This is a genomic window from Cryobacterium sp. CG_9.6 (genome assembly GCF_029893365.1).
Taxonomy (GTDB): Bacteria; Actinomycetota; Actinomycetes; order Actinomycetales; family Microbacteriaceae; genus Cryobacterium.
Genome location: NZ_JARXUZ010000001.1, coordinates 1613041 through 1670711, shown reverse-complemented (window position 1 = coordinate 1670711; position 57671 = coordinate 1613041). Strand labels below are relative to the sequence as shown.

Annotated in this window: 54 protein-coding genes and 1 pseudogene (2 of these 55 only partly in view); 30 read left to right on the top strand and 25 right to left on the bottom strand. The window is 61.6% G+C overall.

Features of this window, described 5'->3' with window-relative positions; all coding sequences use genetic code 11:
- Both H4V99_RS07545 and H4V99_RS07540 read right to left on the bottom strand, forming a co-directional pair.
- On the bottom strand, positions 1-815 hold the 5' portion of the coding sequence (locus H4V99_RS07545; protein ID WP_280676958.1) for a hemolysin family protein. It extends 217 nt beyond the left edge of the window; the window shows 815 of its 1032 coding nt (coding positions 1-815); its start codon is at positions 813-815; its stop codon lies beyond the left edge, outside the window.
- Positions 812-2236, bottom strand: coding sequence for a hemolysin family protein (locus H4V99_RS07540; RefSeq protein ID WP_280676956.1), 1425 nt, complete (start codon positions 2234-2236; stop codon positions 812-814). Before H4V99_RS07540 ends, H4V99_RS07545 begins: the two co-directional genes overlap by 4 nt.
- Positions 2237-2597: 361 nt before the next feature.
- Here H4V99_RS07540 and H4V99_RS07535 point away from each other — a divergent pair, with 361 nt between their 5' ends.
- Positions 2598-2798 (top strand): hypothetical protein, encoded by a 201-nt coding sequence (locus H4V99_RS07535; RefSeq protein ID WP_280676954.1) that lies wholly within the window; start codon positions 2598-2600, stop codon positions 2796-2798.
- Between the two features lie 5 nt (positions 2799-2803).
- Here the strand turns inward: H4V99_RS07535 and H4V99_RS07530 are convergent, their stop codons facing one another.
- Together H4V99_RS07530 and H4V99_RS07525 are read right to left on the bottom strand one after the other, a co-directional pair.
- Positions 2804-4603 carry an acyl-CoA dehydrogenase gene (locus tag H4V99_RS07530; protein ID WP_280676952.1) on the bottom strand — a complete coding sequence of 600 codons (1800 nt, stop codon included), beginning with the start codon at positions 4601-4603 and terminating at the stop codon, positions 2804-2806.
- A 115-nt stretch (positions 4604-4718) separates the two neighbouring features.
- Positions 4719-5987, bottom strand: a complete 1269-nt coding sequence (locus tag H4V99_RS07525; protein WP_280676950.1) for an MFS transporter — start codon at positions 5985-5987, stop codon at positions 4719-4721.
- Positions 5988-6532: 545 nt separating this feature from the next.
- On the opposite strand from H4V99_RS07525, the gene putP reads away from it, so the two are divergent.
- On the top strand, positions 6533-8038 hold the full coding sequence (gene putP, locus H4V99_RS07520; RefSeq protein ID WP_280676948.1) for a sodium/proline symporter PutP: 1506 nt from the start codon (positions 6533-6535) through the stop codon (positions 8036-8038).
- A gap of 89 nt (positions 8039-8127) precedes the next feature.
- Here the strand turns inward: putP and H4V99_RS07515 are convergent, their stop codons facing one another.
- From H4V99_RS07515 to H4V99_RS07505, 3 genes are read right to left on the bottom strand one after another with little or no spacing between them, the layout of a single operon-like run.
- Positions 8128-8898 (bottom strand): SCO1664 family protein, encoded by a 771-nt coding sequence (locus H4V99_RS07515; protein WP_280676946.1) that lies wholly within the window; start codon positions 8896-8898, stop codon positions 8128-8130.
- Entirely contained in the window at positions 8895-9443 is a 549-nt protein-coding gene (locus H4V99_RS07510; RefSeq protein ID WP_280676944.1) for a DUF3090 domain-containing protein, read from the bottom strand. Before H4V99_RS07510 ends, H4V99_RS07515 begins: the two co-directional genes overlap by 4 nt.
- Positions 9444-9452: 9 nt before the next feature.
- Positions 9453-10160 carry a histidine phosphatase family protein gene (locus tag H4V99_RS07505; protein WP_280676942.1) on the bottom strand — a complete coding sequence of 236 codons (708 nt, stop codon included), beginning with the start codon at positions 10158-10160 and terminating at the stop codon, positions 9453-9455.
- Positions 10161-10207: 47 nt separating this feature from the next.
- On the opposite strand from H4V99_RS07505, the pseudogene H4V99_RS07500 reads away from it, so the two are divergent.
- Both H4V99_RS07500 and H4V99_RS07495 read left to right on the top strand, forming a co-directional pair.
- Positions 10208-10807, top strand: a pseudogene (locus tag H4V99_RS07500) (heme-binding protein).
- Positions 10808-10881: 74 nt separating this feature from the next.
- On the top strand, positions 10882-11580 hold the full coding sequence (locus tag H4V99_RS07495) for a DUF2461 domain-containing protein (RefSeq protein ID WP_280676940.1): 699 nt from the start codon (positions 10882-10884) through the stop codon (positions 11578-11580).
- Between the two features lie 61 nt (positions 11581-11641).
- On the opposite strand, the gene H4V99_RS07490 is transcribed toward H4V99_RS07495, so the two are convergent.
- Together H4V99_RS07490 and H4V99_RS07485 are read right to left on the bottom strand one after the other, a co-directional pair.
- The gene (locus H4V99_RS07490; protein ID WP_280676938.1) at positions 11642-11908 is read right to left on the bottom strand and encodes an SHOCT domain-containing protein; all 267 of its coding nucleotides are present in this window, start codon (positions 11906-11908) and stop codon (positions 11642-11644) included.
- A 12-nt stretch (positions 11909-11920) separates the two neighbouring features.
- Positions 11921-12349 carry a DUF6325 family protein gene (locus H4V99_RS07485; protein WP_280676936.1) on the bottom strand — a complete coding sequence of 143 codons (429 nt, stop codon included), beginning with the start codon at positions 12347-12349 and terminating at the stop codon, positions 11921-11923.
- A 265-nt stretch (positions 12350-12614) separates the two neighbouring features.
- On the opposite strand from H4V99_RS07485, the gene cls reads away from it, so the two are divergent.
- The 5 genes from cls to H4V99_RS07460 all read left to right on the top strand — a co-directional run bounded on the left by cls (position 12615) and on the right by H4V99_RS07460 (position 18532).
- Positions 12615-14087, top strand: coding sequence for a cardiolipin synthase (cls, locus tag H4V99_RS07480; RefSeq protein ID WP_280680023.1), 1473 nt, complete (start codon positions 12615-12617; stop codon positions 14085-14087).
- A gap of 54 nt (positions 14088-14141) precedes the next feature.
- Positions 14142-15080 carry a 1-phosphofructokinase family hexose kinase gene (locus H4V99_RS07475; protein WP_280676934.1) on the top strand — a complete coding sequence of 313 codons (939 nt, stop codon included), beginning with the start codon at positions 14142-14144 and terminating at the stop codon, positions 15078-15080.
- A gap of 39 nt (positions 15081-15119) precedes the next feature.
- The gene (locus tag H4V99_RS07470; RefSeq protein ID WP_280676932.1) at positions 15120-15998 is read left to right on the top strand and encodes an alpha/beta hydrolase; all 879 of its coding nucleotides are present in this window, start codon (positions 15120-15122) and stop codon (positions 15996-15998) included.
- Between the two features lie 101 nt (positions 15999-16099).
- A complete protein-coding gene (locus tag H4V99_RS07465) occupies positions 16100-17275 on the top strand; it encodes an acyl-CoA dehydrogenase family protein (RefSeq protein WP_280676930.1) in 1176 nt (391 codons plus the stop codon).
- A gap of 78 nt (positions 17276-17353) precedes the next feature.
- Entirely contained in the window at positions 17354-18532 is a 1179-nt protein-coding gene (locus H4V99_RS07460) for an acyl-CoA dehydrogenase family protein (protein WP_280676928.1), read from the top strand.
- A 138-nt stretch (positions 18533-18670) separates the two neighbouring features.
- Here the strand turns inward: H4V99_RS07460 and H4V99_RS07455 are convergent, their stop codons facing one another.
- Positions 18671-20899, bottom strand: a complete 2229-nt coding sequence (locus H4V99_RS07455) for an MMPL family transporter (RefSeq protein ID WP_280676926.1) — start codon at positions 20897-20899, stop codon at positions 18671-18673.
- 155 nt (positions 20900-21054) lie between these two features.
- Between H4V99_RS07455 and H4V99_RS07450 the strand changes: the two genes are divergently transcribed.
- On the top strand, positions 21055-21525 hold the full coding sequence (locus tag H4V99_RS07450) for a hypothetical protein (protein ID WP_280676925.1): 471 nt from the start codon (positions 21055-21057) through the stop codon (positions 21523-21525).
- Between the two features lie 190 nt (positions 21526-21715).
- Positions 21716-22780, top strand: a complete 1065-nt coding sequence (locus H4V99_RS07445) for an NAD(P)-dependent alcohol dehydrogenase (RefSeq protein ID WP_280676923.1) — start codon at positions 21716-21718, stop codon at positions 22778-22780.
- 332 nt (positions 22781-23112) lie between these two features.
- On the opposite strand, the gene H4V99_RS07440 is transcribed toward H4V99_RS07445, so the two are convergent.
- On the bottom strand, positions 23113-24972 hold the full coding sequence (locus H4V99_RS07440) for a PA domain-containing protein (RefSeq protein WP_280676921.1): 1860 nt from the start codon (positions 24970-24972) through the stop codon (positions 23113-23115).
- A gap of 136 nt (positions 24973-25108) precedes the next feature.
- Here H4V99_RS07440 and H4V99_RS07435 point away from each other — a divergent pair, with 136 nt between their 5' ends.
- Both H4V99_RS07435 and H4V99_RS07430 read left to right on the top strand, forming a co-directional pair.
- Complete coding sequence (locus H4V99_RS07435) at positions 25109-25963, top strand: helix-turn-helix transcriptional regulator (protein WP_280676919.1); 855 nt, start codon at positions 25109-25111, stop codon at positions 25961-25963.
- A 336-nt stretch (positions 25964-26299) separates the two neighbouring features.
- A complete protein-coding gene (locus H4V99_RS07430; protein ID WP_280676917.1) occupies positions 26300-26866 on the top strand; it encodes a DUF308 domain-containing protein in 567 nt (188 codons plus the stop codon).
- Between the two features lie 35 nt (positions 26867-26901).
- On the opposite strand, the gene H4V99_RS07425 is transcribed toward H4V99_RS07430, so the two are convergent.
- A complete protein-coding gene (locus H4V99_RS07425; RefSeq protein WP_280676915.1) occupies positions 26902-27915 on the bottom strand; it encodes an adenosine deaminase in 1014 nt (337 codons plus the stop codon).
- Between the two features lie 202 nt (positions 27916-28117).
- On the opposite strand from H4V99_RS07425, the gene H4V99_RS07420 reads away from it, so the two are divergent.
- Both H4V99_RS07420 and H4V99_RS07415 read left to right on the top strand, forming a co-directional pair.
- Entirely contained in the window at positions 28118-28438 is a 321-nt protein-coding gene (locus H4V99_RS07420; protein ID WP_280676913.1) for a putative quinol monooxygenase, read from the top strand.
- Positions 28439-28532: 94 nt separating this feature from the next.
- Positions 28533-29171 carry an MBL fold metallo-hydrolase gene (locus H4V99_RS07415; protein ID WP_280676911.1) on the top strand — a complete coding sequence of 213 codons (639 nt, stop codon included), beginning with the start codon at positions 28533-28535 and terminating at the stop codon, positions 29169-29171.
- A gap of 137 nt (positions 29172-29308) precedes the next feature.
- On the opposite strand, the gene katG is transcribed toward H4V99_RS07415, so the two are convergent.
- Entirely contained in the window at positions 29309-31492 is a 2184-nt protein-coding gene (gene katG / locus H4V99_RS07410) for a catalase/peroxidase HPI (RefSeq protein WP_280680021.1), read from the bottom strand.
- Positions 31493-31865: 373 nt separating this feature from the next.
- Between katG and H4V99_RS07405 the strand changes: the two genes are divergently transcribed.
- From H4V99_RS07405 to H4V99_RS07395, 3 genes are all read left to right on the top strand, one after another.
- On the top strand, positions 31866-32795 hold the full coding sequence (locus tag H4V99_RS07405; protein ID WP_280676909.1) for an acetamidase/formamidase family protein: 930 nt from the start codon (positions 31866-31868) through the stop codon (positions 32793-32795).
- A gap of 190 nt (positions 32796-32985) precedes the next feature.
- Positions 32986-33834, top strand: coding sequence for an ABC transporter ATP-binding protein (locus tag H4V99_RS07400; RefSeq protein WP_280680019.1), 849 nt, complete (start codon positions 32986-32988; stop codon positions 33832-33834).
- Positions 33831-34658 (top strand): ABC transporter permease, encoded by an 828-nt coding sequence (locus tag H4V99_RS07395; RefSeq protein WP_280676907.1) that lies wholly within the window; start codon positions 33831-33833, stop codon positions 34656-34658. Before H4V99_RS07400 ends, H4V99_RS07395 begins: the two co-directional genes overlap by 4 nt.
- A 29-nt stretch (positions 34659-34687) precedes the next feature.
- On the opposite strand, the gene H4V99_RS07390 is transcribed toward H4V99_RS07395, so the two are convergent.
- Positions 34688-34843 carry a hypothetical protein gene (locus H4V99_RS07390; protein WP_280676905.1) on the bottom strand — a complete coding sequence of 52 codons (156 nt, stop codon included), beginning with the start codon at positions 34841-34843 and terminating at the stop codon, positions 34688-34690.
- A gap of 319 nt (positions 34844-35162) precedes the next feature.
- Complete coding sequence (locus H4V99_RS07385; RefSeq protein ID WP_280676903.1) at positions 35163-36191, bottom strand: GTP-binding protein; 1029 nt, start codon at positions 36189-36191, stop codon at positions 35163-35165.
- Positions 36192-36238: 47 nt separating this feature from the next.
- Between H4V99_RS07385 and ykgO the strand changes: the two genes are divergently transcribed.
- Complete coding sequence (ykgO, locus tag H4V99_RS07380; protein ID WP_088455075.1) at positions 36239-36361, top strand: type B 50S ribosomal protein L36; 123 nt, start codon at positions 36239-36241, stop codon at positions 36359-36361.
- A gap of 18 nt (positions 36362-36379) precedes the next feature.
- Here ykgO and H4V99_RS07375 read toward each other — a convergent pair whose 3' ends face one another.
- The 6 genes from H4V99_RS07375 to H4V99_RS07350 form a co-directional block, all read right to left on the bottom strand.
- Positions 36380-37339: an NAD(P)-dependent oxidoreductase gene (locus tag H4V99_RS07375; RefSeq protein ID WP_280676898.1), complete on the bottom strand. Its 960-nt coding sequence runs from the start codon at positions 37337-37339 to the stop codon at positions 36380-36382.
- The gene (locus H4V99_RS07370) at positions 37336-38091 is read right to left on the bottom strand and encodes an amino acid ABC transporter ATP-binding protein (RefSeq protein ID WP_280680017.1); all 756 of its coding nucleotides are present in this window, start codon (positions 38089-38091) and stop codon (positions 37336-37338) included. The genes H4V99_RS07375 and H4V99_RS07370 overlap by 4 nt, the downstream gene beginning before the upstream one ends.
- 80 nt (positions 38092-38171) lie before the next feature.
- Positions 38172-39095 carry an amino acid ABC transporter permease gene (locus tag H4V99_RS07365; RefSeq protein WP_280676896.1) on the bottom strand — a complete coding sequence of 308 codons (924 nt, stop codon included), beginning with the start codon at positions 39093-39095 and terminating at the stop codon, positions 38172-38174.
- Positions 39096-39097: 2 nt separating this feature from the next.
- Positions 39098-40030 (bottom strand): ABC transporter substrate-binding protein, encoded by a 933-nt coding sequence (locus H4V99_RS07360; RefSeq protein WP_280676894.1) that lies wholly within the window; start codon positions 40028-40030, stop codon positions 39098-39100.
- Positions 40031-40101: 71 nt separating this feature from the next.
- A complete protein-coding gene (locus H4V99_RS07355) occupies positions 40102-41718 on the bottom strand; it encodes a thiamine pyrophosphate-binding protein (RefSeq protein ID WP_280676892.1) in 1617 nt (538 codons plus the stop codon).
- Positions 41719-42040: 322 nt separating this feature from the next.
- Positions 42041-42625, bottom strand: a complete 585-nt coding sequence (locus H4V99_RS07350; protein ID WP_280676890.1) for a helix-turn-helix transcriptional regulator — start codon at positions 42623-42625, stop codon at positions 42041-42043.
- Positions 42626-42809: 184 nt separating this feature from the next.
- Between H4V99_RS07350 and H4V99_RS07345 the strand changes: the two genes are divergently transcribed.
- Together H4V99_RS07345 and H4V99_RS07340 are read left to right on the top strand one after the other, a co-directional pair.
- Positions 42810-43820 (top strand): arginine deiminase family protein, encoded by a 1011-nt coding sequence (locus H4V99_RS07345; RefSeq protein WP_280676888.1) that lies wholly within the window; start codon positions 42810-42812, stop codon positions 43818-43820.
- Entirely contained in the window at positions 43807-45111 is a 1305-nt protein-coding gene (locus tag H4V99_RS07340) for a M20 family metallo-hydrolase (protein ID WP_280676886.1), read from the top strand. The genes H4V99_RS07345 and H4V99_RS07340 overlap by 14 nt, the downstream gene beginning before the upstream one ends.
- Before the next feature lie 71 nt (positions 45112-45182).
- On the opposite strand, the gene H4V99_RS07335 is transcribed toward H4V99_RS07340, so the two are convergent.
- Positions 45183-45851, bottom strand: coding sequence for a cyclase family protein (locus H4V99_RS07335; RefSeq protein WP_280676884.1), 669 nt, complete (start codon positions 45849-45851; stop codon positions 45183-45185).
- 111 nt (positions 45852-45962) lie between these two features.
- Here H4V99_RS07335 and H4V99_RS07330 point away from each other — a divergent pair, with 111 nt between their 5' ends.
- The 6 genes from H4V99_RS07330 (at position 45963) to H4V99_RS07305 (ending at position 52490) form a co-directional block, all read left to right on the top strand.
- Positions 45963-47540, top strand: a complete 1578-nt coding sequence (locus H4V99_RS07330; RefSeq protein WP_280676882.1) for a cytosine permease — start codon at positions 45963-45965, stop codon at positions 47538-47540.
- Positions 47537-47986: a nuclear transport factor 2 family protein gene (locus tag H4V99_RS07325; RefSeq protein WP_280676880.1), complete on the top strand. Its 450-nt coding sequence runs from the start codon at positions 47537-47539 to the stop codon at positions 47984-47986. Before H4V99_RS07330 ends, H4V99_RS07325 begins: the two co-directional genes overlap by 4 nt.
- Positions 47973-48695, top strand: coding sequence for an SDR family NAD(P)-dependent oxidoreductase (locus tag H4V99_RS07320; RefSeq protein WP_280676878.1), 723 nt, complete (start codon positions 47973-47975; stop codon positions 48693-48695). The genes H4V99_RS07325 and H4V99_RS07320 overlap by 14 nt, the downstream gene beginning before the upstream one ends.
- Positions 48696-48748: 53 nt before the next feature.
- On the top strand, positions 48749-49372 hold the full coding sequence (locus tag H4V99_RS07315; protein ID WP_280676876.1) for an SDR family oxidoreductase: 624 nt from the start codon (positions 48749-48751) through the stop codon (positions 49370-49372).
- A gap of 192 nt (positions 49373-49564) precedes the next feature.
- A complete protein-coding gene (locus tag H4V99_RS07310; protein WP_280680015.1) occupies positions 49565-50458 on the top strand; it encodes a DUF808 domain-containing protein in 894 nt (297 codons plus the stop codon).
- A gap of 232 nt (positions 50459-50690) precedes the next feature.
- Positions 50691-52490: an alpha/beta hydrolase-fold protein gene (locus H4V99_RS07305; protein ID WP_280676874.1), complete on the top strand. Its 1800-nt coding sequence runs from the start codon at positions 50691-50693 to the stop codon at positions 52488-52490.
- Here the strand turns inward: H4V99_RS07305 and H4V99_RS07300 are convergent.
- Complete coding sequence (locus tag H4V99_RS07300) at positions 52474-53145, bottom strand: dihydrofolate reductase family protein (RefSeq protein ID WP_280676872.1); 672 nt, start codon at positions 53143-53145, stop codon at positions 52474-52476. The two genes, H4V99_RS07305 and H4V99_RS07300, sit on opposite strands and share 17 nt — an antisense overlap.
- Before the next feature lie 103 nt (positions 53146-53248).
- On the opposite strand from H4V99_RS07300, the gene H4V99_RS07295 reads away from it, so the two are divergent.
- From H4V99_RS07295 to H4V99_RS07285, 3 genes are all read left to right on the top strand, one after another.
- Positions 53249-54229: an SRPBCC family protein gene (locus tag H4V99_RS07295; RefSeq protein ID WP_280676870.1), complete on the top strand. Its 981-nt coding sequence runs from the start codon at positions 53249-53251 to the stop codon at positions 54227-54229.
- Between the two features lie 195 nt (positions 54230-54424).
- Positions 54425-55824, top strand: a protein-coding gene (locus tag H4V99_RS07290) for an IS3 family transposase (RefSeq protein WP_280680013.1) whose coding sequence is annotated in 2 segments (ribosomal slippage) — positions 54425-54746 and positions 54746-55824 — 1401 coding nt in all. Because the reading frame shifts where the segments join, the coding sequence is not laid out codon by codon here.
- A gap of 161 nt (positions 55825-55985) precedes the next feature.
- Positions 55986-56480, top strand: a complete 495-nt coding sequence (locus H4V99_RS07285) for a DNA alkylation repair protein (RefSeq protein ID WP_280676868.1) — start codon at positions 55986-55988, stop codon at positions 56478-56480.
- 60 nt (positions 56481-56540) lie between these two features.
- Here H4V99_RS07285 and H4V99_RS07280 read toward each other — a convergent pair whose 3' ends face one another.
- Positions 56541-57188, bottom strand: a complete 648-nt coding sequence (locus tag H4V99_RS07280) for a hypothetical protein (RefSeq protein ID WP_280676866.1) — start codon at positions 57186-57188, stop codon at positions 56541-56543.
- 400 nt (positions 57189-57588) lie between these two features.
- On the bottom strand, positions 57589-57671 hold the final stretch of the coding sequence (locus H4V99_RS07275) for an IS1380 family transposase (protein ID WP_280676864.1). It continues 1312 nt past the right edge of the window; the window shows 83 of its 1395 coding nt (coding positions 1313-1395); the start codon falls outside the window, past its right edge; the stop codon is at positions 57589-57591.

The following is a 57671-nucleotide window of genomic DNA, read 5'->3' as shown; positions in this document are numbered from 1 at the left end:
GCCAGCAGGGTGTCGCGCACGTGAATGATGCCGGGAACGTGGGCCGGATCACCAATGAGAATGCGCATGTGGCCCGAGTCCGCGGCTGCACGCTGCACGTCGGCCACCGTCGCGCCGGTCGGCACCACGGTGGGCGTGGCGCTGGCATTCACCAACTCGTCCAGCCGTAGGGTTTCCAGCTCGATCGCACCCTCAAGCTGTGGACGGAACGACGCGTCGAGAGTGCCCGCCCGCGCCGACAGCTCAACCAGATGGCGAATGGTTTCGGCATTCTGCCCGCCAACGGCCGCACTTTCCACGGGAACGACACCAGAGGCTCGCACCAGTCTGTTCGCAATACTGTTGACCCAGTTCAGCAGTGGTCTGAACGGCCAAATGAACACGCGGGACGGGATGCCGATGACTTTCGCGGCCGTTTCCGGATGCGCAATCGCCCACGATTTGGGGGCCATTTCGCCAACCACCAGATGCAGAAAAGTTACGAGGAGCAGCGATAGCCCGAACGCGAGCGCACCGGCACCCCATTCGGGTAGACCCAGACCTAAGAAGATTGGTCCAAGCCAACGATCCAGAGCCGGCTTGGTCACCGCACCCAGTGCAAAGGTACACACGGTGATGCCCAGCTGGGCTCCGGCGAGCATCAGGGTCAGCTCATTCACCCCACGGAGCGCGGCCCGAGCGGATCTATCGGTGGCCGCCGTTGCTTCCAGGCGGTGGCGACGTGCGCCGAGCAGAGCAAATTCGATGATGACAAAGAACGCACTCAGGGCGATCAGAGCGGTGGTGACAAGCACCACAACGAGAGAGTTGGTCATCGGTCTTCCCCTGTCACGGCATCCGTGTCGGTTGCGAGTCCCGGCAACGTGATGCCTGCGTCATCGTTTCCCCGGCTTTCACGGAGACCAACGCGAAGCACGCTCGGAACGTGGCGTTCAATCTCGAGCACGTCGATGTCCAGCCAGCGGTGCACGTCCTCGTTGTGCACGAGATCTGCAGGATCGTCGGGCAGCGGGATGATCACACGCTCTCCCACTGTCGGCAATGCGCCGCGAGCGGCGATCACCAGCCCTGCAACGGTCTCAAAATCGCCGTCGGGCAGTTCGTAGCCCAGGGCGCGATGCATCTCATCCACATGAACGTCGCCACCCATCCGCCACACCAGGTCACCGTCGGGTTCGACCGAGGGGGCTGAAGCGTCATCATGTTCGTCCGTGATTTCCCCCACAATCTCCTCGGCGAGGTCTTCCAGGGTGAGCACACCGGCGAATCCGCCGTACTCGTCGATGGCGCAGGCCAGGTCGTTGTGTGTGCGGGTGAGTTCGGCGAGAGCTTCGGGAAGCTTCATGAGTGTCGACAGCACGAGCGCGGGGTGCATGATTTCGGTAACGGATGCCTCGGTGGGCAGGGTAGACCCGAGCACGTCGGCAAGTTGAACGACCCCGAGCGGTTGGCTCTCATCGTCAACGACGGGGTAACGGGTGTGTGCTCGCGCCATCATGGCACGCACCTCCGCGATCGTGGTCTCGGGCCGAACAGTGTCAACGAGCGACCGCGGAATCATCGCATGCTCAACGGTCTGCTGCGGAAACTCCAGAATTCGATCGAGCATGAGCGAGAGTTCGGCGGGCAGATCGCCACTGGTGCGAGAATCCGCCACAATGCGTTCGAGATCCTGCGCGGTGGCACTGGAATCCACGTCGTGCACGGGTTCAATACGCAGTAGGCGAAGCAGGGCGTTGGCCGCAAAATCGAAAACCGCAATGAGCCAACCGAAGGTTGCGAGGTAAATCGTCGTCGAGCGGGCCAGGCCGCGGGCAAGCGGTTCGGGGTTCGCGATCGCAAGGTTCTTCGGGTAGAGCTCGCCGAAGATCATTTGCACCACGGTTGCGATCACCAGGGCCAGAACGGTCCCGATGGTGATGCTGACGGCCACGGGAATCCCCGCACCCCCGAGCAGCGTTCCAATCGCCCCACCGATGAGCGGCTCCGCGGCAAACCCCACGAGCAGACCGGTGACGGTGATGCCCAGTTGCGCGCCCGACAGCATGAACGAGGTGCGTTTGGTCACGGCAAGGGCACGTGCTGCCGCCACATCTCCCGCTGCTGCCTGGGCGCCGAGCTTGTTGCGATCAACCGACATGTAGGCAAATTCCTGCGCCACAAAGTAGCCGTTTGCAGCGATGATCGCCAGAATCACCACAATCCCGATGAGGAGCAGTCCCGTTGCTGCAATCATTCCGCCATCACCCCCGCCGGCAACGCAGCAGAGCGTCGGAGTGTCAGTAAGAGAATGTTGTGTTGGTCGTGGGCCTTTACGGCCACGGCTCGGTGATCCACAGTCTGGGTCAGCGCCTTCCGGTTGTGTCGCATTCAGTAACTTCTACTGTACAAGACGCACCGAACACCAATCTGGTTGAGAGCTAGGAGGAGACCGTGCTCCGCGTGCCACAGCATCCGTTCAGATCGTGCTCCGTGCGGGGTGTTGCGCGGCCACGTATGCGGCTATTCTGGCCCGCGTCGACGCCTGTCGACGCTCACCAAGCCGAAGACTACCTCCGGCGGGGTGAGCAACACGGCTCTGAGGACAGGAGAGCACGATGACCAGCAACGGTCGCGGGAGCACGATTGTGCGGGACGGCCCGTGGGGCTTTATCTTTTTGCTGGCCTACGTTGGCGCGGCAATTTACTTCATCTCCGAGTCGGACGGCTCGTTTTGGGGCGTGATTCTCGGCCTCCTTCAGGCCGTGGTGTGGCCGGTCTATGTCATTTTCCACGTGTTGACGCTCATCGGCGCCTGAGCTCCTTACGAGGAAACCGTGCTGCGCGCGATCCCGGACAGCTGCGCCACGTTCAGCGCAAACAGGTCGGTTGACCCCGCCGTCGCCGCGCCGAGTAGCCCGGAGCAGGCTGGCAGCAGCTGCTGGGCAAAGAATCGTGCCATCACCAACTGGGTCTCCGCCTGCTCGGGGTCCCCCGCTGCTGCCCCGGCGAGGGCGGAGCGGGCCAGAAGCCAACCGCTCACGCAGAGTCCCCACATGCGCAGATACGGAACGGAACCAGCGAGCACACCGTTCGGATCGCCGCGGCCAGTGCGGAGCATCCACTCTGTTGCCGTGTCCAGTGCATCAAGCTCGGCACTGAGCGACGCCCGGATCGAGTCGAATTCGGTGCCGGCCTCGGCCAACTCGGCCAGAATCTCGCGCATCGTTTCGAGGAACTCACGTGCCGAATCACCGCCGCGAACGCCGAGTTTACGTCCCACGAGGTCGGCGGCCTGAATACCGTTGGTGCCCTCGTAGATCGCCATGATGCGCACGTCGCGATAGTGCTGCGCGGCACCCGTCTCCTCGATGAATCCCATGCCGCCATGGATTTGCAGGGCGAGCGAGGTGAGCTCGTTGCCGAGGTCACTCCCGTACGCCTTACAGATCGGGGTGAGGAGGCCGGCGATCTCATCGGCACGGGCACGCACGGCGGCGTCGGGATTGTGGGTGCTCTGGTCCACGTAGACCGCGTTCAGCAGCATGAGTCGACGTGCCGCGGCCAAATATGTCTTTTGGGTCATCAGCATGCGGCGCACGTCAGGAAAGTCGATGATGGCTGAGTCACGCTCGGTTGCGCCAATAGCTCGGCCCTGACGGCGGTTCTGCGCGTAATCGAGGGACTGCTGGTACGCCCGCTCGCTGATGCCCACGGCCTGCATCCCCACCGATACCCGGGCGCTGTTCATCATGATGAACATGATCTGCATTCCGCGGTTTTCCTCACCCACGAGGTAGCCGGTGGCATTGGCATATTCCAGCACGCAGGTCGGCGACCCGTGGATGCCGAGCTTGTGCTCCAGCGACAGTGCCGAAACGCCGTTGTGCTCGCCGAGGGAGCCATCGTCGTTCACGAGGAACTTGGGCACGATGAAGCAGGAAATTCCCTTGGTGCCGGCCGGAGCGCCGGGAACGCGGGCCAGCACGAGGTGAACGATCTGCTCGGCCATGTCGTGGTCACCATAGGTGATGTAAATCTTCTGGCCGGTGAGAGCGTAGCTTCCGTCGTCGTTCTTCACCGCCCGTGTTGTGATGGCTCCCACGTCGGAACCGGCCTGCGGTTCGGTGAGGTTCATGCTCCCGGTCCACTCCCCGGTCACCATCTTGGGCAGAAATTGCTGCTTCAGGGCGTCGCTGCCGTAGTGCACCAGAGCTTCAATAGCCCCCTGGGTGAGCAGTGGGCACAGGGCAAATGCCACGTTGGCCGTGGACATCAGCTCCTGAATGGCAAGGCCAACGGTGTGGGGGAAATCGCCGCCGCCAAACTCTTCGGGTAGCGGTACCGCGCCCCAGCCGGTTTCCACATACTGACGGTAGGCGTCTCGGAAACCCGGAGAGGTAACGACAGTGCCATCCGGCTGTCGCGCAGCGCCCTGAACATCGCCGGAACGATTCGTGGGGGCGACGACCTCGGCCATGAATTCACCGCACTGCTCGAGAAGTTCGACGACGGTGTCGAGGTCCGCATGCTCAAATCCGGGCAGTGCGGCGACATCGGGATAGCCCACCACGTGCTCGAGGGTGAAGGCGATGTCTGAGGTTTGGGGACGGAATGTACTCATGCGAGACAGCGTAGCTAGGTCTGCACTCCACGTGGTGAGACATGAGCAACTGCCGGGGTTTCTGCAGCTTCTCTACAACGGGGTCCAGCGTTCGCGCCAGAACGACGTTGTATTCCTACAAAAGATCTGGTGGGGACGGAGCGGCTCGCACGCCGTCACTGTCGGCGGGATCACGTTGGCGGCGGCTTGCGACGAGAAAGGGAATGCCGATGAGCTGCACGATTCCACCAAGAACGAGCGAGGCACCATAACCGCCGAGGTCGGCGGCACGGCCGAGCCCCGGCTGAATAAACACCCCGCCCAAGCTTCCACAGAGCGAGTCGAACGACAGCACGGTTGCACGCTGCTTGGAGGGGATCATGTCATTGAGATAGGCCTGACGCACCGGGCCGGCAGCAGCAAAGACGAAGCCCCACAGCACCAGGACAACAAGTGCGACACCGAAAACGCTGCCAAACCCGAGAACCACCAGCAACACCGCGCTCAGAACGGATGCCCCAATCACTGTGGTCGTGCGTCGGGCGAACATCCCACGCAAACGCGGCGCGAGGATGCCGCCCGCCACCTGAGCGAGCGAGAGCACGGCGGCAGCTAAACCTGCAATCGAGTAAGCGGATGGATCCCCGTAAAGCTGTAGGAGGTAGGGCTGGAGCGCATAGAAAGCATAAAACCCCACGCCGGATGCGAACGGGGCGGAAAGAATGACCCAGCGCACCGCTGGTCGCTTCAGACCGTACTCAACCGATTGGGCCAGCACGGTGCGGGTTGCTTTCAGTGGCCCGGCTGAGCGATCCGGCGTGAAGCCCAGGTCCTTCATCACGATGTACGCAAACACGAACAGCACCACCAACACCGCTGCGCGCATCACGAACGGCACGCCCAGGTTAGTCACCTGAGCGATCACGCCGCCGAGCACCGACCCCACAAACATCGCAACACCGCTGACGACGAGGCCGCGACCAAACACAGCCTCAAGACTTCCGGTGTACCTACTGAAGGTGAGCGCATCGACAAGCCAGGCTTCGACAGCCCCGGAGAAGAAGGTGAAGCCGAGCCCAAGAAGAACCGAGACGATCGCCCACCACACGAAGGGCGCATGCCAGAACCACAGCAGCCAGTACAGCACGGTCGTCGCCGAGAGCGTGATCGTGCCGAGGAGATAGGAGGCTTTGCGACCCACCGTATCTGCGACGACGCCGGTGGGGATTTCAAAGATCACCATTCCTGCAGTGAAGAACGCGTTAGCGGCGAAGGCTTCAAAGTTGCTGAGCCCAGCGTCGAGTAAAAACAGGGTGTTGATACCCCAAATGAACGACGCGGCCAGGGTGTTGCCCAGTAGCAATAAGAGGTACACACGCTGCACTCGCCGTGACGCCGAGTTCATGCCCCGCACCCACTCACCACACGCTTACAACTCACCAGATCATCCTTGTCCTTATTTACCGCGGAGACGAGGTGTTGTGCGCCAATGCTCGGCCGATCGGCCCTGATGGCATCAGCAGCGTAAGCCGCTGGCGCGGCTCACGATCAACAATTTTCTTCCTCGGGGCGGTACCGTGACCTAATCGTTACATAGCGCCCCCGTCGTACCCGCCGAGTCGTCGGAGACGACGAACCTCAGACCCCAGGCCTTTCGTGAGCAACAAATGCTGGACAACAACGCGAACTCGCAGGTCAGCGTGGGGTTCGCGTGTGTGTGCGATCTCCCTGACAGGTCTTCCTGATGCGCCCACCCACTCTGGCTATGGGGGCACCCCATTCAAATCGTCAGATTGGTCCCGATTGTTCCACAAACAGCCGTTTTCCGGGCCGAGTTGGGGGTCTTTTGCCCCTCGGGAGCAGCGATCTGTAACACTGGAAGAACGGAATCACATCGAATCTCCCCTACATCGGGCATTGAAACCGGGGAAACCCAATGGAGAAAACCCTATGACGGATCAAACTTTTCAACTTGCAGCAATCATTTTGTATCTGGCTGGCATGGTGGCCATCGGCTGGTTTGCCTACCGGCAGACCAAAGACCTCGACGACTACATGCTGGCCGGTCGCGCCCTCAAACCCGGCACCGCGGCGCTCAGCGCCGGCGCCTCGGACATGTCCGGCTGGCTGCTGCTCGGCCTCCCCGGGGCCATCTACGTCTCGGGCCTCGTCGAAGCGTGGATCGCCATCGGCCTCACCATTGGCGCATGGCTGAACTGGAAGTTCGTTGCCCCGCGGCTACGTTCCTATACCGAGGTTTCGAATAACTCGATCACCATTCCCAGCTTCCTGGAGAATCGACTCAAGGACAATTCGCGCTTGCTGCGCGTTGTCTCCGGCGTGATCATTCTGGTGTTCTTCACCTTCTATGTGTCGTCGGGCATGGTCGCTGGTGGTGTGTTCTTCGAGGAATCCTTCGGCTCCACCTTCCTTCTGGGCATGCTCATCGTCGCCGGTGTCACACTGCTTTACACGCTCTTCGGTGGATTCCTGGGTGCCACCCTCACGGACGTTGCTCAAGGCATCCTGATGCTCGTCGCTCTGATCGCGGTTCCGCTGGTCGCCCTGAACGCCACCGGTGGCCTCGCCGCAACCGTCGATTCCATCCGCCTGGTGGACCCGAACCTGCTCTCGCTCACCGCGGGTGGATCCGTGCTCGGTGTCATCTCTGCTGCGGCCTGGGGCCTCGGTTATGTTGGCCAGCCGCACATCATCGTGCGCTTCATGGCAATGCGCTCCCCGCAGGACGCCACGGCAGGACGTCGTATCGGAATCAGCTGGATGGTCGCAACAGCAGTCGGTGCCATTGCGACCGCACTGATCGGCATCGCCTACTTCCAGCAGAATCCGGAACTGAGCCTGGCAAACCCGGAGACGGTGTTCCTGATCCTGTCGCAGATTCTGTTCCACCCCTTCATTGCCGGGTTGGTCCTTGCCGCTGTTCTCGCCGCCATCATGAGCACCATCTCCTCACAGCTCATCGTGTCCTCGTCTGCCCTTGTTGAGGATCTGTACAAGATCGTCGGCAAGAAGGATGCGTCACCCAAGATGCTGATCATGCTCGGTCGCTTCGGCGTTCTGCTCGTTGCGATCATTGCCGGGCTTATTGCTCTCAACCGCGACTCCACGATCCTTGAGCTCGTTGGTTTCGCGTGGGCCGGATTCGGAGCAGCGTTCGGGCCGATCATTATTCTCTCGCTGTACTGGAAGAAGCTGTCCACTGCGGGCACGCTGGCCTCCATGATCACCGGTGCTGTCGTCGTTTTCATCTGGGGCAACTCGCCGCTGAGCGCCAGCCTGTACGAGATCGTGCCGGGCTTCGTAGCCAGCATGATCGTTGCCGTGGTGGTTTCCCTCGCCACCTACAAGCCGTCTGCAGAAATTGACGCCGAGTTTGACGCCGCTGCTGAGCAGTCTCACCCGAAGTACAAGGTGCCGGAGCGTGCGCGCGTCTAAGCGCACGTCCCTGCTCCACCAAAACGGCACCTGCCGCACGCATACGCGTGCGGCAGGTGCCGTTTGTGGTTCTGCTCGTGAGATCGAACCTAGAAGAGCGGCCAGGGGACGGCGGACATGTCGCCCTCCGGGGCGGGAAAACAGGCCTCAGCGCGAAGACGCGTACAGCGCGCCGCCAGGGCATCGATTTCAGCGGCGCCAATAAGGTCAGCAAGCGTCACCCGAAGCTCGCCGGTGAGGTGGGTCATGACCCGGTCGATGCCAGCCAGCTCGTCGCTCGTGAGCTCGTCACCGAGCCATCCCCACAGCACCGTGCGCAGCTTGTGCTCGGTATGAAAGGTGACGCCGTGGTCTACGCCGTGACGGTGACCGTCTTTCATCGCCAGAATGTGGTAACCCTTGCGGTCAGCGTTGTTGACGACGATGTCAAACACGGCCATGCGCCGAAGCGCCGCCGAGTCCTCGTGGATGAGCGCTACCGGGCGGCCTTTTTCGTCAGATCCCTCGAGCACCTGACGCCATCCCTCGCCCGGGACCGCATCTGCGGAGACCAGATCCACGGCGTCCTGGTCGGGATCGGCGTCCTGCCAGAGTTGCACCATGCCGGGTCCCATCGGACCGTCGCGGAGCCACGTTCGGGGCACGACGTTCCAGCCGAAAGACTGCGAGACCGCATAGGCAGCAACTTCCCGGCCGGCGAGGTTACCGTCGGGGAAATCCCACAACGGCTTCTCTCCGGTAATCGGCTTGTACACCACCTGCACTCCCCCGATGCTGCCGAGGAATGTGGCATTCGACGCGGTACGAATGCGCCCCGTGAGCTCGAGCACGTCGGTGTCGAGGTCGATCGCGGGGGTCATTCGTCGCCGGGCATCGGGCAGAAATGCCCGTCCGTGTCCATGGGGTTTCCGCACAGTGGGCACATCGGCCGTCCGGCACCCACAATTTCGCGGGTGCGCTTGGCAAATGCCCGCGCTGTTCCCACGGGCATGCGCACAAGGAGCACTTCCACGGGTTCCGGGGTTTCGGTTTCGAGGGCGTCTTCGTCGGTTTCTTCATACCGGTACGCCTCGATGACGACCTGTACCGTTGACGGGTCCCAGCCGAGGCTCATGGCGCTGGTGCGAAAGTCTTCTTCAACGGGCTGTTCGAGCGGGTCGTTGTCAACAAGTTCGATGGGCGTGATGGTAGGGATACTGAAGGGGTTGCCCTCATAAGCGATCAGTTGATCGAGAATCTCGTCGATCTTCTCAGCCAGCAGCTCGGACTGTTGTTTCTCGAGACCCACGCTCACGATCTGGGCGCCACTGCGCACCTGAAGGTAGAAGCTGCGGGATCCCGGGGCACCAACGGTACCGACGACGACTCGATCTGGCCAGGCGAACTCATGCACGATTGTAGGCATGGTTATATTTTAGGCACGCTGTTCGTGCGGCGCATGATGACCTGCCCCGCCACCGACCGGTGCATCGGTGGTGAGGTCTCTGGCTGCGAGCCACGCGAGGTCGCCGGAGTCGGTGTTGGTCGCGTGAACAGTGGGGCGACTCGTGCCGTAGCTCACGATCGAGATGGATGCGGGTCCCACGTTGATGCGCTGAAAAAGATCCAGATGCATACCGAGCGCGTCGGCCAGAATCGCTTTAATGATGTCTCCGTGGCTGACGGCCACCCACACCGCCCCCGGGCCGTGCTCGGCCTCAAACGCGGCGTCCAGGCGCCGAATCGCGGCAACCGACCGCGCCTGCATGGTCGCCATGGACTCGCCACCCGGGAACACCACCGCGGAGGGCTGGTTCTGCACCACCGGCCACAGAGCTTCCTTGGCCAGATCGCCGAGGGCCCGGCCCTGCCAATCGCCGTAGTCACACTCGGTAATGTCATGCTCCACCGGCACTGCCGGCGATCCCGTCTGCAGGTTGAGAATGAACTCCGATGTCTGCCGGCACCGCTCTAACGGGCTGGAGACCACGCCCACCAGCGGGACGACGGCCAGCCGTTTACCCGCACGGGCCGCTTGATCCTGACCTATCTGATCGAGACGGATGCCGTCCGCTCGCCCAGCCAGAATTCCGTCGGCATTTGCTGTGGTGCGTCCGTGACGCACAAGAAGAACTGTAGCCATGCCTACAGCCTAGGCATCTCCCTGTCGGGCACCTGACAGAGAGCCGAGTGGGTCAGCCAGCTCAGGGTCATGAGGGCTACCATGAGGCCGTGACCGATCAACAGCCCTATGACGTGGTGCGTACCGAGAGCGACTTTGAACTGCGCCGGTACCCGGAACATCTGCTCGCCGAGGTGACCACAGACGGCGAGTTTGACGATGCCGGCAATAAGGCTTTTCGATACCTGTTTGCATATATCAGTGGCGCCAATCGTTCACGCCAGAAGGTCGCGATGACGGCGCCTGTTGTGCAGGCAAACGCGTCGGAGAAGATTGCCATGACCGCCCCCGTGGTTCAGCAGGGCAGCACATCCTCGGGGCTCTTCGACGTGGCCTTCGTATTGCCTGCGGGGTTCACGGCAGAAACGGCACCACAGCCGACTGACTCCATGGTGCGGCTTCGCACCGTTCCGGAAAGCCTGGTCGCGGTGGTGCGCTTTCGTGGCAGCTGAAAAGAGGGTAACTTCGCTCAACATCTTGGGGAGTTGAGGTCGGCGCTGACTGCGGCGGGGCTCGCAGCCACGGGGACGCCTCGGTTCGCTCGCTTTGACCCGCCCTACCTGCCCGCATTTCTTCGGCACAACGAGGTCCTGCTCGACGTCCAGTAGGTCGACCCGGGCAATAGTGCACCCAGTCAACCGTGGCAGGATCTCTAGGAGTACCCGCCACACAAAGGACCCCGATGCCAGTGCACTTCACGGATGAGAGCATGCAGTTTCTCGTTGATCTTGAACACAACAATGAGCGGCCCTGGTTTCTGGAGCATAAGCCGACTTTTGACGCGACGCTCAAAGCGCCTCTGCTGAACATCATTGACAGGGTCAATGACGGACTCGAGGCCTTCGCGCCCGATTATCTGCGACCGCCGGAGAAAGCAATGTTTCGCATTTACCGTGACGTGCGCTTTGCCAAAGACAAAACTCCCTACAAAACCCACGTGGGGGCATTTTGGCCTCGGCAAGGCCAGGAGAAAACAGGTGGGGGTGGGTTTTACCTGCAGATTTCATCCACCGGCATCCTCATCGCCGGAGGGGCGTACCAGCCCCGGGCTCCTCAGCTTGCCAGCATTCGCGATTACGTTCTCAAGCATCACGTCGAGTTAGCGACGATTATCGAGACCCTGGAAAATAACGGTCTTGCCCACCCGATGGACGGCAACCCACTCATCCGGCCACCCCGCGGTTATCCGGCAGATCACCCCGCCATCGAGCTTCTCAAGAAACGGAGTTGGGCGGCGTCGGCCGAACTGCCGGCGGCAGCCGCGCTGCAACCGAACTTCGCTGACCTTGTCGTGGAACGATTTCGGGCCATGCTGCCCCTCGTCGCATTCCTCGGCACTGCCGTCCACGACGGCGAACTGCGCACAGCGGCCGAGAGATAGCGCACGTACCCAGCGAGACACAACGCAGCTCCGGCGCCGTGAGACGCCGGAGCAGCGTCCGTTAGATTCCGAGAAGTTTTGCTTTGGCCGCCGCGAATTCGGCGTCGTCCAGCAGCCCCGCAGATTTCAGTTGACCCAGCTTCGCCAGTTGGGCCAGCATGTCGTCCTGCGGTGTGGGTTGAGGAGCCTGCTGCTGGGCCGCCTGCTGTTGCGCACCGGCCTGCTGCCTATTGCGCACGTTGCCCGCTACCGCGGTTGCGGTTCCGGCGACCACGGCTGTGCGAGCCATCGTTCCCATCAGTCCGGGTCGTCCCATTCGTCGTGGCATGATCTTCGCCTTTCAATCCAAGTCATTCAATGAGGAGATGACCGCATCGACGGCCGCACCGGGAACACGGATACTTTCGAGCAATACTCCGCCAGAGTCGACGATTGCATCGCGCAGCGGCTTCATCCACGTGTGTTCGAACACCAATATCGCCGCCGAACTGTTGGGTTGCAGGCCGGCCGTCAGCTCCACCACGTCATCATCGGAGATGAGCCCATCAACCCGACCGAGCAGCTTCTCGAGGGATGCCACCTCCGAGTTCGCACCCAGCTCATCGAATTCCGAGAAAGCTACCGAGCCGTCCTCGTCCATCATCACGAAAAGTCCGTCGACAATCGTGATCGTCTCGTTGTCGACGATTTTTGCTAGCTCGGGAAGAATTGTTCCCGTGAAGTTATTCTCGGGAAACGAGATCACCAAAATTTCGATGGCTCCTAACATCGCGCATGCCTCCAAGACTCACGTTTCGCTCTTTTTCGACCACAGGCCCGTGCTGATACAGCGGAGTGTAGCCCCGCACATGCAACCCCGATAGGGACTCATCCGTGAATCCGTCAAGGCGTAGGGTCGTGGTCAAACGGAGAGGGTGACCGATGATCAGGACGCAATCGAGTATCGCCACCAGCAGATGTCGCAACACGGCCGTTATCCCGGCGGCACAACGAGCAACTCCCTCGATGCGAGTGCGCCCGCAGGGAGGGCAACCGTGAACGCGTCGCAGACCACCCTGTGGGTGTGGGTGATCGTCACCCTCATTGATCTGGCCGTACGGATCGCTGCGATCATCATCATTCCCCGCAATCGCAAGCCCAGTGCGGCTATGGCCTGGCTGCTGGCCGTTTTCTTGATCCCCTACATTGGTATCTTCTTCTTCCTGCTGATCGGGAGTTCGAAGCTGCCCAGAAAGCGACGTGACAAACAGGAACGCATCAATCGGCTCATTTCGGAGGGTGTCGCGGGCATGAACCTCGATCACGACCACACCGCCTGGCCGGCGTGGTTTGCCTCTGTCGTCGAGCTCAACACCCGCCTCGGAGCGGTTCCCATCATCGGCGGCAACACGGCCCGACTCATCGGTGACTACAACGCCTCGATCGCGGCTATGGCAGCCGCCATCAGAACATCGACGACGTTCGTGCACGTGGAGTTCTATATCGTGTCTTTCGATGAGACCACGAAGGACTTTTTCAGGGCGATGGAGGAGGCCGTCACACGGGGTGTGACCGTCCGGCTCATGTTGGACCACATCGCATCGGTCCGCACGGTCGGTCACGCCGAAACCTGTGCGGAGTTCGACCGTATCGGCGTCATGTGGCATTACATGCTCCCGGTTCAACCGCTCAAGGGTAAATATCAGCGGCCCGATCTGCGTAACCATCGCAAACTTGTCGTTGTTGATGGCAGGGTGGGATTCATGGGCTCGCAGAACCTCATTGACCGCAGTTACAACTCGGCCAAGAATCTCAAGCGGGGTTTGCAGTGGCAGGAGCTGATGACGGAAGTCACCGGACCCGTCATTAGCGGCATCAACGTTATCTTTCTCTCCGACTGGTACAGCGAGACCGACGAGATACTCAGCCACGAACGTGTTGCCGCGGACACCATTCTTTCGGAGACCTCCGAGCATGCGCTGGAATGCCAGGTCGTGCCGAGCGGTCCTGGTTTCGACGGGGAAAACAACCTGCGCTTGTTTCTGGCTCTCCTTTACTCAGCTCAGGAGCGCATCATCATCACAAGCCCGTACTTCGTGCCCGATGAGGCCATGATGTACGCGATCACGTCAGCCTGCCAGCGCGGCCTGCATGTGGAGCTTTTCGTCTCGGAAATCGGCGATCAGGGTGCGGTTTATCACGCTCAACGTTCCTATTACGCTGCTCTTCTCGAGGCGGGTGTGCACATCTGGATGTATCCCCCGCCGTTCATCCTGCATGCCAAACACTTTTCCATCGACGATGATGTCGCCGTGATCGGCTCCAGCAACATGGACATCCGCTCCTTCAGCCTGGATCTGGAGGTGTCGCTCATGGTGAGAGGGCACACCTTTGTCACGCAAATGCGGCAGGTTGAAGACGGGTACCGCCAGATCAGCCGGGAACTCACGCTCGCCGAATGGCAAAAAGAGCCCCTGCGCAGGACCGTACTGGACGGTCTGGCTCGACTGACTTCCGGGCTTCAGTAGTACCCGTTAGCGAAAAACAGACCCGAGCCAACGGCTCAGATCGAGGAAGTCACCATGCAGCCCATTCTCACACTGACGCTGAACCCCGCAGTGGACATCAGCACCTCCACGGAACGGGTGGTCAATGAGCACAAGCTACGCTGTAGCCGTTCGCGCCTCGATCCCGGTGGCGGTGGCATGAATGTGGCCCGCGTGGTGCAGCGGCTGGGCGGTCGGGCTCTCGCCATTTACACCGCGGGCGGTCCAACGGGTGAGGCCTATCGCCGTCTTGTTGAGGTCGAGCGTATCCCGACACTGGTGGTTCCTATCGCTGGCAGCACGCGGGAAAGCTTCACGGTCGATGAAATCGCCAGCGGCTCCCAGTTCCGTTTTGTGCTGCAGGGCCCCGAGCTCACCGACACCGAATGGCGAGCTTGTCTGGCGCTCGTCGCGGACTCCATTCCGGAAGGTGGGTACGTTGTCGCCAGCGGCAGTCTGCCTCCCGGGGTTCCCGACGACTTTTATGCCCGGGTTGCTCGACTCGCACGTGAACACGATGCTCGGTGCATAGTGGATGCCTGCGGTGCCGCGCTCGCTGCAGCACTTCACGAGGGCGTGTTCATGGTCAAACCCAGTGGTCGGGAGCTCGGAGAGTTTCTGGGGGCGACTCTCGACAGCGAGCAGAGCAAGATCGAGGCTGCGTCCACCCTTGTGGCGCAGGGAGCGGCCGAATTCGTTGCCCTCACCCTGGGCGGTGCGGGCGCGGTATTGGCTTCCGCTGACAGAATCCTCCGCCAGCCGGTCCCGCGCGTGAGTGTGCAGAGCACGGTTGGAGCCGGCGACAGTTTTCTCGGTGCGTTCGTACTCCGACTCGCTCAGGGCAGAGACCTGGCGAGGGCATTTCAGAGCGCTGTCGCTGCGGGAAGCGCCACGGCCATGACACCGGCAACAGAGCTGTGCCACCGCCACGACGTCGAGCGGCTGGAAGAGGAGCTGGCCCACCCGGTGAACTGACAGCCCGCGCCGGAGGGCAAGGGTCTATCGTGAAATATTGTGTTCACTCAAGAAGTTCCCACCTGGTTCACGACGGCACTCGAAGCGATACCGGAGCACCACACCATTGTGGTGGACGGCGTCGTGATCGCGTACCAAGCATGGGGCTCCACGGACGGTGATCCCGTCGTTCTCGTTCACGGCGGCGCAGCCCACGCCGGATGGTGGGATCACATCGCCCCCAACCTCACCGCGCGCCATCGGATCATCGCGCTGCACCTGTCCGGGCACGGCGAAAGTGGCCACCGACACACCTACTCCCTCTCCCAGTGGGCTTCCGAAGTCATGGCGGTTGCCGCCTCCGAGTCATCTACTCCCCCCATTCTTCTGGGGCACAGCCTGGGTGGACTCATCGCCCTCACCGCGGCAGCGGATGCCGCCCACGCCATTCGCGGAACGCTCGCGATTGACTCATCGATTACACCGCAGTCGGAGGAACGATGGTCACACCTCCCCCGAATAAACCGGCGAGAGGCCACAATCTACCCCGATCGCGCAACGATTCTGGGTCGCTACCGCACTCTCCCCGAAGACGACGCGACGCTGTCCTACATTCGCGACTATGTTGCAGCGGGTTCGATTGTGCAGGTCGAGGGTGGCTGGCGGTGGCGGTTTGATCCGGCGATCTTCGAAACCGCACCCTGGTGGAACCCGGATGATCTACTCAGCATCCAGGGAGACGTCGCGTTGCTGCTCGGGCGTCGGGGTGCCGGTGATTCGGACATCGCAGACTGGGTTCAGGCACGGTTTGGTGATCGAATCCCCGTCTCTGTCGTCGAAGACAGTGGTCATCATGTGATGCTCGATCAACCCCTTGCTCTCACGGAGGAGCTCCAGAAGTTAGTGGCACGCTGGTCCGAGCCGGAGCCCGCCGAGTGAATCGGCGATAAGGAGGCGCACCGTGCTGTCACACTCATTGTGGTTGAGTGGGCAGGACGGTGCCATTCTCGGAACACACAACGTAGCACCAAGGAGAGCGCATGTCAGACCGGGAGACCCGCCACACAGAGTTGGCCGAGAAGTATCTGCCCGACGATCTGCTGGAACGGTTCCGTGATCGCGCCGAGGTGTACGACCGAGAGAACCTTTTCTGTCATGACGACCTGGCCGAGCTTGCGACCCAGGGGTATCTCAGTGTCTTCGTGCCGACGGAATTTGGTGGCGGGGGCCTCACCCTCAACGAGGTTTCCCGATTGCAGCAACGACTGGCCACCGCCGCGCCGTCGACCGCTCTTGCCGTCAACATGCATCTCATGTGCACGGGTGTGGTGCGAGCCATGTTCGAGCGTGGTGACCGCTCCCTGTCGTATGTCTTCGACGAGGCTCTCACCGGCGAAATTTTTGCCTTCGGGGTGAGCGAGGCATCGAATGATGGGGTACTCCAAGATTCCACAACCGTCGCTGAGCCTCAGCCCGACGGGGGATATCTGCTCACGGGGGTGAAAATATTCACCTCGCTGTCTCCGGTGTGGACACGCATGATCGCGCACGGACTGGACAACACGGACGAGAACAACCCGACCCTCGTTTTCGGTTTCCTCGAACGCTCGGCCGACGGCATCTCCACGTCGGACCAGTGGGATGTTCTCGGCATGCGCGGGTCACAGAGTCGTGCCACAACGCTGACGAAGGTGCGCATGCGGCCAGACCGAGTGGCCCGCACCATTCCGGCGGGAAAGCACCCTGACCTGCTCACGTTTGCAATCGCCACTCATTTTCAGCTGCTGGTCGGCTCGGTCTACGCCGGAATTGCTCGCCGCGCACTAACGCTGGGAGCGCAGGGCCTAAAAACTCGGCAGTCCAGTAAAAACGGCACAACCTTCGCCGAAGTCCCGGAATTCCGATCCCGCCTGGCCGACGCCCTCATGGAGTACATGGCCGTCCCGGCGCAGCTGGAAACCTACAGCCGCGACTTTGACGACCTCGTGGACCATGGAGCCGGTTGGCCCCTGCGTCTGATCAGCGCGCGCCTCAATGCCTCGACGGTGGCGCGGCACGCCACCGAGTCGGCGATGATGTGCGTGGGCGGCGCGGGATTCAACGCCGGTCACGAGATCAATCGTCTTTTCAGGGACGCCACGGCAAGCCTGTTCCACCCGCCGAGCGTCGACGCCGCTCGTCCCATGTACGCGGCCGCGTTGCTCGACGACAACTGATGAAGAAAATTCTCGCAGCGTTATCCTTGCGGTCCCCACCTCCTGGCCTCCTAGCTTCCTGCTGACGAAAGAGAACTGATGTCTGACGACAATCTGATAACTGACAGCTCCGACCTGATTGACTTCGAGTTTCTGCTGACCCCTGACGAGATCGCACTGCGAAACGTGGTTCGCTCGTTCGTCGACACGGAGATCCGGCCCAATATTGCCGGATGGTTTGAGAAGGCTCACTTTCCGCTCGAGCTCATTCCCGAGTTGGCCGCACTAGGGCTGCTCGGCATGCACCTCACGGGGTACGGCTGCTCCGGCAAGAGTTCCGTGCAATACGGACTCGCCGCACTTGAGCTTGAGGCCGGCGATTCTGGCCTACGCACCTTCGTGAGCGTGCAAGGGTCGCTGGCAATGGCCGCAATCTACAAGCACGGCTCCGAAGATCAGAAAAATGAGTGGTTGCCCGGCATGGCTGCAGGCACGACCATCGGATGCTTTGGGCTCACCGAACCGGATTCGGGCTCAGATCCGGCCAGCATGACAACGTTCGCTCGCCGTGACGGCGACGATTGGCTCATTTCCGGACGCAAAAGATGGATCGGTCTGGGCACAATCGCCCAGATCGCGATCGTATGGGCAATGACTGATGAGGGCATTCGCGGGTTTATCGTTCCCACGAACACTCGCGGCTTTGAGGCGCAGCTCATCGAACAGAAACTGTCCATGCGAGCCTCCATTCAAACGGAACTCATCCTCACGGACGTGCGACTGCCGTCAACGGCGCTGTTGCCGAAAGCCACGGGTCTGCGCGGCCCCTTCGAATGCTTGAATGAGGCTCGGTACGGGATCGCCTGGGGCGTCATGGGTGCTGCTCGCGACAGTTTTGAAGCGGCTCTCGCCTACTCGAAGACCCGCACGCCGTTTGATCGGCCTCTCGCTGGGTTCCAACTCACTCAGCAGAAACTCGTGGATATGGCGGTCGAGATCAACAAGGGCACCCTCTTGGCGCTTCATCTCGGTCGCCTGAAAGATGCCGGCCGGCTGAAGCCGCATCAGATCTCTCTCGGCAAACTCAGCAATACCCGCGAGGCGATCAAGATCGCTCGCGAAGCCCGCACGATTCTCGGCGGCAATGGCGTCACACTCGATCACTCTCCCCTGCGCCATGCCAACAATCTCGAAAGTGTGCGCACCTATGAGGGTACCGACGAGGTCCACACGCTTGTCCTCGGCCACCACCTCACGGGCATCTCTGCCTTTCGCTGACCGTAAACGAGGAGCAGAAGACTGGGGAGTCTCCCCCAGCGTGTCGACCGGTATTCTCTCCCGGTATCACGGCGACAGAAAGGTCGGTGAGGCCCGCATCAAGACCTAACCGGGAATTCTCGATAGCCCGGGTAACTGCTACTCGCGCATGCCGAAGCGGGCATGAATCGGCTTGAGCCACGTCGGTGCCCACCACAGCGGTCCTTCCAGTGCGGTCATCAAGGCCGGGACCACGATGGTGCGCACCAGCGTCGCGTCCAAGAGAACGGCCACGGCGAGCGCAATGCCAATCTGTTTCATTTGCAGCAGATTTCCGGTGGCGAAACCGGCGAACACAATCACAATGATGAGGGCCGCAGACGAAATGATGCGGCCCGAACTTTGCAGGCCGGTCTCGATGGAACGACGAGTGCTCTCGCCCTGCTCATGGTGGTCCTTGATGCGGGCCAGCAGAAACATCTCGTAGTCCATGGCCAGCCCAAACCCAAAGGTCAGCACCAGGGTGAGTACCAGGGGGTCGACTCCGGCAATGGTCGATGCATCGAAATTCAGCAGCCCGGCGAGGTTGCCGTCTTGAAAACCCCAGACCAGAATTCCCACGGCTGCCCCCAGCGAGATCACACTCACCAGAAGAGCGGTGAGCGGGATCAGCACGGAACCGGTCATCAAGAACAGCAGAATAACGGTGGCACCGCCGATGATCAGGGCGGCCCAGGGTGCTCCGCGGCGGAGTGAGTCGGTGTAGTCCACTGCAGCGGCATCCGTTCCGCCGACCCAATTGTCGAACGCCGGCCGGTCGGCACGGATCTCCCGCACGACGGAGGGCCCCTGATTGAGCTCGACATCGACGCGTGACACCCAATACCCGTTCACCTCCACCGGCGGTGTTGTGGCCGTGACGTTCGGCAAGGCCGCAACGTCTTCCGCCCAGGCACTGGCGGACACCTCGTCGGTGTCCCCCACCAGTTGCACCCGGGGCGCCGTTGCCAGCGGAAAATGGTCGTTCAGCACCGTGACGAACTCATATTGGGATGCGGCCTTCGGGATTGCACTGGCGTCGCTACTCGACACCGTCATGTTGAGCACGGGGCTGCCGAGCAGAAGCAGCAGGGCGATACCACCAAGAGCCACGAGCACGGGGGCCCGTTGCACCCGACGGGTGAGGCGAGAGAACACCCCCTCGGGTGGTGCAACATCGCCGAAGCGGGTCAGGAGCGTTCCCAATGCCGGAATACGGGTGAGAATACCCGGTTTCAGTAGCCGCTCCCCGAAATACCCGAGCAGCGCTGGTATGAGCACGAGGGCCGTCAGAATCGCGATCAGCACCACCGAGACCGCGCCGATGGAGATCGCCCGAATGATGGTCGACTCAAACACCAGGAGGCCCACCGTCGCAATGGCGAAGGTCAGCCCGGAATAGAGCACGGTGCGGCCGGCCGTGTCAAGAGTCACCCCCACGGCCTCCAGCATCAGCTCATGTCGTTCCGCTGCCGGGTGATCCACACCCACTCGGGCCACCAGCGTCCGAAACTCTTCCCGGAACCGGCTGACGATCAACAGTCCGTAGTCAATGGAAAGACCGAGTCCGATGACGGTGATCACGTTCAGAACCGTGGTGTCGATCTCCATGACATAGCTGAACCCCCAGAGCGCACCGAGGGCGCCCAGAATGGAGGCGATCGCGCCAATCAACGGGATGCCGGCGGCCAGGAAGCCGCCGAAGATCACGAGCATCACGGCGAGCGCTATCGGCAGCGCGATCAGCTCCCCCTTTTGCAGGTCGGCCTCCGCAACGGCCACGAGGGATTCCACCAGCAGCGGGGTGCCACCAACCTCTGCCACCGCCCCCGAATCCAGGTTCTGAATTTCTTCTGCCGCCACGCCCAGCCGTTCCTGCACAGCATCGAGCACCACGGCACTCAGATCCCCGTCGGTTGTTGCCATCTCCACGTTCAATAGCAGTCCGGTGCCATCATCGGCCAGAAGCGGCGCCACGGCAGGGTTCGGTTGTCCGCTCGCCAGTGGCGGCACCGACAACGGATTCACGACGGCGGTGACGCCGTCGATCGCGGTGAGGTCGACCGTGGCCGCAGAGAGGACGCGTGCCAACTCGGGGGCGGAGAGATCGACATCATGAACAAGCAGCGACAGGGACTCCGTGTCACCAGCGGTCTTGCTCTGCAACAGATCAGCCGCTTCGCTGGCTTCCCCGGCAACGGAGGGTCCAGCGCTGGACAGACGTTGAAACAGGCTCTCCCCGGTGACTCCCACCAGGGCGGTCGCCACGCTGGCGCCGATCACCACAACCCAGAGGAGAAGAGCGCTCAGGCGGTGACGGGCAACAAAGACCCCGAGGGTACGAAGCATGACATTCAGTCTTTCGATCAGGGAGTTACCGCTAAAAGTACTCCTCCAGCTCAGAACCTCGCTAGGTGTACTGGGCCGATGGGCGGCAGGCCAGTAAAGAATGAGAGGCTTGAGGCACCGCTTCCCTGTTCAGATATCGTCGCCGAAGGTCGCCCATGAACCTCTTCACCCCGCAGAAGAAACGCACCACCATTTTGCGCACGCTATCGCGCCTGGTGCTCGGCGCTGCCCTGCTCATGGCTGGTGTGAGCCACCTCACCGTCAATCGCGAAGCGTTTCTGGCTCAGGTTCCCACCTGGCTTCCGTTCGACGGCGACTTCGTCGTCGTGGCCTCCGGCATCGTCGAGATCATTCTGGGCATCTCCCTCCTCGTCCTCGGCCGGTATCGGGTGCAGGTGGGCTGGATCGTGGCCGCGTTCTTCATCGCCATCTTCCCCGGCAACATTTCCCAGCTCGTCACCCACACGGACTCCTTTGGCTTGAACAGCGATCTGTCACGGTCCATCCGACTGCTGTTCCAGCCGGTCCTCGTGATCTGGACTCTATGGTCCTCGGGGGCATGGTTAGCCCTCCGCGCGCACCGCGCCGCATCTCGCACCTCGAACCTGAACGGCACACGCGCCTAGCCGACACGCTGTTCCGACCGCCGCCCAGCACGCTCGTGCGCCAGTATTCCCGACAGCGGATGCCCCGGGTGGGTCAATCAGGGCCACCCTCACGCATGAGAGTGCCAGCTGGGCCGCGTAGCGTCGTAGGGGTAGGTGTCGTGCCTGGCACGGATCTCCCCCGCCTCATAACTACGTATTGGACGTTCCCATGACTCTCACCGTTCCCGCCCTCGCCGCGCCTGCGGCCAACCAGCCCCTCGTGCGCACCACCATCGAGGTTCGTACCCCCGGCGCCAACGACGTTGCGATCGACATCAAGTTCGCCGGAATCTGCCACTCCGATATCCACCAGGCCCGTGACGAGTGGGGCGTGGGACTGTTCCCCATGGTTCCCGGTCACGAGATCGCCGGCATCGTCTCGGCCGTCGGCAGCGACGTCACCCGTTACCGCGTGGGCGACCGCGTGGGCGTCGGCTGCTTCGTAGACTCCTGCCGCGAGTGTGCCAACTGCCTCGCGGGCGAAGAGCAGTACTGCCTGAAGGGCGAGGTTGGTACGTACAACTCGCGCTACTACGACGGCACCCCCACCAACGGTGGCTACAGCACTGCTGTCGTCGTGGACGAAAACTTCGTGTTGGGCATCCCCGAGGGCATCGAGCTCTCCGAAGCTGCCCCCCTGCTCTGCGCCGGCATCACGCTGTATTCGCCGCTGAAGAACTGGAATGCCGGCCCCGGCAAGAAGGTAGCCATCCTAGGAATGGGTGGACTCGGCCACATGGGCGTCAAGATCGCCAGTGCGCTGGGTGCCGAGGTCACCGTGCTCAGCCAGACGCTCAGCAAGAAGGATGACGGCCTGCGTTTTGGCGCCGAGCACTACTACGCCACGAGCGACCCGGCCACGTTCACCGAGTTGGAGAACCACTTCGACCTCATCGTGAACACGGTTGCCGCGAACCTGCCCGTCGAGAAGTACCTTGGCCTTCTTGCCCTGAACGGCACCCTCGTTCACGTTGGTATTCCCAGTGAGCCCGATGAGGTCAAGATGTTCTGGCTCGCCGCACAGCGACGCTCCATTGCGGCATCGAAGATCGGTGGCATCCGCCAGACGCAGGAGATGCTCGATTTCTGCGCAGCTCACGGTATCGGCGCGGACGTGGAGATCATCTCAATCGACCAGGTGAATGAGGCATACGAGCGCGTTATCCGCAGCGACGTGCGCTACCGCTTCGTCATCGACGTTGCAACCTTCGCCAACGAAACCCGTTCGGCGTAATGCACTGAGCACCTTCTCGTAAGCGGATGCCCCGGGCCACCCTCACAGGTGGCCCGGGGCATCCGTTTTATGAACCGCCGGCACTCAAGGACGAGGGCAACCCGGCCAGACGCAGGACAGCGGCCAGACCCGTCGGTGTCCCCGGCCAGTGCGTCTCGACGGCCGCGCGGCCCACGCGCCTGGTGGCAAAGCGGAGCGGGATCGCGACCACCAAGGCGTCGTCCGCGTATCCCAGCACCGGATGGCGCGACTCCAAATAGTGATGCCCTCGGCCCGATACCCGCCTGGCGAACCGTGCGAGGGACCAGGAATACACCTGGTCCCCCGCCCGATCAGTTGCCGGTGTACTGGAAGATGTACAGCCCGCTGTCGCGATCCGAGGCGAGAACGTACTTCTGAGAGTTGGGGTGCGTGAACACTTCCACTCCCCAGAAGTTGTTACCACCTTGGTCAATGTAGCTACCAACCTCTTCAAGACCGGCCGGACCATAGCTGAGCACCCGGAATCCGCCCGCATAGTGCGAGACATACGCGAGGTCGGTGTCGGGGTCCGTCGCTACCTCGTGGACCGACAGGTCACCGAAGCCGGAGGCGAAACTCGGATCCTGACCTTCCGGGAGGTAGTACTGATCCACCTCTTCCATCGTGTTGGCATCGTAGAGATGCACGTAACCCCATCCGTCGAAGACAGCCTTCACATCCACTGTCTGCCCGTCCGTTCCGACGGGCGGAGCCGCAGTTCCGGCTCCGGAGACATCACAGGTGTACCCGGCAGGAAGACCACCGAGGATCCGGAAGCCGTCCGAACGCGACACAAAGACAGCCGGAATTCCGGCCGTCACCAGCATCGACACCAGGGCCTCGCAACCACCATCACCCGTGCGGTTGTAGACGATCGCGCCGAGGTATCCCCTCGCCTCAACGTTGCTGACCTTCGTCGCAAAGTCGCAGACTCCACGTTCGATGACGGCCACCGTATGAGTAGCGTCAGCCGGCGGAATAGTGGCGACATCACAACCGAGGCCCACACCGCGGGTATCACCGGCAAGAGTCGTATCCGTGTCAATTTGCGGGACATCTGAACCCTGCACCGCCGTGAACGCGGTGCCATCTTCCATCGTTGCGGTTACCCGGTACGGGTCGAAGTCCTCATCGGTGGCGAGGAAGAATTCATTGTCGCGCGTGAACTCGGCCTGGTGTCCGTTTCCCTCCGGGGAGATCTGCTGTTCACCATTCGTCACTTCCAGCCGAACTGGATCGATAGCGGCGAAATCGGTGTCACTGATGAACACCGGGCTCGCCGGATTGTCGACGTTAAGTTTCGCGTAGCCGCCGTCCCAGTACGACACAAGCATCGTCTGGACACCGGCGATCTCCTTCACCACCATGTCGTGCAGGAAGACCGCATCCCCGTGAACGGCACCGTTCGGCTGCTTGGTTTGTTCTGCCAAGCTGGTTTCTGAAATAAGCTTCGGGCGGCTTGGGTTCGTGATGTCGATGATGTCGATATCTGCCGTTTCCTCGTCATCGACGAGAACCGCATAGGCCTTGGATCCGTCCTGCCAGGCAAAGGCAGAATGGGTCTCATTTGAATGAGTTTGGCTCTTTCCCTTCACAGAAAAGTCCCCGAAGCCCTCAACCAGTTTTTTCGGCTTCAGCGGGTTCGTCACGTCCACGAGAGTGACGCCTCCGACACCAACTGTCGATCCCGGGCAGATCTCATTCTGGTAGATCAGAAGATCTCCCGTAAACGAGGGCGTGCTCAGGCTGATGACCTGGGATCCTTCGCCGCTGAATGTTCCCTTGTGGCTGGTAATCTTCGAGATCTTCTTCGGCGCCGCGGGGTTGGAGATGTCCACCACATAGACACCGCCGCCATCGCACTCCGGTTCGTAGAAGGCGGTGAGGTAGGCATAATTACCCATGGCCGAGACATCCGCAATCCGCCCCGGTTCCTCCGCCCCGGGGAACAGATCGATGTTGCCGATCTTCGTGACGTTATTACTGATGGCCGGAAGATGGCCCGCACTGACGCCGTGTTGAGCGTCATCGTGCGAGTGCGTCTCCTTACCGGAGTTGATCGCGCCGTCGTCGTCGAGACGCGACCCCCCATTGGCTGATGGGGACGCAGCAGCGATCATGAGCGCACTGACCACCACCAGAGCTGTGCGTGCGAATAAAGGTTTAATCAACGTTGATCTCCTTGTTAGATACGGTCCGGCTCGCGTCGGTGGAGCCAGTAAACCAGAACGCGGACTGCACGTCTACCACCTGAATCTGAACGGCAGAGCGCGCGCGTCTCAGAGGGGTATTTGAGAGACTGAAGAGGTGACTGAAACTAATCGTGAGCTAGCGGACTTTCTGCGTCGGGCTCGAGGCCTGGGTAATCCGGAAACGTCAGGACTGCCCATGGATTCCCGCGCACGACGGGTGTCGGGGCTACGCCGCGAAGAGGTTGCTCTGCTTGCGGGGGTGTCAACAGACTATTACGCCCGTTTGGAGCAGGGACGGCGCATCACGCCGTCCGCGTCCGTAATGGATGCCTTGGCGCGCGCACTCGATCTTGACCCTGCCGGACGAGACCACTTGCAGCACCTCGTTGGCCCCGTTTCATCGACTCGGCGCCGACCGGCGACAGTTCAACGGGTGCGTCCCGGACTCCACCAACTGCTCGATTCTTTGACCGGTCAGCCCGCGTTCATCACGGGCCGACGCACAGACGTCCTGGCGAGCAATCGCCTTGCAAAAGCGCTGCTGACCGACTTCGAACGCTTTCCTGCACGAGAACGCAACCTTCTCCGCTGGATGGTTCTCAACGATGAGGCCAAGAGTCTCTTCGCTAATTGGGCTGTTCAAACTCGCGAGGTCGTGGGCACTCTCCGACTGGATGCGGGTCGCAACCCCGACGATCGCGCACTGGCCGAGCTTGTTGGCGAGTTGGCCGTGAAGAGTGACGACTTCAGGCAATGGTGGGCGGAACACCATGTCTTCCAGCGCACCTACGGTTCGAAGCTGCTCCGGCATCCGCTGGTTGGAGAGCTCACCATCGATTACGAAGCGCTGATGTTGCCGGGCGACCCGGATCAAACGCTCTTTGTCTATTCCACGGAACCCGGATCCGCCTCGGAGGAAGCCATGAGCCTCCTCGCCAGCTGGACGTTGGAGGCGGCGACGCGGTCATAGCTAGCCACCAGAGATGACCACCCGCATGAGGAGAGGTTTTCCCTAGATGTTCATCCACGTGGGCCGCAACCTTGAGATCGGGTCCCTGTCTGGTTGTTGTGTTCAGGGCGTGGTTTTCGGTTCAATCTTGTGGTGCTGCTCCAGACGGAGAACCCCCAACACGGCCAGTGCTGCAGCACGTTTCATGACGCAAGACTACGCCTCGGACCACCGTGGTCGAACCAGTCCGTGACCAATAATCGTGTCGCATATTGTGCCCCACGATCATCTTCGTCAGGACAGCGAATCTCCTTGATTAGGCTGGTCAAGCTTGTTTTCTGGTGCCATAATGTGCGCATGTCAAACGTATCCAGCGTCTACGTCGGGGTGCGGCGGGTTCACCGCGGTGCACTCATCACACTTTCCATGATCGGACTCGTCCTCGGGGCCATCGGATTAGTGTGGCCACAGGCAACCCTGTTCACGGTCGCCATCCTCTTCGGTATCTACCTGATCGCATCCGGTATCTTTCGCATCGCTGCCGCCTTCATGCAGGATGAGCTCACTGCGGGAATGCGGTGGTTGTCAGGCGTGCTCGGGGCCGTCGTCGTCGCTGCCGGAGTCTTCTGCATTCTCGATCCGGTGGCGTCCCTCACCGTACTCGCCTTCGTTATCGGTATCGGGTGGATTGCCGAGGGGGTCATCGACATCGTCTCGGGGGTTCGCCGGGTCGTCACGCCTCGCTGGTTCGCGTTTGTGAGCGGAATCATATCGATCGTGGCGGGCTTCGTCATGTTCGTGCTGCCCACTTTCGCCCTGGCGGCGTTCCTCATGGTTGCCTCGCTTCTGCTGATCGTCGTGAGCATCTCGACTCTGCTCACGCTTCCGCGTCGCCGCGCATCCGCCGATACGTACCTCCTCTAACGGTCAGCGCACCAGCACGGAGCGCCGCAGCAGGCTCAGACCTGAGCGGTGAGCCAGTCCTCGATCTGCGCGAGGAGAGGCGCCTGAGCATCCGCTTTAAGGAAGGAAGCCCGCACCGCGTTCCGGGCGAGCGTTGCGAGTTCCCCGGCACCGAAACCGAGAGTGCGGGTGAGGGCGATGAAATTGTCGTCCAGGTAGCCGCCGAAGTACGCCGGGTCATCAGAATTCACCGTGACTGCCAAACCGCGGGCCAGCATCGCAGGGAGCGGATGGTCGGCGAGAGTATCGATCACGCGCAGCCGCACGTTGGAGAACGGGCACACCGTGAGCGGAATCTGGTGAGTTACCAGATGCTCCACCAGCGCATCGTCTTCGAGGCTGCGAATGCCGTGGTCGATGCGCGACACCTGCAACAGCTCAAGCGCCTGCCACACGTACTCCGGCGGGCCCTCCTCACCCGCGTGAGCCACACACCTCAGGCCGCGCTCCCGGGCCAGCGAGAAAACCTCAACAAAATCGATGGGCGGATGCCCCACTTCGGCTGAGTCCAGCCCGATTCCCGCGATGGGTGCCCGCATGTCGATAAGGTCCTGCATCATGGTGAGTGCTTCGGCAACCGGACGGTCGCGCAGGAAGGTCACGATCAGGGCTGACGAGATACCGAATTCGGCTTCGCTCTCGGCGAGTGCGGCCGCCACCCCGTTCATGCAGGTGGATAGGCTCACCCCGCGCACGGTGTGCGCCTGCGGGTCCATGAAGATCTCGGCGTGCCGCACCCCGGCCGCCTGCGCACGCCGCAGATAGGCGCGGGTGAGGTCCGCGAAGTCTTCTTCGGTCTGCAGCACCGCCATGTTGGCGTAGTACAGGTTCAGAAACGATTGCAGGTCGGTGAATTCGTATTGCTGGCGCAGTTCGTCGATATCGGCCCAGGGTAAGCGGATGCCGTTGCGCTCGGCGAGCTGCAGGATCAGCTCTGGCTCCAGCGTGCCTTCAATGTGTAGGTGCAGTTCCACCTTGGGCAGGTCATGAATCTGGGCGGGAGTCAGCATCTGAGGGGCCTTCCGGTGGCGGGCATCCGTTCTCGCAACGGTTCTTCGACCCTACGCGACCTCGCTGCACGGTACGTGTTGCCGAGACGTCGGCACCAACGGCGTGCTGGAAGGTGCCGTCGCCTAAACTAGACAGGCTGTCCGGTTGGTGTTGAGCACACTCCATCAGGCACCGGGCAGCAACCTAGGAAAGGGACCCCGCATGATTTTTATCGTCGTCAAGTTCACCGTAAAGCCCGACTGGAGCGATCGCTGGATCGACCTCACGCGCAGCTTCACCGAAGCCACTCGCCAGGAAAGCGGCAACCTCTGGTTTGACTGGTCGCAGAGCGTGGATAACCCGGATGAGTTTGTCCTCGTCGAGGCGTTTAAGGATGACGCCGCGGAATCTCACGTGAAAAGCACTCACTTCGCTGCAGCAATGGCCACCATGCCGCAGGCTCTGGTGAAGACTCCCGAAATCATCAGCGAGCGCATCGACGCTGACGGGTGGGGCCTCATGGGAGAAATGACCGTTTCGTAGCAGGTTCACGGAGGTGATCGCGTCAGTGTGCGGGGACTCCCCCACGCTGCATCGATCATGACTGAGCCCCGCCGCCGATAACAGGAGAAGGATTATGTACGGTCTCACCAACCTCACGGTGCGCAGCATCGCCGTATCCGAGATGAGCAATAACGTCTACGTGCTCACTTCGAAAACCACCGGCGCGCAGGTTCTTATCGACGCCGCAGACAACGCCCCCGCCATCTTCGCCCTCCTCGCCGAGGCTCAGAACGACACGAGCGCCGACGCCAAGCTGGGCCTCATTGTCACCACGCACTCGCACTGGGACCATGTGCGGGCACTGGCTGAGGTCAGGGAGGCCACACAGGCACCAACCGCCGCCGGTCACGACGACATCGCGGACATTGCCGTACCCACCGACGTTCCCCTGCACCACGGGGACGTGCGCTCACTTGATGACATTGACCTGAACGTCATCCACCTGCGCGGACACACTCCCGGATCAATTGCTCTGCTCTACCGCGATCCTGAGGGCCCCGCGCATCTGTTCACGGGTGATTCGCTCTTTCCCGGCGGGTTGGGAAACACAAACGATGACGCGGCGCGATTCTCATCGCTCTACACCGATGTGGTCACTCGCATTTTCGACCAACTCCCCGATGACACGCTCGTGCACCCCGGCCATGGCGACGGCACCACGCTGGGAGCCCAGCGCGGCAGCCTCGCGGAGTGGAAAAAGCGCGGCTGGTGATGGCGGCCAGCCCTTAGCGCACAAAGAAACGCTCCTGAAAATCTCAGGAGCGTTTCTTTGTGTACGTGTCTCTAAACGGATACCGTTCCAGACGACCCCAGACGCCGCTGTTTTTCAGAGCGTCTGGGGGTAGGGAATTACTTCAGGTCGAAGCGGTCCAGTTCCATGACCTTGACCCACGCTGCAGCGAAGTCCTGCACGAACTTCGTCTTCGCGTCGTCGCTGGCATACACCTCGGCAACGGCTCGCAGCTCGGAGTTCGAGCCGAGAAGCAGGTCGACACGCGTACCGGTGACGGTGGCCGCGCCGGTGGCGTAGTCGCTGCCCTGGTAAGCGTGCTTGCCCGGGTCAAGGGCGGTCCACTTCGTGCCGGTGTCGAGCAATGTCACGAAGAAGTCGTTGCTGAGCACGCCGGGCTTGTCAGTGAAAACGCCGTAGTTCGACTGGTCGTAGTTCGTGCCGAGCACGCGCAGCCCGCCGATGAGTACGGTCAGCTCCGGCGCACTCACGGTGAGCAGGTTGGCCTTGTCGAGGAGGTGATGTTCGGCAGGGATCGATGCGAGGGGTCCGTAGTAGTTGCGGAACCCATCTGCAGCCGGTTCCAGCCATGCGAACGACTCCACGTCGGTTTCTTCCTCCAGCGCGTCAACGCGGCCCGGGGTGAACGGAACGTCGATTGCAACGCCGCCGTCCTGAGCTGCCTTCTCGACCGCGGCAGAGCCGGCCAAGACGATCAGGTCAGCCATCGAAATCTGGTTGACCGAAGACTCGTTGAACGTGGATCGAATCTGCTCGAGTCCGGTCAGAACCTCGGCCAGCTGCGTGGGGTTGTTGACCTCCCAGCTGCGCTGCGGCTCGAAACGGATGCGTGCACCGTTGGCGCCACCGCGCTTGTCGCTGCCGCGGAAGCTGGACGCAGAGGCCCAGGCGGTGGAGACCAGCTGAGACACGGTCAGGTCCGAGGACAGGATCGTTGCCTTCAGCGTGGTGATCTGCTCGGCTGTCACAGGCGTGCCGGTCGCTGCGGGCAGCGGGTCCTGCCAGATCAGGGTTTCAGTGGCTACGTCGGGGCCGAGGTACCGAGCCTTCGGACCCATGTCACGGTGGGTCAGCTTGAACCAGGCGCGAGCGAACGCATCCGCGAACGCATCCTGGTCATCGCGGAAGCGAAGTGAAATCGCTTCGTAGATCGGGTCGACGCGCAGGGCAACGTCGGTGGTGAGCATGCGCGGCTCGCGCTGCTTCGACGGATCATGGGCCAGGGGCACCATGCCGGCGCCGCCGCCATCCTTCGGGCGCCACTGGTTGGCTCCCGCGTCGGACTTCATGAGCTCCCAGTCGTACGCGAACAGAATGTGGAAGTACTCGTTGTCCCAGCGTGTGGGGTGGTAGGTCCACGTCACCTCGAGGCCCGAGGTGATCGTGTCGTCGCCCTTGCCGGTGCCGAAGCTGCTGATCCAGCCCATGCCCATTTCCGTGAGGTCGGCATCTTCGGGGCTCGGACCAACGTGACTATCGGATGCGGCTCCGTGGGTCTTGCCGAAGGTGTGGCCACCCGCGATCAGCGCCACGGTCTCTTCGTCGTTCATGGCCATCCGCGCGAATGTCTCGCGAATGTCTCGTGCCGACGCCATCGGGTCGGGGTTGCCGTTGGGGCCTTCCGGGTTCACATAAATGAGGCCCATCTGCACGGCGGCCAGCGGCTTCTCCAGCTCGCGGTCGCCCGTGTAGCGCTGGTCACCGAGCCACGTGGTCTCGGGGCCCCAGTAGATGTCGTCGTCGGGCTCCCACGCGTCAACGCGGCCTCCACCGAAGCCGAAGGTCTTGAACCCCATGGTTTCGAGGGCCACGTTGCCGGCGAGCACAATGAGGTCACCCCAGGAGAGGTTGCGGCCGTACTTCTGCTTGATGGGCCACATCAGTCGGCGGGCCTTGTCAAGGTTCACGTTGTCGGGCCAGCTGTTCAGCGGAGCGAAGCGCTGCTGGGCGGTTCCGGCACCCCCACGACCGTCATAGACACGGTAGGTACCCGCGGAGTGCCACGCCATGCGCACGATGAGCGGGCCGTAGTGGTTGAAGTCGGCCGGCCACCAGTCCTGAGACGTGGTGAGCACTGTGGCGATGTCACTCTTCACCGCAGCCAGGTCGAGGGACTCGAAGGCCTCGGCGTAGTTGAAGTCGCCGCCGAAAGGATTGGACACGGCGGGGTTCTTGGCCAGCGTCTTCAGGTTGAGACGATCCGGCCACCACCCGCTGTTCGAGGAATTGCGTGTGGGCTGCGGCATGCTCTGCCCGTGGGGAACGGGGCAGCCGTCGCCCATAGGCTGGTCAGTGTTGTCGTCGGTCGCGACGACGCCGTGTGCATCGGTCATGTGGTTCCTTCCAGGGTTTCTGATCGCCGTGATCAGGAACGTTGTGAGGTCGAGCAACGGGGGCTGAATCCCGGTGCATTGCATCCGCCGCGTTGGGCACTCAGACCTGATCGTCAGGCGGTTGCAATAAGGCGTCTCACCGACCCGCAGGAGACGTATGTTATGAGACTAACAGGCAAAATTTAGGGCAAGCTGATGGTTCTCCCCGACACAAATCTGACAGTTCGTGCGGGTGGGCATCACCTCGCACCACGCCCACTGCCGTTCTTAAAAAGAGGCGCGCTGCACAGCTTTGACACCACCACTTGGAAAGCGAGTCACCATGGCCCACCACGAGGTCCCCGACATTTACAACCGCCTGTGGACCCCGCAGCACGAGCCGGTTCTGGGCATCCGCAGCGGCGACACCATCAGCTTTGATGTCTTGGATGCCGGGGACGGACAACTCGAGCACTACCGCAACGGTGATCCCATCCCCGATCGTGACGCCTCCCGCAGCTATCCGCTGCGGGGGCCCATCATGGTGGACGGTGCGGAGCCCGGTGATGTACTCGAAGTGGAACCCCTCGAATTCAGCCCGCTGGGATGGGGGTTCACCGCCAGCAGGCCCGGCGCTGGTCTTTTGCCAGACGATTTTACTGATCCGTTCATCTACAAGTGGGATCTGTCGAACGGTCGCACGACCGAGTTTCTGGATGTGGCGACGATTCCCCTTCGTCCCTTTCTCGGGGTTTTGGCGTGTACTCCGGCAACTGCGGAACCCTTGCCTGTCATGCCTCCTGGCAACTTTGGCGGCAATATGGACATCCGTGATCTGGTCGTGGGAACCAAAATTTTTCTCCCGGTCGGCCTGCCCGGCGCGCGACTCATGTTCGGTGACCCGCACGCCGCTCAGGGCGATGGTGAAGTCTGCGTGACGGCCATCGAGGCGCCCTTGAGCGGGACGCTGAAAGTCACCCTGCACAAGGGGCGGTCCATTCCGTCTCCGCAGTTTCAAACCTCGGGACCATTGCGGCTGGGAATCGAAGATCAGGGGTATTACGCCACCACAGGGGTGGGGCCGGATCTTCTCGAGGCCGCACGGGCAGCACTTCGCCACATGATCGACCACATGTGCTTTACCTACAAGATAGAGCCGCACGAGGCCTATATTCTGTCCTCCGTGGTTGTGGATCTCAAGATCAGTGAGGTGGTCGACACGCCCAATTGGATCGTGACTGCGTACCTTCCACTCTCCGTCATGAACCGGTAGCCTGCCGCCCCACGGCGAAAAGCGGGTGAACCATTTACCAAAATGGAACGACATCGGCGGTGTTCCTCGGGGCAGTGCACACCGCACTTCGGCCTAGCCGCGTGTGCCGCACGGTGGTTCACTGAGCAGCATGACGATTCGTGTTCAGGACTTACGCAAGTCTTAAGGCGACGTCGTCGCGGTCGACGGAATCAGTTTTGACGTGGAATCTGGCGACGTCTTCGGCCTACTCGGGCCGAATGGAGCGGGTAAGACCACGACGCTCGAGTGCCTCGAAGGCCTGAGGCGAGCGGATGGCGGACGGCTGCGCGTCGGCGACGTAGATCCGGGCGCGGGCGGCCGACGGCTCAGCAACCTGATCGGCGTGCAGTTGCAGTCCTCGGCACTCCCGGAGAGCCTCCGTGTAGACGAGGCGATGCGTTTCTTCTGCACGTATCACGGGATCGCGCCTCGCTTCGATCTGGTGGAAAGGGTCGGCTTGGGAGATAAGCGGAGCGCCCAGTACCACGAGCTCTCCAGCGGCCAGCAACGCCGGCTCTCTCTTGCCCTCGTCGTGGTGCACAGCCCCGCGGTTCTCATCCTGGACGAACCCACCGCCGGCCTCGACGTGTCATCGCGCGTGATGCTGCACGATCTCATCCGCGAGCTTCAGCAGGCCGGCACCACAATCCTGCTCGCCACTCACGACATGGCCGAAGCGTCGGAACTGGCCACCCGCATTGCCATCCTCCTCCGCGGAAAGATCGTGGCGACCGGCACCCCGCTGGAACTGACAGCATCGGGGGCTGGCCTCACGCGAATCTCGGTGCGCACCGAACGAGAGTGCCTGAGCCTGCCGGATGCCGTCTTCCCCGCCGTTCAGCAGCCCCCAACCCGCGGGGAATATGTGGTGTATCTCAGCGACGATGTCGGCCAAACGGTACCGGCTCTCATCGCGTTCATCACGTCCAAGGCAGACTCGCTGATCGACCTGCGCGTCGAGAGGCCGAGTTTAGAAGAACGGTTTCTCGAAATCACGACGGAGGGTACGAGCCGATGAGCGCCTTCGCCATGCACCTCGGCTTCGAGTTCCGGTTCGGGCTTCGTAACAAGACGCTTCTGCTGATGAATTACCTGTTTCCCCTCGGCGTTTATGCTCTGTTGGGCGCACTGATGGGCGAGATCAACCCGGGTTTTCTCCTTACGGTGATTCCCGCCATGTCCCTGTTCGCCATCATGAGCGGGGCGCTGCTGGGAATGCCCGACACACTCGTGAATGCGAGAAACGCAGGCATCTTCCGTTCCTACAAGATCAACGGGGTACCGGCGCTCTCCCTGCTCACGATCCCCCTCATCACCAGCATGGTTCACGCTCTGCTGGTCACGATGATCATCGCCGTCACCGCACCCCTCATCTTCGGTGGCCAGGCCATTGTCAACTGGGGTGGATTCCTCCTGGTCTTCGTGGTCTCGGCCTTCGCGCTGGCCGGCATCGGAGCGCTCATCGGTGTCGTGTCCTCGAACTCACGGGTAACCGTGCTGCTGTCCCAACTCGTCTTCTTACCCTCCATGATTCTCGGCGGACTCATGCTTCCCGTCAGCATCCTGCCCACCGGGCTCGACACGGTCGCGATGCTTCTTCCCACCAGCTACGCAATGGATGCCTTCTCCGCACTCGCACTGGGCCAGGTCGCCACCCAGCCGTGGTGGTCGCTCGCGATTCTGACCGCGGGCGGGGCCGTGGCTTTCGGGCTGGCGGCCCTCCTGTTCAGCTGGGATCCCCGGAATGCCACCCGGCGCGCACCCGTGGCCTGGTCGGCCCTTGCCGCGCTGCCCTATGTTACGGCGCTCGCCGTATCATCTATGAGTGCGTCAGCCTGGTAGCGGTGGCCGGAATTCTGGTGAACCCGTAGTCAACACGTGGGGCGGTGTGTCCGAATAGGCGTGCCGATACCGAGAACGGCACTGTCCAGTTCGGCTGGGATAGCGGTGAGCGGAGCATCGATGCGCGGTGGACCACCCGCGGACACCCAGTCCAAGACCGCATCCAGGGTTTCCTGCTGGTCCATCCCGCCGATCCACACCGAGGGCCCCGTTTTTCCGCTGGGTCCATCACGCCGGGCGACTGCAGCAACAGCTCCGCTGGCGCAAGCTCCGAGACACTCTGTCGCCACAAGAACCGCTCCCCTTTCGGCGGCGATTGTTGACCGCAGGCGGTCGGTGCCACTTTGGCCGGCGGCCAAGCGGTGAAGTGCGCTGCAGCGGTGCCCTGCACACAGTGCAACGAGAGGGCCGCTGGCTTCTCGCTCAGTTGAAGACGAAACTGTCGTGCGTTCCATGTTGGGCATCCGTTCAGTTGTGTTGAGGAGGCTGATATTTCGGAGCGTTCTAGTTGACGTCCCACGCCGGAAAGGGATCGGCAAGGGACCGCCATTCGATGGGGCCGCCGACAAACTCACGATTGGTCAACAGGCACGCATCTAGGTTTGCGGTGAGCGCGGCTGCGTCGAGATCTTTTCCAAAAAAGGCGATCTCCTGGCCCCATGGCGACTCGGGGTCGTGGCTGCCCATGCTGGTGGGTTCGAAGCCGATGGTGGGGCCTGCGCTGTTCCACGAGCCCACAGTGTGCGGACGAGACGCCAGACGGAAGAGACCCCGGGAGCGCAGGATCTCGCCCGCGTCTGCCGTGTGAGTGCTGAGGAAATCAGCAAGTCGGCCCGGGTGAAACGGTAGCAGGTCACGATACACAACGCATCCGAGTCCGCTGCGCCCGATGGTAGGAAGCCCCTCACTGTTGAGCTGACGGATCCAACCGGGACTCTGCTGTAACCAGTCCAGCATTTTCTCGCGCGGTGGCGGCCACGGGCTGCTTGCGCTCCGCCCGTATCGGGCGAACATCACGTGGCTGGAGGGATTGAGCAAGCGGACGAAGTCACGAAGGTCAGCACAGTCGGCGGCTGTCGAGAGGTCGGTCTTATTGATGACGACAACGCTGGCCCATTCGATCTGCTCAACGAGCGCATCGGCGATTGTTCGATCGTGTTCGCCATGGGTAACGCACAACACGGGTGGAATCGGCGCGAGAGCATCGCTGCGGATGTCGGTCCAAAACGTGGACGCGTCAATCACACTCACGAAATTGCCGATGTCGATGTCGAAGGATTGCTGCTCGAGCCGAAGGGCGCGGTCTCCGGCGAGGGCCATTACCGAGACCGCCACCTCGATCGGGACGACCGACGGGTGCATCTCCAGCATCACGTCCGTGGGTAGGGTGCTGGCTATTGCGTTAGATACGGAGCCGTGATCGGAGCCATCAACACCGATGAAGGTTGTGCCGCTGGCCCGCGCCGTCGATGACTTGCCGGCGCCGGTCAGTCCACTGATGAGATTCACGGTGCAACGAGAAGAGGTTGTCATGCCTGCAACTCTAGTTGATATTCATTCTCAATAAGAAACAGGTGACTATGAAGGTTCGAAATTCGCTGAAGGCGCTCAAGAAACTCCCGGGCGCTCAAATCGTGCACCGACGGGGACGCGTGTTTGTGATCAACAAGAAGAACCCGCGACTGAAAGCCCGCCAGGGTTAGCGCCGAGAAGGAGCCCGTCTAGATCGCGGGGGCGGCAACCGCGCCAGCCGGTGTCCGACCGTGGAAAACATCCAGAATCGATTCGGTCGCCATGGTGAACAGGCGCTCCTCCGCTTCGTCGGAGTACCAAGCTCCGTGCGGGCTGAGAAGCACCCTCGCGATCTGCCGAACACGAGCGTCCATTGGCAGCGGTTCTTCCTGGAAAACGTCGAGGGCCGCGCCCGACAATTGCCCGCTCTCGATTGCGTCACAGACAGCATCCGTGTCAATGAGGGAACCCCGAGCGACATTGACTAAGAACGTTCCCCGGCGCAGTATTGCCATCCTGGTGGAATCAATCAGGTGCACAGTTTCAGGGATCAGTGGCACGTGCAGACTCACGGCATCCGCATTCTGAAGTGCAGTCTCAATGGATTGTGCTCTGGAGACGCCGAATCGCTCGAAGACATCGTCTGGGATCCACGGGTCGTAGGCCTTCACGACCACACCGAGCGGGCGAAGTAGTCCGGCCACGGCCTGTGCGATCCGCCCGAACCCCACCAACCCAACAACAGCGCCACGAATGCGTTTGGGCCTGCTCAAAGTCACGTCCCATTTTCCGCGGCGGACACTCGCGTCTAGGGCGGGGACCCCACGTAATCCGCCAAGGATCAGCGCCAACGCATGTTCGGCTACCTCGTCGGTGCAATAGCCCGCGGCTGTGCTCACCCAGGCGCCAGCTGCCGTCACGGCGTGCACCGGAACGTGGTCGAACCCGGTCGAGCTTACGGACACGATCCGCAACCCGGTCAGGTTCGCCACTTCAGAACCCGTTATGGGTGTTTCCGGACCGAGCAGCACAGCAAACACATCGCCCGAGGTAGGCAGAGTTACGGCAGCCACAACCTCAAAATGCTCTGCATCCTTCCCCAATATCGCCTCAATGCGGTCAACGGATGCGAAAGGGTCAAGGACAACAATCGTCTGACGCGAATTCACTTGAGCACACGCGACAAAAATGCTTTCGTGCGATTGTGAACGGGGGCATCAAAGACCTGCTCCGGCGGCCCCGCCTCAACAATCACGCCGTGGTCCATGAACACGACGCTGTCGGCCACTTCTCGGGCAAATCCGATCTCGTGCGTGACAACGATCATCGTGACACCGGATGCGGCGAGGCTTCGCATGACATCGAGAACTTCGCTGACCAGTTCCGGGTCGAGGGCAGATGTAGGCTCATCGAACAACATGACCTTGGGCTGCATGGCCAGTGCCCGTGCGATCGCCACTCGCTGCTGCTGCCCACCGGAGAGCTGGCTCGGGTACCGGTCCCCCATATCTGCCAGACCCACCCTTGTCAGGAGATCTTGGGCCCGGGTGCGCAACGCGGCCGAGCTCTCTCGGCGCAGTCGACCCGGAGCTTCCGTGATGTTCTGCAGCGCTGTCATATGAGGGAACAGGTTGAAACCCTGAAAGACCATCCCCAAGTCTTCGCGCTGACGCGAAATAGCTTTGTTCCCAAGCTCGTGGAGAACATCACCTTTCCGGCGGTAGCCGATGAGCGCACCATCAACGGTGATCGTGCCCGCATCGGGTTTTTCGAGGTGATTCAGGCAGCGCAGCAGTGTCGATTTTCCGCTGCCTGACGGGCCGAGCACACACGTCACTTCGCCAGCCTTCACCTGCAGCGACACGTTTCTGAGCACATCAACGGCCCCATAGGACTTGTAGAGGTTCGCCGCATCAACCATAAGTTGACCCTGAGCCTGCGGGGCGGTGCTGCGTGCTGCTTCACTCGTCACAATCGGTGTCCTGTCGTCGTTCTGGGCGCTCATGGGCGCACGCGATCGGGGGTGAGGTTGCGAAGAAGCTGCCGAAGCAGCGGGCGCCGGGCCGTCCGTGTGCTGCTGCGCATCAGTCGCCTCTCGAGAAGGTACTGCCCGAACGTGGCAATGGTCGTCAGCAGCAGGTACCACACGGTCGCGACGAGGAGCATCTCCATGGGGGTGAAGTCGCGCGTTCCGATGTATTGCGCATTTGTCAGAAGGTCACCTGCACCAATGACGGCGACCAGCGAGGTCATTTTGAGCAGAGTAATCAACTCGTTGCCTGCAGGCGGGATAACCACCTTCATTGCCTGAGGAAGGACAATCCGCCGAAGGACAGCTCCGTTAGGCATGCCGAGGGCCGATCCCGCTTCCTTTTGGCCGGGGTGCACGGCCAGAATACCTCCGCGCACAATTTCAGCCATATATGCCGCCTCGTTCAAGGCCAGGGCGAGGAGTGCTGCCATTACCGGCGTAATGAACATGTTGGTGTCGACGCTCAAGGCACCGAGGCCAAGTCGCGGAAAGAATAGCGCCAAGTTATACCAAAGCAACAGCTGAACGAGCAGAGGCGTGCCTCGGAAGAACCAGATGTAGGCCCCACTGACGGCGAAGAGCACGACATTTTTCGACATGCGCATTACGGCAAGCAGGATGCCGCCAATAACGCCGACGACGAGACTCACTACCGTGAGCCAGACAGTCGTCCACAGGCCAGACAAAATTGTGGGGTAGGTCAGGTATTGAGCGATCACTTCCCAGCGGATCGACTCGTTCGTAGCGATGGTATTCACGAATGCGACAAGGACTGCGAGAACGAGGGCACCAGAAATCCACTGCCCGTATTTGCGGTTTTGCACGACCCGGAGACCAGGCATGGCAGGTGAAGCCACCTCCAGCGTCCCGGTCTCCGTCTCGTGGATAGACATGATTACTCGATTCCGCCGTTGATGGTGGCGGAATCGACTGCGCCGCTGGTGAGGGTGTGGATGTCAAGGATCTCGGCGTAGGTACCATCGTCAATGAGCGACTGGAGTGCGGCTTGAATCGCGCCGCTCAGCTCGGTGGAGTCCTTGCGAAACATCATGCCCACGAGGGTGGGTGTGATCAGCTCAGTGTTGGACACTTCAAAGGTGCCGTTCTCCCCCTGCTGGGAAATGTTGTACCGAGCCACGGCATCCTGCACCAGCAGGGCATTGACTCGGCCGCTCTGAACCTGCAGGAACGCGGTTTGGTTGTCGGGCAGAGCAACGATATCCACCTTATTCGCGGCGCATTCCCCGTCATTGAGGGCGACGAGCATGCTCTCTTGAGCGGATGCCTTCAGAACGGACACCGGCTGGCCGCAGAGGTCCTCCATCGTCACGATGCTCTCCGGGTTTCCTGCTTTTACGACAATGCCTTGGCTGGACTTGTAATAGTTCACGAAGTCATACTGCGCCTGACGCTCGACGGTGTTCGTGTAACCGGCGGCCAGCATGTCAAACCGGTTCGCGTCGAGCGCGGGCAGAAGTCCGTCGAAGGCGGCGTTGGTGAGCTCGAAGGTGACGCCGAGTCGCTGGGTCAGAGCGGTCACAAGGTCCGGGTCAAGCCCGACGATGGTGGTGCCGTCGGTGTCGAGGTACTCGTAGGGCGCGTACATCGCCTCCGTGCCAATCTTGATGACCTTGCTGGTCTGAATGTCGGCGGGCAACATGTCGAACAGAGTGCTGTCAGCACTCACCGCAGCATCTGCTGCTGGCGCGGCGGCAGGTTCGGCAGCAGCGGCGCAGCCGGACAGTAAGGCGACAGACGCTAAACCGGCGACAAGAACGGAGATACTGGGACGGATCTTTGATCCGCTGCGTGAAGTGAACGACGACATTATTTCTCCGATGGTTGTGAGTGCGGGGAACAGTTGTGCAGGATGGGGCTGGCGGTTCTCGGGGGTAAAAGTTAGAGGTGAGTGGGTGCGAAGAGCGCGAGATGAGCGCTGAGCACGACCACGGTGGGTCCGGCGGTGGCCCAAGCCGCCGCGAGGTCTGCTGCGAGCGTTTGCGGTGTCGCATTCCAGGCAGGAACGCCGAATGACGCCGCGAGGGCAGCAAAATCGGGACGGGCCAGTTCGGTGGCGGTAGCCTGGCCGAAGCTTTCGACCATGTATTCCCGCAGGATTCCGTAGCCGCCATCGTCGACGATGAGCCACGTCACCGGGGTGTTGTGTTGCCGTGCAGCGGCCAGCTCGGCGATGGAGTACATGGCGCCGCCATCGCCGGAGACGGCGAATGTGTGTCGCTCCGTTCCCGCGGCCCCACCGAGTGCGGCTGGAAAGCCGAAGCCAAGTCCTCCGGCTCCTTGGGCGCTGTGAAAGCCGCCGCGTCTGGGATCCCAAGCAGACCAGGCCCAGTATCCAGCGATGGTCATATCCCAGAAGGTGTCCGCATCATCCGGGACTGCAGACCGAATGTCGGCCAGGAGGCCGCGTTCTAATCCGAGGTCTTGGCTATCCAGGCGCTCCTTTATATTGAGCAGCAACGTTCTCACCGTGCGCGACGATTCCGGGCGCTGCGCCGGCTGCACTGCATTGGCCAGAGCTCCAAGCGCCAGTGCTGCATCGGCATGGATACCCAAAGCCGGATGGTTTGACTCAAGAACCCGAGCTTCTGCATCAATCTGGATCAAGCGACCGGTGGGGGCGAAGGTGAAGTAGTTGCTCGTGATCTCACCGAGCGATGTGCCCACGATAACGAGTACGTCTGCATTCTCTAGTAGCTCAGTCGTGTACCTGTCTTCAACCCAGGACTGCGCACTCAGTTCGTGCGCCCACGGGAACACCCCCTTACCGCCGACGGTACTCACAACTGGAGCCTGAATTCGTTCTGCGAGGGCGATCAGTTCACGCTCCGCCCCGGACCGCCGCGCGCCGCCGCCCACGAGAATCACGGGGTTTCTCGCCCCATCAATCAAACGCACAGCTTCAGAAATTAGTTCAGCGCGCGGTGAACGGGCAAAAGCAGCCGCATGTATGTCAACGACCGGCGGCAGATCGGTCGATTCCAAGAGGACGTCTTGGGGAATTTCGACCCACACCGGACCAGCGGGTGCCGATACTGCCAGCGTCCACGCATCAGCAATCGCCGATGGAATCTGCCCGGGGGTGCGCACGAGCCACGTGTCCTTGCTCACCTGGGCGGCGGCGTCACGCTGGTCGTCGAGCTGGTGCAGAAGCCCCTTACGGGCACCACCGAGGCCGACTCGGGGAATCTGACTGGCGATAACGACGATCGGGACTCCTGTTGCGTGTGCCTCCTGAAGCCCGGCTAGGGCGGTCAACGCGCCCGGGCCGGCGGACAGGAACAGGACACCAACCTCGCCGGTGGCGCGGGAAAAACCATCGGCAGCGAACGCCGCATTGTTTTCCACCCGGGAACTCACGAAGTCGAGATGACCCCGGCTGAGGGCATCGAAAAGGCCGAGGGCGTGCTGGCCAGGGATACCAAATACGGTGCGGGCACCCAGCGCCTCAAGCGTTTCAATGGCGAGGTCTCCGCCGGTGCGTTGAATTTCGGTCATGTTTTGCTGTCCCTTGCCTCAAACCACGACAGCCGTGATTTCCTTCTGATGTAACTAAAGTATTCCGCTGGTAAACAGAAAGGCAAGGTTTTTGCGTCATTGCCCGATTCGTAACAGAAAGTTCACAAAACGCGTGAAAACACGAAACATGGCTTCAGGTCAAGGTTTCTCCCCGTGCAAGCGAGCACAGATTGTTCCGTGGCGCCGTACACGTCCCTGCCTGCGAGGACGGTATCCGCAGGCGCGTTCGCGTTCGCGTCCGTCACGATTCGAAATATTCACGCCCTGAAATTGGGTGGCGCCTTGCGCTCGCCCGCGTGGTTTAGACCGAGCCCTCCCAGGCGGCCGGGGCCAGAACCCAGATGAGTTCTGTTTCAACAGCAAGGTCGCCAACCCAGGTGTGCGGTTCGCGACCATCGAAAGTCAGCGAATCGCCCGGTGCGAGTTGCCATACTCGATCGCTGAACTGCACCGTGAGCGACCCCGATAAAACGTGAACAACATCCACTGGCGAGTTCACGGTGTAAAGCTTGTCGCCTCCCGTACCTCCAGGAACAACCGTCGACCGCACGACTTGAACCCGCCCCTCACGACGCGGCGTGAGCAGGATCTCGTTGGCTCCGATCCCGCCCAAATTGATGTGGGGTGCGTTCTCTGCAGTGACGAGTTCACCGACAGAGGACATGAACAGGTCACCGATGCTCACGTTCAACACCTCACAGAGCGCCACAAGAGTAGCCACGCTCGGCGAGGTCATATCTCGCTCGATGCGACTAATAAAACCTTTGGTGAGCCCCGTAGCAACAGCAAGCTGGTCGATCGTAAACTGCTGCGCACGGCGGGCGGCGCGCAAGCGGCTCCCAATTGCTGCTCGGTGGTTAGAGAGTTCGACGGGCATCGGGCGCATGATCTCTCCTGAGAACGCAGATTTGACACTCCCATTCTGACAGGTCAATTCGCTTGTTGCAGAAGAAGCAACATAATATGCTCTACAAACAACCACGTCGCTGAACGCGCACCGTGCGTTGACGAGACCTCACGCGCTGCAATGGCGGGGCGCACAGTGCGAAGCCCGCGAAAGGACAACTCAGATGACCATAATCAGCGACTCGACCATGGAACTGTCAGATGGCAAATTCCACCGTCTGATGGGCCCAGAAGCCACACCCCCATTCTCTGAACACGGCGAACTGGAGTCGGTGTGGGGGCGCCGCTGGGGCGCCGCCGATGAGGTGGGAAAACTTCGATCAGTGCTCATGCGACGACCGAGCCGTGGGCTGGGAAAAATCACTGAAGACGCCTGGAATGAAGAGCTCGGCGCACTGGTTGACCCCGATCGCCGTTGGTACTGGACTGGCCCCGACGCCCCCAACATGCCACTCCTCGACACGCAGTACCAGGGCTTCGTGGACACACTCACGGCGAACGGAGTCGAGGTGGTCTTCGCTCCCGAACTCGGCAGCACTTTCACCAAGGCCGTCTACACCCGAGACCCGCTCGTCACGATCCCAGGCGGCGCGATCATCGGTCGCCTGGCCCCGCGGATGCGACGCGGCGAGGAACAGTCCATTACCCAGACCGTGGCCGCCGCCGGGCTGCCCATTCTCGGGACCATTACCGGCGCTGGCCTCGTCGAAGGTGGCAGCTTCGTGAAGGTGCGCAAAGATTTGGCCTTTTTCGGAACATCCGTGCGGTGCAACCCCGACGGTTACCGGCAATTGGCGAATATTCTCGAAGAGCAGGGCATCACACTCAAGCAGGTCAATCTTCCCGGATACCTCATTCACCTCGACATGTGCTCGGTCATGATCGACGACAACCTCGCCCTCGTCAACCCTCGTCTGGCACCCTACGATTACATGACTGCCCTCTGGGACTTGGGCATCGAAACCCTCGAAGTGGACAGCCGCGAAGAATGGGCCTGCAATATGCTCGTCCTTGATAAGAGAAAGGTCATCATGCCCGATCACTTGCCCCTAACCGCCTCGATGCTGCGTGATGAGGCCGGGGTCGACATCACGGCCATTCCGTTCCGGGAGATTCTCAAAAACGGTGGCGGACTCCACTGCTCAACGATGGAGCTGCAGCGTGACTGGGCTTGAGTTCGTGCGCCCGTCGTCGGCTGACGACGCGGCGTTTCTTGATGACTTCGTCACGATGTCTGGCTTCGGTTCCACCGACAACCACGGTGTAGATCGCCAAGCAGCCACTCCGGCAGACGGACAGACCCGAGACTGGTTCGCCGAGCTCCTGCGCTCCAATGGCTTCACCGTTGACATGGACCCCATCGGCAATGTCTTTGGGCTGCTGGAACTCGTTCCTGGGGCTCCATATATTCTGCTCGGCTCGCACCTCGACAGCCAGCCGCTCGCCGGACGATTCGACGGCGCCTACGGTGTTCTTGCCGCCGCTCACGCGTCACTCCGCACGCGCGAGCAGTTGGCCGCGAGCGGCGCTGCCCCCACATTCAATCTGGCAGTTGTGGATTGGTTCAATGAAGAAGGGTGCCGCTTCAAGCCGAGCATGATGGGCAGCGGTGTGTTTACCGGTCTGCTTGACCTGGAAAAGACGCTGGCCACCGTGGACGCTCAGGGTGTCTCTGTTGCCGAAGCTCTGCACGCCATCAACGGCGTTGGCACCTTCACCCCTCCGCCGATCGCGGCCTACTCGGAGATTCACATCGAGCAGGGCCGCAGCATGGATGACGCCAACACGACCATCGGGATGGTCTCATCCACCTGGTCGGCCCGCAAGTACGAGATCGTTGTGCGTGGAGAGCAGTCTCACTCCGGCGCAACGCGGATGAAGGACCGACGCGACGCCCTGCTCGGAGCGGCCAAGGTTATCGTGGCGGTGAACGACCTCCTGGCCCACTTCGATGACGAGGCTGTGCATAGCTCAATCAGCGAACTGTATGTGGCCCCCAACTCCCCCGTCACAGTGGCCCGCGAGGTGCGTTTTCTGATCGATATTCGCGCTCGAGAATCAGGGCTTCTCGCAGAGGCCTACTCCCACCTCCAAGCCGCGATCGCCCGGATTGAGGCAGAGTGTCGTGTGAGCATCGACGAGATCGGTGCGAGCATCTGGGAGAGCGGTCCCTTCTTGGAAAGCGGAATCGAGCTCACACGCAGCTCGGCCGAACTCCTGGGCTATTCCAACGACCGCGTACTCACGCTCGCTGGCCACGATGCCACCAACATGAAGGAGATCGTGCCTACGGTTATGCTCTTCGTTCCCAGTGCGGCCGACGGCATTTCGCACAACGAGCGTGAATTCACGTCAGACGAGGATCTTGTGGCCGGCCTCAATGTGTTCACGCACGTGGTCACCCGGCTTGTGCTCGGCGAGCTACCCGAGTCGCTCAGCATTCTCGAGGCCTCCGCCGCGGTCTGAGTCACGAACAGCCGGGTGCGAACCAAGCCATGGTGCGCACCCGGCACTTCGTCTGCCGACACGATGCATAATTAGGCTCCGAGTCGCATGGCCACGGCTCGAATCGGAGCCCCGTCAGCCGCCGCAAAAGCAATCGGCAGAAGCGAGATGAACGGCGCCTCAAAGTCGATCGCGGCCACATTGGTCATATTTTCACAGATCACCCCGTCAACGTCGGCAATGAGGTGATGAACGGGAAACTCTTCACCGGGGTGAGACTCATCAGGCGTTTCATCAATGTTGATGGCGTCGATCGCAAAGGTGCGCACCCCCATTTCAATCAGCCGGCGGCAGGCATCCGCATCGAGAAATGGATTCTCAAAGTACTCAGCAGTACCGAAATGCGCGCTCCATCCCGTGTGCAGAATGACGATCGATCCTGGTTCTATCTGATCAGCCACCGGGGCGATCATGTCCCAACCGATACGACCGCGGGCGCCAGCAGAACGAGCATCAACGATCACTCCACGGCCCACGAACCGGTCGAGTGGCAGCTCATCAATCTTCAGCCCTGTTGCACTGAAGTGAAAAGGCGCATCCACGTGGGTGCCGGTCTGCGAACCCATTGACACGTTGAGCAGGTTGAAACCGTCACGCGCAATCGTGCTGTGCACGGAAAAAGCCAGCACGGGGTCGCCCGGATAAACCTGCGTTTCCGCATTCACAGGAACGGACAGGTCGACAATCAAATGTTTCGTCATAGTAAATTATTCTTTCACACGTAGCAATTAAGTCTGGGAAAAGGTTATGGTTTTCCATAATCCTCCGCACTCGAGGAATCCCCGTCCGACCTTACAGACAAGGTTTCGAGAATGACCATCGACGAACATCGCGACAGCGACACTCCCACCGCCGTCTTGAACGCGCGCCCCAAGGTTACGGACATTGAAACCCACGGTATCGATACGATTCCCCACCCGGATCGCACATCGACCTGGCTGGACCTGCTGCGCATTCAGTTCGGTGGCGCCAACACGTTTGCCACTGTTCTCCTCGGCACATTCCCCATCGTTCTCGGGCTCTCCTTCTGGCAGGCCGTTGTTTCCGTCGTAGCCGGCGTACTTGTCGGAACGGTGTTCCTCATGCCGATGGGCTTGTTCGGACCCCGCACGGGCACCAACAACGCCGTTTCATCCGGAGCATTCTTTGGAGTGCGCGGCAGGGTCGTCGGCTCCTTCCTCTCCCTGCTCACGGCCATTGCCTTCTACTCCATTTCCGTTTGGGTGAGCGGAGACGCCCTCGTCGGCGCACTCACCCGACTCGCCGGCGTTGAGGATTCCGTTGGCCTGCGCACAGTTGTCTACGCTGTCATCGGCGTGCTTGTCATCGTCGTCGTCATCTACGGGTTCCAGTTCATGCTGCTGGTGAACAAGACCGCCGTTATTGCCAACACTGCGCTCATCCTGCTCGCGTTTGTCGCGTTTTCCGGCACCTTTGACGCCAGCTACAACCCGGGGCCGGATGCCCTCGCCCTCGGAGGCTTCTGGCCCACCTTTGTCGCATCCGCGCTCATCGTGATGTCCAACCCCATCTCCTTCGGCGCCTTCCTCGGCGACTGGTCGCGGTACATCCCCGAATCGACGCCCGCTCGCAAACTCCTCCTCGCCACATTCCTCGGCCAGGCCCTGACGCTCATTCCGTTCCTGTTCGGTGTTGCAACCGCCACAATCGTTGCCGGACAGGCCGACTACGTCTTCGCTCTCATTCAGGCCTCGCCCATCTGGTACGCCGTGCTCTTGATGGCCGTCGCCTTCATCGGCGGACTATCCACTGGAACGACCTCGCTCTACGGAACAGGCCTCGACTTTTCCTCAGTCGTTCCCCGATTTAGCCGAGTGCAAGCCACCATCGCCATCGGCGTTCTTGCCTTCCTGTTCATCTTGACCGGGCGACTTTTCTTCGATCTGCTCGGAGCCGTGAGTGCGTTCATCGGTGCAATCATCGTGACCACGACTCCGTGGATGGTCATCATGGCCATCGGCTTCATCGTTCGACGGGGCCACTTCAGCCCTCGCGACTTGCAGGTGTTCAACAAAGGTGAAATCGGTGGAGCCTACTGGTTCAGCTCCGGGGTCAACTGGCGCGGAATGGTGGCCTGGATCGGTGCCGCGGCCATCGGCCTGATGTTCGCCAATTTCCCACCTGTGATTGTCGGGCCCCTCAGCGCTCTCGGCGGTGGCATGGACCTGAGTCTCGTCACCGCGGTTGTGTCCGCCGCCGTGCTCTACCTCGGCGCCCTCTGGATCTTTCCCGAGCCGCGCTCTGTCTTCGGTGACAATGGCCCGCGCCTCGTCTCTGCCTCAGACGTTCCGCTTCAGGAGATCGTGACCGACCACTCCTCCACGGCAGCCAAGGTTCACGCCAAAGCCGCCGCACGCCGCCACCTGTGATCTCCGCCGACGGCCGCCTGGTCAGCGAGTGCACGGCCGTCCCGACCGATGGCAGCCTCGAAGCACTGGCGGCCGTCGACGACATCATCGACAATTTCGGACATCACCGCCGAGATGACTACTTCGCAGGTTTCGCCCCCGACGCCACGTTCCTCTTTTACACCCATCCCCATCGACTCGAATCCCGATCTGCCTACGAGCGACTTTGGGCATCCTGGGAACACGTGAACAGCTTCCGGGTGCTCGCCTGCACCTCCGACAACCGCCACATACAGATGTTCGGCCACACGGCCGTCTTTACACATGACGTCGACACTCTCGTAGCCATCGATGGCGTCACCAGCACACTGCTAGAGCGGGAATCCATCATTCTGGAACAGAGAAATGGTGCGTGGATCTGCGTGCACGAACACTTGTCAGCAAGGACCCACAATGAGCAACACTGACCGTCCCAACCCGAGCACCCAGCGACCCGTCGCCCTCGTTACGGGCGCCGCCCGCGGTCTCGGTGCCGCCATTGCAAAGGCTCTGGGCGTCGCCGGCTGGGTTGTTGCTGGCCTGGATCTCACACCCTGCGCAACCACGCTCTCTATCCAGGTCGACGTCACTGATGCGGCCGCGGTAGCGGATGCCGTTCAGCTGGTTGAGCGCGACCTCGGGCCCATCGCAGCGCTGGTGACCGTCGCTGGAATTTACGAAGAACTTCTCATCGACGACATCACGGATAGCGCCTGGGACCGCATGCTTGCAGTGAATATCGGAGGCACCATCAACGCCTGTTCGGCAGTCGTTCCTGTGATGCTTAAACGTGGAGCCGGAGCCATCGTCACAATCTCGTCCGACCTTGGCGTCGGCGGCAGCCAAGGAGACGCGCACTACGCGGCCACAAAGGGTGCCATCGTCGGCTTTTCCCGAAGCCTCGCCCGAGAGCTTCTGACCGACGGTATTTTCGTCAACTCTGTTGCGCCCGGCGCCGCTGACACTGCCATGCTTTCCGCTGAATCTCCGTGGCGGGCCGACAGCTTTCTCAAGACGCTTCCGATCCCGCGGCTGGTGCGGCCCGACGAAATCGCTGGCGCGGTCCTCTTCCTTCTCGAAGCAGGTAACACGATGACAGGCCAACTTGTGTCCCCCAACTCCGGAGCCACCATCTAATGACACACTCCCCCAGCCTCCCGCCAACACATGCGTCAGTCCTACCTCCTCGCGTGGCTGTGGTTGATCTGGTTCACCATGATGTCGCCGTTCACGTTGTTGCCCGACTCGTCGAAGATGGCATACGCGTTGCGGTCATTGGTGAACCAATTCCTGGAGCCGAACTCGTCATTCCCCGCTCGGTCGCTTCCGTTGCCGACGATCTCGCAGCGGCCATAGCCCGCGTCGAGCTTCAGCTGGGTTCTCTGAGCGTGCTCGTCTGCGGCGCCGTCACCCCGCCCCGTGGACGGTTCGTCGCGACGCCGGCCACGGACTGGTTCGCCAACGTGAGCCAAGCCCTTTTCACGCCCTTCGCGCTCATCCGCGCCGCCGTCCCCGCTCTGAGCCGCAGTGGACATAGCCGAATCGTCGTGGTGGGCTCGGCGTGGGCCGCTGCCGATCTTCCGGTGGCCACCGCAAGCGCGGCGGTGCAGGGAGCACTCGTTGCCCTCATGAAAACGCTCTCGCGCGATTTGGGTCCGCGCGGCATCACCGTCAACGAGGTTGCGGTCGCTGATGATGAGGCCATCAGCCCACAGAGCATGGCCATTGCTATCAGCTATCTTGCCGGTCCCAACGCCGGCAGCATGACCGGCCAAATCATGAACTTGGGCTCAGGCGGCGATATCCGCCCGTGATCACGGCGGCACCGCGGCTGCGTGATACAACAGGTCTCACGCCAACCGCAGGCCTCGTTTCGGTCATATCTATATAGACCTCAGGTGGGTGCCCAGCCTGTCTGGCATGACTCGCCGGCATCCGCTCCTTGGTATTCTGGATTCCTTGTCGTTGACCAGCATGTGGACGACGCCCCAGTTAAGGAGAACGAGATGTCGGTCGGTTTGCTTGCCATCGTCGATGACATACTGACGGCTGCTCTGAAGGCGAGTGCGAAAACCGCGGGCGTCGTCATTGACGATGCGGCCGTCACCCCGCAGTACGTTCAGGGGCTCTCGCCGGCTCGCGAGCTCCACGTTGTCTGGCGTATCGCACTCGGCAGTCTGTTCAACAAGTTCGTCATCATCATTCCGCTCGCCCTGCTCCTGTCCGCGTTCGCGCCGTGGGTGCTGCCGTGGCTGCTGATCCTGGGTGGCACCTATCTGTGCTTTGAAGGTGCGGAGAAAGTCACCGAATGGTTCGGTGCGCATCACGTCGTTGACGAGACCGAGGCGCGCGATGAGCGCAAACTCATCTTCGGCGCTATTCGCACCGACCTCATCCTGAGCACCGAAATCATGCTCATCGCGCTGGCCAGTCTCGACCCCGATTTTGGCATCTGGAACACGCTCGGCGCGTTGGTGGTGATCGGCCTCGGCATGACCGTGCTCGTCTACGGCGCCGTCGCGATGCTGGTGAAGATCGATGACATCGGGCTCTCGCTTATGGAAAGCCCACAGCGACGCGTGCGGCGCGCCGGCGCACGCATTGTGCGTTCGATGCCTGCCGTCTTCCGCGTGATCGGCATCATCGGCACGGTCGCCATGTTGTGGGTGGGTGGCCATCTCGTGATCGTCAACCTCGCCGAGACGTTCTGGCACGGCCCCTACGATGCGCTGCACGCCGTGACGAAGGCTGTCGAAGCTGCCGGACCCGTCATCACCTGGGTCACCGACACCGCACTGTCCGCCGTGTTTGGCCTCATTCTGGGCCTGATCATCGCCGGGATCGTGTTCGGAACGTCGCGTGTCGTCAAGCGCAGCAAAACACAGGTCCACGCCGCCTGAGTCACCCCAACCCTGATTGGTGGCGCACGGTCGAGCAACATCATAAGAGCGGATGTCCGCTGCAAAGTCACCATTAGGTGACGGACCGACGTCCTCCCTTGATTTTCTGTGCACGTTCCCACTAACGTTTCAGACGGTTGTCTTTGAACTGATCAGGGTTCAATTCGGCGCAATTGGGAACGTTGACGGAGACTCCGTCAAGCGTCCGTTCACAACAGTGAAGTTGGAGAGCATGGACCAGAATCGAACACATCCTCGGAGCGGCCGGCCGTCTGCCCGCAAGATCCTGACGGCAGCCGCGGTCACCTTCGCTGTCATCGTTGCACCCTTGACACTGGGCGGCACTGTGTCGCCAGCCGTTGCTGCTGGGGAGTCCACGGTGAACCTCGACCTGTCCGGCCAGTGGCAGTTCTCTCTCGGCGACGATCTCGCCTGGGCAGCCCCCGCATTCGACGACTCGGCGTGGTCTGCAGTGGATGTTCCTCAGATTGGTGGCGGGGAACAATTCGCCGACTATGACGGCTTCGGGTGGTACCGGCTCACCTTCGACCTGCCGGCCGGAGCGGAAGGCACGAACCTCGTCGCATCAATGGGATTCATGGACGACGTCGACGAGGTGTACCTCAACGGCGCGCGGATCGGTGGTTCGGGCTCACTGCCACCCAACGCCAAGAGTCAGTGGTTCGAGCAGCGCTCCTACCCGGTTCCGGCCGACGCCCCGGTATTCGGCGGGACTAACACCCTGGCCGTGCGCCTCTACGATATGAGCGGTGGCGGTGGCTGGTATCAGGGCCCCGTCGGCCTCTTCTCCAAGGACGCCCTGCGCGAGACCGTACTCGGCATCTCGGGGCCTCTGGCTGACCCGTCGACAACCGGTTGGATCACCGAAATGTTGGCGGAGCAGGCATCCGCTCTCGCTGCTGGCGACATTGACGCTTATCTGGCAACTCTCGCCGACAGCTATTTCCACGACGGTCGCGACCTGGATCGTCGCGAGCGGGAGCTGAGGGATTGGGTGGCCGAGTCGGGCACTCTGACCCTGACCGATGCGAGCGTGGAGATCGTGCAGAGCAGCGACGGACGTCTGCTCGTTGACACCAACCGCACGATCAGCGGCAGCCGAGACGGAGCGCCGTTCGACTTCACGCCCACCAGCCAAGAATTCCTCACGGTCGATCCTGCTTCACAAACGGAACTGGGTAACCATTCCCGCTTCTTCCGCGACTACGTGGAATCCGCCACCGAGGGCAAGCGTCGCGAGTACGTCACGTACCTTCCCCCGTCGTACTTCACCGAACCGAACCGCGAATTCCCCGTGGTCTACCTGCTGCATGGCTTCAATGGCGGCAGCCGCGAATGGGAACCGCGTGACTTCGGTACGAAGCTCGACAAGCTCTACACGGACGGTGGCCTAGCCGAATCTATCGTGATCATGCCAGACGGCGAATCGCTCTGGTACGCCGACCACGAGAATGGGACGCCCTGGCGAACCATGTTCGTCAACGATCTGATCCCCCAGGTCGACGACGAATACCGCACAATAGCGAAGCGCGCCTACCGCGGCCTGTCCGGCGTGTCCATGGGCGGGTTTGGTGCGTACTCTCTGGCCCTCGCGTACCCGAAGCTGTTCTCGTCGGTGGCCTCCCACATGGGAGCGCTCAATCTGTCCGCCGCCCAGGTCGGTGTCACCTCGCCGGGTGGTCCGGATGCTCAGCTCAAGTCCCCGCTGACGGTCGTCGCGGGCATGTCTCGCCAGGCGCTGTCGAAGTATGACTTCTTCTTCGACGCGTGCGAATTCGACGACTACGCGTTCGATGAGGCTGCCCGAGGCATGGACACCCTCCTCACCAACAAGGGTGTTGACCACACCTGGGCCGTCTACTCGGCGGGACGCCACAATGACGCCTGCTGGGTTCCCCGCATCGCCGACTCGTTCGGTATGCACTCGGATCATGTGCGAGCGGCCGGTCTGGTCGAGAACAACGGTCCGGGACGGAGCTACGGGCAGCCCCGCGTCAGCACTGGCCGTTAGCCTGCGCAGCATCGGGGCCCGGTCTTCGCACTGACGGCCGTGGCACCCGGTGTCTCCGTCGGCGATAGCGGATGTGCGTGGCCAGCGGCGAAGACAGCACCTCCACCGGCTCGAACCCGAAAGAGTCGATGCCGTCGAAGATGCGCTCACCCGATCCGAGCAAAACGGGGGCAATGTCGAGCGTGAGTTCGTCCACAACTCCGGCGAGGAGTGCCTGCCGCACGGTGGAGGCGCCGCCTGCAACATCGACGCCGGCCCCGCCAGCCACCTCCCGCGCCTGCCTGTAGGCATCGTCGAATCCCCCGGTGACGAAGTGGAAGGTGGTGCCGCCCTCCATCTCGATCGGTTCGCGGGGGTAATGCGTGAGCACGAAAACGGGTGCGTGATAGGGCGGTTCGGGCCCCCACCATCCCCTCCACTCGCCGTCCCAGTCGCCGCGGATGGGCCCGAACATGTTTCGCCCCATGATGTACGCGCCGCGCGGACGCATGAGCCAGCTGGCGGCTACGGCATCAGCCTCGGTGGCACGCTCGTCGCCCGTGTGCCAGGCGTGCAGTTCGAGTCCGCGCTTTCCGAGCGGATGCTCGTGACTCTGTTCCGGCCCGGCAACAAAGCCATCGAGCGAGATCGACATGTGGCAGGTGGTGTTCGGCATCTACGATCCTTTCGTCGTCGATTGTGGCACCCTTCGACCGCCTTGACATCCTCCTCATTGAGGAAGATGCTGCTCCAGCGGACACCCAACCGAAAGGAGCATCATGCCTGTCACGTCCATCGAGACAGATCTCGACCTGCTCACCCTCACGATCGTCGCCGACTTCTCGGCGTCCCTGCGTCGGGTCTGGGATGCCTATACCGATCCCCGCCAGATCGAGCGGTTCTGGGGTCCGCCGACCTATCCGGCAACCTTTCTCCGGCACGACGCCGTGGCCGGCGGTCGCAGCATCTACGTTATGACCGGCCCCGACGGAGACCAGCACTACGGATGCTGGGAGTGGACCGCGGCCGACGCACCCCACACATTCGACGTACGTGACCACTTTGCGGATGCCGCGGGCGCGTCGAACCCGCACCTTCCGACGACACGGGTGCACTTCGCTTTCGAGGAGACCGCTGGCGGGAGCCGCCTGCGCACGACGTCGCGCTTCAACACCCCTGAGCACATGCAGCAACTCCTTGACATGGGAATGCTCGAGGGCACGCGTCAAGCCATGGCCCAGATCGACAGCGTGCTGGCCGATTCGGCCTCGTTCGCCGCCGATCGTCCAGCGGAGGCGCGAGTACTTAGCGATACCCAGGTGCGGGTGTGCCGGGTCATTCGCGGCTCCGTTCACCAGGTGTGGCGGGCGCATGCCGATGCTGGCCTCATGCAGCAGTGGTTACTCGGGCCAGACGGATGGTCGATGCCCGTCTGCGAGGTGGCGACCAACATCGGAGAGAGCTACCGCTACGAGTGGCAACGGGATGGAGGCGATGAACGATTCGGTTTCACTGGCGAGCTGCTCGAGTCTGAAGAGCCGGACCGCGCCGTTACGACGGAGGCCATGATCGGCACGGACTTCCCGGCGACCCTGAACGAACTCACGCTCACAGCTGTCGACGGCGGAACTCTGCTCTCGCTCGTCATCAGCTACACCACGATAGAACAGCGAGACGCGATCCTTGCGACAGGTATGACCGCCGGAATGGAGACGAGCTACCAGCGACTGGACGGACTGATGCACTCCATCCCCGCCTAGTCCGAGCTTCCGCAGCACCCTAGCGCTCGCTGGCTAAGCGAGGGTGAATGCCGACATGACGTCGTCGAGGCCCTACGTGTCAGGGTTGGGTGAGGCCAGTAGCTAAGAGCAAGTCCGCCGTTTGACGTAGGGCGAGAATCAGGAATCATAACCATGTCCAGCCCGTCTTTGATCGCCGTGCGCGACGATAGTCATATGAGTAGTCCCGGACCCCGAGCTGGTGGTCCGACCTCGAGAAGGTCGTTCAGCCCAGCACAGAAGCTTGCCTATCTGGCTGCGTATGACGCGGCCATCAAAGCCCATGAGGGCGGTGCGTATCTGCGCGCCGAAGGGCTCTACTCCTCGCAGATCACGGAGTGGCGAAAGCTGCGTGACGCCGGTGTTCTTGCGGGGAAGAAACCCGGCGAGAAGATTGGTCGGTTAACGCCGGAACAAGCGGAAATCGCCCGGCTGCGCCGCCAGCTGAGCAAGACCGAGCAACGCCTCGAAACGACGGGGGTGGCGCTTGAAATCATGTCAAAAATGCACGAGCTACTCGAAAGTCTTTCGAAGAGCTCGCGGGACGAAACACCGCACACGAAGCCGTAATGACCGCGTATCGCGAACTGGCCAGCCGAGGGATCTCGACTCGCGTCGCGGCCGACTTGGTCGGGATCCCTCGCGCGACCGCCACCCGGAAACCACGCATCCCGGTGGCCGGGCCGGCGCCGATCCCGGCGAACAAGATCGATGATGTCGACCGCCGGCAGATTCTCGACGTCGTCAATTCGGACTCGTTCGTTGACCTGCCGCCGATCCAGATCTACGCGCAGCTGCTCGATGCGGGCACCTACTTGTGCTCCATTTCAACGATGTATCGGGTGTTGAACGAGAATCAGCAGGTCAAGGACCGTCGCCGCCTGGCCCGCCACCCGGCACGGGCGATCCCCGAATTGATCGCCACGGGACCGGGCCAGGTACTCAGCTGGGATATTACGAAGCTTGCTGGCCCGGTCAAGGGGAAGTACTTCGATGCTTACGTGATGATCGATATTTACTCGCGCTACATCGTCGGCGCGTATGTTCACGCCTCAGAATCGGGAGAGCTAGCGGTGGACATGATGAAAGAAATCTTCGGCATTCACGGCCTCCCGCAGGTCGTGCACGCCGACCGCGGCACGTCGATGACGTCCAAGACCGTCGCGGCGTTGCTGTCGGATCTGGAGGTCACCAAGTCGCATTCGAGGCCGCGGGTGAGTAACGATAATCCCTATAGCGAGGCGTGGTTCAAGACCCTGAAATTCGCTCCGACGTTCCCCGAACGATTCGGCTCCCTCGCCGACGCGAAGACGTTCCTGGCCTCGTTCGTCGATGGCTACAACCACGAGCATCGCCACTCCGGAATCGGCCTGAACACGCCCGCCGACGTGCACTACGGCCTCGCCGAGGCGAAGGCCATCGAACGAACAGCGACGTTGGAGGCGGCCCGCGCACGCTTCCCCGAGCGATTCAGCACCAGCCACGCACCAAAGATCCTGTCCATTCCCGCGACGGCTTGGATCAACAAACCAGCCGACAAACCCACCGAGAACGAAGGGCTCGAACTAGCCGCCTAAACTCCCACTGGCCTCATTCGCCTTGACAAATTCCGAGGTCGAGGCGGGCCGAGAGCGACCGGTCCCGGCGTGCTGAACCACGGACACCTTTCCTGCCTCACGACACCATCCCACGAGACAGCGAGCCACGCAGTCGCAATCCGGAGGCGCAGAATAGAGGAATGAGCGACGCCGGCGATTTCGTGGATCGCGCCCTGCAGTACGAAGCCACGTGGGAGCGCGCGGCCGCGTCGAGCGCCTTGTGGGGACATGAGCTGGAGTTCTACGGCGCCTCTGTGGGTGCCATTCGGGGCACGGTCCGCGACCTGAACAATCGGCACAAGAACATGACGCACGACGAGGTAACCGCGCTGAGTAGCGAACTCTGGAACGTGCCCGTCTTCGAACGCCGCCTGGCGGCCATTGTGCTGTTGCAGGGCAGTCTCGCTCTGCTGAACAACACTGACCTCACCCGAATCGAGGGGTTTCTCCGCGGTGCAGTGCTGCAAGAAATCAGTGATCCACTCACGTTCGACGTGGTGGCCCCTTTGATCGACGCGCTCCGCGGATCCGACCGCAAACGGGCGGAGGCAGCGCTGGTGCGGTGGGCTCAGGACGGCAACCCCTGGCTACGCCGAGCCGCCCACGCCATCACGGCCAAATTAGCGGCCGCCTGACAGTGGACATCCGCTGAGAAGCGCCGCACCCTGCGATCCGTGAACTCGTACCCCCACGTCTCACGGCAGTTGCTGCACGCCGGCCGAGGACTTCACGACTTTGCCTGCTCGCATACCGGATGTCGCGGCGCGCTGCCCAAAGTAGAAACCAACCACGGCCACGACAACAGTCGACAGCGTGGAGAAAAGCGTCTTGGCGAAGTCGGTGCTTGCGCCTGAGGCCGGCGCCAACACGACGTCGTACGTGCGACCGGTTCCATCAGCTGCTCCAACGGTGGCAACGTTGATACTGAGAATTCTTTCGGGGCTGAAACCTGCCAGGGCGCTGTCCGAAACCCCTGTTGATGTGAGGCCGCTTGATTCATTGGCGCTGACTTCGCTGAATAAAAATATGGACGAAAAAGCGAAAAGAAGAAGAAGCAACAGCGCAATCACGGCGCTGATGCTGCCGTCCGGCAGGCTGAGAGCGCCGCGGTTGGCTTTGCCGTTCATGACGCGAGCAGTCCAGGCAACCAGCGTCAGAACAACGAGCAGAACCGACAGCCCGAGGAGCATCCACACGGTGAGCGCAAGCTCGGCTGGTAACTCCACTGGCTGCTGAGCAAGTAGCGTCACTAGAACAGTCAAGACGATCAGGACAGCAGTAAGCACAGCGCCGGTGATCAGGAGGACTTTAGTGTTGAGTTCGCTTGCGTCCGTTTTCGTCATTTCCAGACCTCTCGTCCACGAATCTGGAGAGCACAGTACACCTACAACTCAGTGGGAGTCCCCGTGGCGGATGGACGTCCTCAATCGAGAACTCGTCGGTGGTGTCGAGAAGCGCAACTCACGCTTGTCGACTACGACGGTCTCTGAGGCTCACATGGCGGCCTTGCTGTTCGTAGATTTCAGCGTAATCACCTGAGAGCGTTCCATCAGTCGCCACGCACCGCCGGTCAGAGGGGTCAGAGTGGCCAGAGTGGCCAGAGTGTAAACCTCGATCCACCGGTCTGCCTTGACTGATCGGCGTCACTGAATTCAGATCGTGGTTTTTGGTGGCGGGCAGGGCGAGGCTGCCGACCTTGCTGCCGGTGGTGTTCCAAGTCTTCGTTCGCCGGGTGGCTGGTGGTTAGGTGGCGGCGGTTTGCGGCGGGCCGCAGGCCGCCGCGAACGCGGTCGTCCATCCGGGTTTCCATGGCCAGTTGGCGGGGA

Coding starts and splice junctions, on each gene's coding strand:
- H4V99_RS07540 (WP_280676956.1), bottom strand. CDS start 2,236: ATGATTGCAGCAACGGGACTGCTCCTCATCGGGATTGTGGTGATTCTG.
- H4V99_RS07535 (WP_280676954.1), top strand. CDS start 2,598: ATGACCAGCAACGGTCGCGGGAGCACGATTGTGCGGGACGGCCCGTGG.
- H4V99_RS07530 (WP_280676952.1), bottom strand. CDS start 4,603: ATGAGTACATTCCGTCCCCAAACCTCAGACATCGCCTTCACCCTCGAG.
- H4V99_RS07525 (WP_280676950.1), bottom strand. CDS start 5,987: ATGAACTCGGCGTCACGGCGAGTGCAGCGTGTGTACCTCTTATTGCTA.
- putP (WP_280676948.1), top strand. CDS start 6,533: ATGACGGATCAAACTTTTCAACTTGCAGCAATCATTTTGTATCTGGCT.
- H4V99_RS07515 (WP_280676946.1), bottom strand. CDS start 8,898: ATGACCCCCGCGATCGACCTCGACACCGACGTGCTCGAGCTCACGGGG.
- H4V99_RS07510 (WP_280676944.1), bottom strand. CDS start 9,443: ATGCCTACAATCGTGCATGAGTTCGCCTGGCCAGATCGAGTCGTCGTC.
- H4V99_RS07505 (WP_280676942.1), bottom strand. CDS start 10,160: ATGGCTACAGTTCTTCTTGTGCGTCACGGACGCACCACAGCAAATGCC.
- H4V99_RS07495 (WP_280676940.1), top strand. CDS start 10,882: ATGCCAGTGCACTTCACGGATGAGAGCATGCAGTTTCTCGTTGATCTT.
- H4V99_RS07490 (WP_280676938.1), bottom strand. CDS start 11,908: ATGCCACGACGAATGGGACGACCCGGACTGATGGGAACGATGGCTCGC.
- H4V99_RS07485 (WP_280676936.1), bottom strand. CDS start 12,349: ATGTTAGGAGCCATCGAAATTTTGGTGATCTCGTTTCCCGAGAATAAC.
- H4V99_RS07475 (WP_280676934.1), top strand. CDS start 14,142: ATGCAGCCCATTCTCACACTGACGCTGAACCCCGCAGTGGACATCAGC.
- H4V99_RS07465 (WP_280676930.1), top strand. CDS start 16,100: ATGTCAGACCGGGAGACCCGCCACACAGAGTTGGCCGAGAAGTATCTG.
- H4V99_RS07460 (WP_280676928.1), top strand. CDS start 17,354: ATGTCTGACGACAATCTGATAACTGACAGCTCCGACCTGATTGACTTC.
- H4V99_RS07455 (WP_280676926.1), bottom strand. CDS start 20,899: ATGCTTCGTACCCTCGGGGTCTTTGTTGCCCGTCACCGCCTGAGCGCT.
- H4V99_RS07450 (WP_280676925.1), top strand. CDS start 21,055: ATGAACCTCTTCACCCCGCAGAAGAAACGCACCACCATTTTGCGCACG.
- H4V99_RS07445 (WP_280676923.1), top strand. CDS start 21,716: ATGACTCTCACCGTTCCCGCCCTCGCCGCGCCTGCGGCCAACCAGCCC.
- H4V99_RS07430 (WP_280676917.1), top strand. CDS start 26,300: ATGTCAAACGTATCCAGCGTCTACGTCGGGGTGCGGCGGGTTCACCGC.
- H4V99_RS07425 (WP_280676915.1), bottom strand. CDS start 27,915: ATGCTGACTCCCGCCCAGATTCATGACCTGCCCAAGGTGGAACTGCAC.
- H4V99_RS07420 (WP_280676913.1), top strand. CDS start 28,118: ATGATTTTTATCGTCGTCAAGTTCACCGTAAAGCCCGACTGGAGCGAT.
- H4V99_RS07415 (WP_280676911.1), top strand. CDS start 28,533: ATGTACGGTCTCACCAACCTCACGGTGCGCAGCATCGCCGTATCCGAG.
- katG (WP_280680021.1), bottom strand. CDS start 31,492: ATGGGCGACGGCTGCCCCGTTCCCCACGGGCAGAGCATGCCGCAGCCC.
- H4V99_RS07405 (WP_280676909.1), top strand. CDS start 31,866: ATGGCCCACCACGAGGTCCCCGACATTTACAACCGCCTGTGGACCCCG.
- H4V99_RS07395 (WP_280676907.1), top strand. CDS start 33,831: ATGAGCGCCTTCGCCATGCACCTCGGCTTCGAGTTCCGGTTCGGGCTT.
- H4V99_RS07390 (WP_280676905.1), bottom strand. CDS start 34,843: ATGGACCAGCAGGAAACCCTGGATGCGGTCTTGGACTGGGTGTCCGCG.
- H4V99_RS07385 (WP_280676903.1), bottom strand. CDS start 36,191: ATGACAACCTCTTCTCGTTGCACCGTGAATCTCATCAGTGGACTGACC.
- ykgO (WP_088455075.1), top strand. CDS start 36,239: ATGAAGGTTCGAAATTCGCTGAAGGCGCTCAAGAAACTCCCGGGCGCT.
- H4V99_RS07370 (WP_280680017.1), bottom strand. CDS start 38,091: ATGGTTGATGCGGCGAACCTCTACAAGTCCTATGGGGCCGTTGATGTG.
- H4V99_RS07365 (WP_280676896.1), bottom strand. CDS start 39,095: ATGTCTATCCACGAGACGGAGACCGGGACGCTGGAGGTGGCTTCACCT.
- H4V99_RS07360 (WP_280676894.1), bottom strand. CDS start 40,030: ATGTCGTCGTTCACTTCACGCAGCGGATCAAAGATCCGTCCCAGTATC.
- H4V99_RS07355 (WP_280676892.1), bottom strand. CDS start 41,718: ATGACCGAAATTCAACGCACCGGCGGAGACCTCGCCATTGAAACGCTT.
- H4V99_RS07350 (WP_280676890.1), bottom strand. CDS start 42,625: ATGCGCCCGATGCCCGTCGAACTCTCTAACCACCGAGCAGCAATTGGG.
- H4V99_RS07345 (WP_280676888.1), top strand. CDS start 42,810: ATGACCATAATCAGCGACTCGACCATGGAACTGTCAGATGGCAAATTC.
- H4V99_RS07335 (WP_280676884.1), bottom strand. CDS start 45,851: ATGACGAAACATTTGATTGTCGACCTGTCCGTTCCTGTGAATGCGGAA.
- H4V99_RS07330 (WP_280676882.1), top strand. CDS start 45,963: ATGACCATCGACGAACATCGCGACAGCGACACTCCCACCGCCGTCTTG.
- H4V99_RS07320 (WP_280676878.1), top strand. CDS start 47,973: ATGAGCAACACTGACCGTCCCAACCCGAGCACCCAGCGACCCGTCGCC.
- H4V99_RS07310 (WP_280680015.1), top strand. CDS start 49,565: ATGTCGGTCGGTTTGCTTGCCATCGTCGATGACATACTGACGGCTGCT.
- H4V99_RS07305 (WP_280676874.1), top strand. CDS start 50,691: ATGGACCAGAATCGAACACATCCTCGGAGCGGCCGGCCGTCTGCCCGC.
- H4V99_RS07300 (WP_280676872.1), bottom strand. CDS start 53,145: ATGCCGAACACCACCTGCCACATGTCGATCTCGCTCGATGGCTTTGTT.
- H4V99_RS07295 (WP_280676870.1), top strand. CDS start 53,249: ATGCCTGTCACGTCCATCGAGACAGATCTCGACCTGCTCACCCTCACG.
- H4V99_RS07285 (WP_280676868.1), top strand. CDS start 55,986: ATGAGCGACGCCGGCGATTTCGTGGATCGCGCCCTGCAGTACGAAGCC.
- H4V99_RS07280 (WP_280676866.1), bottom strand. CDS start 57,188: ATGACGAAAACGGACGCAAGCGAACTCAACACTAAAGTCCTCCTGATC.